The 57,522-nt window shown below is 71.9% G+C and carries 45 protein-coding genes and 1 tRNA gene (2 of these 46 only partly in view); 19 read left to right on the top strand and 27 right to left on the bottom strand.

What is annotated here, in order from left to right; genetic code table 11:
• The 5 genes from IFT72_RS12620 to IFT72_RS12600 all read right to left on the bottom strand — a co-directional run.
• Positions 1-248, bottom strand: partial view of a DUF4287 domain-containing protein gene (locus tag IFT72_RS12620; RefSeq protein WP_192046650.1) — the 5' portion only. 7 nt of this gene lie to the left of the window's left edge; only the first 248 of its 255 coding nucleotides appear in the window; the start codon lies at positions 246-248; its stop codon lies beyond the left edge, outside the window.
• A 104-nt stretch (positions 249-352) separates the two neighbouring features.
• Positions 353-1,954 (bottom strand): Vms1/Ankzf1 family peptidyl-tRNA hydrolase, encoded by a 1,602-nt coding sequence (locus tag IFT72_RS12615; protein ID WP_192046649.1) that lies wholly within the window; start codon positions 1,952-1,954, stop codon positions 353-355.
• Entirely contained in the window at positions 1,951-2,391 is a 441-nt protein-coding gene (locus tag IFT72_RS12610) for a hypothetical protein (RefSeq protein WP_192046648.1), read from the bottom strand. Before IFT72_RS12610 ends, IFT72_RS12615 begins: the two co-directional genes overlap by 4 nt.
• Positions 2,392-2,515: 124 nt before the next feature.
• A complete protein-coding gene (locus IFT72_RS12605) occupies positions 2,516-3,829 on the bottom strand; it encodes an ice-binding family protein (RefSeq protein WP_192046647.1) in 1,314 nt (437 codons plus the stop codon).
• A 234-nt stretch (positions 3,830-4,063) separates the two neighbouring features.
• A complete protein-coding gene (locus IFT72_RS12600; RefSeq protein ID WP_056052228.1) occupies positions 4,064-4,384 on the bottom strand; it encodes a hypothetical protein in 321 nt (106 codons plus the stop codon).
• A 114-nt stretch (positions 4,385-4,498) separates the two neighbouring features.
• Between IFT72_RS12600 and IFT72_RS12595 the strand changes: the two genes are divergently transcribed.
• Positions 4,499-4,747 (top strand): zinc-ribbon domain-containing protein, encoded by a 249-nt coding sequence (locus IFT72_RS12595; RefSeq protein WP_056052225.1) that lies wholly within the window; start codon positions 4,499-4,501, stop codon positions 4,745-4,747.
• A 51-nt stretch (positions 4,748-4,798) separates the two neighbouring features.
• On the opposite strand, the gene IFT72_RS12590 is transcribed toward IFT72_RS12595, so the two are convergent.
• Positions 4,799-5,641, bottom strand: coding sequence for a hypothetical protein (locus IFT72_RS12590; RefSeq protein ID WP_192046646.1), 843 nt, complete (start codon positions 5,639-5,641; stop codon positions 4,799-4,801).
• A 152-nt stretch (positions 5,642-5,793) separates the two neighbouring features.
• Between IFT72_RS12590 and IFT72_RS12585 the strand changes: the two genes are divergently transcribed.
• Positions 5,794-5,994: a hypothetical protein gene (locus IFT72_RS12585; RefSeq protein WP_156369873.1), complete on the top strand. Its 201-nt coding sequence runs from the start codon at positions 5,794-5,796 to the stop codon at positions 5,992-5,994.
• 22 nt (positions 5,995-6,016) lie between these two features.
• Here the strand turns inward: IFT72_RS12585 and IFT72_RS12580 are convergent, their stop codons facing one another.
• Entirely contained in the window at positions 6,017-6,175 is a 159-nt protein-coding gene (locus IFT72_RS12580) for a hypothetical protein (RefSeq protein ID WP_192046645.1), read from the bottom strand.
• A gap of 218 nt (positions 6,176-6,393) precedes the next feature.
• Between IFT72_RS12580 and bla the strand changes: the two genes are divergently transcribed.
• Positions 6,394-7,410 carry a class A beta-lactamase gene (gene bla / locus IFT72_RS12575; RefSeq protein ID WP_192046644.1) on the top strand — a complete coding sequence of 339 codons (1,017 nt, stop codon included), beginning with the start codon at positions 6,394-6,396 and terminating at the stop codon, positions 7,408-7,410.
• 247 nt (positions 7,411-7,657) lie between these two features.
• On the opposite strand, the gene IFT72_RS12570 is transcribed toward bla, so the two are convergent.
• A complete protein-coding gene (locus tag IFT72_RS12570) occupies positions 7,658-8,626 on the bottom strand; it encodes a nuclease-related domain-containing protein (RefSeq protein ID WP_192046643.1) in 969 nt (322 codons plus the stop codon).
• Positions 8,627-8,850: 224 nt separating this feature from the next.
• On the opposite strand from IFT72_RS12570, the gene IFT72_RS12565 reads away from it, so the two are divergent.
• Positions 8,851-9,204: a hypothetical protein gene (locus tag IFT72_RS12565; RefSeq protein WP_167257974.1), complete on the top strand. Its 354-nt coding sequence runs from the start codon at positions 8,851-8,853 to the stop codon at positions 9,202-9,204.
• Positions 9,205-9,313: 109 nt separating this feature from the next.
• On the opposite strand, the gene IFT72_RS12560 is transcribed toward IFT72_RS12565, so the two are convergent.
• Complete coding sequence (locus tag IFT72_RS12560) at positions 9,314-12,814, bottom strand: TIM-barrel domain-containing protein (protein ID WP_192046642.1); 3,501 nt, start codon at positions 12,812-12,814, stop codon at positions 9,314-9,316.
• A 270-nt stretch (positions 12,815-13,084) separates the two neighbouring features.
• Between IFT72_RS12560 and IFT72_RS12555 the strand changes: the two genes are divergently transcribed.
• Positions 13,085-13,228 (top strand): hypothetical protein, encoded by a 144-nt coding sequence (locus tag IFT72_RS12555; RefSeq protein WP_156369870.1) that lies wholly within the window; start codon positions 13,085-13,087, stop codon positions 13,226-13,228.
• A gap of 141 nt (positions 13,229-13,369) precedes the next feature.
• Here IFT72_RS12555 and IFT72_RS12550 read toward each other — a convergent pair whose 3' ends face one another.
• A complete protein-coding gene (locus tag IFT72_RS12550; protein WP_192046641.1) occupies positions 13,370-13,849 on the bottom strand; it encodes a nucleoside deaminase in 480 nt (159 codons plus the stop codon).
• Positions 13,850-13,957: 108 nt separating this feature from the next.
• Between IFT72_RS12550 and IFT72_RS12545 the strand changes: the two genes are divergently transcribed.
• Positions 13,958-14,347 (top strand): hypothetical protein, encoded by a 390-nt coding sequence (locus IFT72_RS12545; RefSeq protein ID WP_185231317.1) that lies wholly within the window; start codon positions 13,958-13,960, stop codon positions 14,345-14,347.
• Positions 14,348-14,384: 37 nt separating this feature from the next.
• On the opposite strand, the gene IFT72_RS12540 is transcribed toward IFT72_RS12545, so the two are convergent.
• Positions 14,385-15,371 (bottom strand): GlxA family transcriptional regulator, encoded by a 987-nt coding sequence (locus IFT72_RS12540; RefSeq protein ID WP_197981492.1) that lies wholly within the window; start codon positions 15,369-15,371, stop codon positions 14,385-14,387.
• Positions 15,372-15,485: 114 nt separating this feature from the next.
• On the opposite strand from IFT72_RS12540, the gene IFT72_RS12535 reads away from it, so the two are divergent.
• Positions 15,486-16,124, top strand: a complete 639-nt coding sequence (locus IFT72_RS12535) for an isochorismatase family protein (RefSeq protein ID WP_056052202.1) — start codon at positions 15,486-15,488, stop codon at positions 16,122-16,124.
• An 89-nt stretch (positions 16,125-16,213) separates the two neighbouring features.
• Here the strand turns inward: IFT72_RS12535 and IFT72_RS12530 are convergent, their stop codons facing one another.
• Positions 16,214-16,507, bottom strand: coding sequence for a hypothetical protein (locus tag IFT72_RS12530; protein ID WP_192046640.1), 294 nt, complete (start codon positions 16,505-16,507; stop codon positions 16,214-16,216).
• Between the two features lie 333 nt (positions 16,508-16,840).
• Here IFT72_RS12530 and IFT72_RS12525 point away from each other — a divergent pair, with 333 nt between their 5' ends.
• The 6 genes from IFT72_RS12525 (at position 16,841) to IFT72_RS12500 (ending at position 25,164) form a co-directional block, all read left to right on the top strand.
• Entirely contained in the window at positions 16,841-18,079 is a 1,239-nt protein-coding gene (locus IFT72_RS12525; RefSeq protein WP_192046639.1) for an MFS transporter, read from the top strand.
• A 136-nt stretch (positions 18,080-18,215) separates the two neighbouring features.
• Complete coding sequence (locus tag IFT72_RS12520) at positions 18,216-19,241, top strand: LacI family DNA-binding transcriptional regulator (RefSeq protein WP_371741291.1); 1,026 nt, start codon at positions 18,216-18,218, stop codon at positions 19,239-19,241.
• A 98-nt stretch (positions 19,242-19,339) separates the two neighbouring features.
• Positions 19,340-20,884 carry a sugar ABC transporter ATP-binding protein gene (locus IFT72_RS12515; protein ID WP_371741290.1) on the top strand — a complete coding sequence of 515 codons (1,545 nt, stop codon included), beginning with the start codon at positions 19,340-19,342 and terminating at the stop codon, positions 20,882-20,884.
• Positions 20,885-21,010: 126 nt separating this feature from the next.
• The gene (locus tag IFT72_RS12510; protein ID WP_192046637.1) at positions 21,011-23,236 is read left to right on the top strand and encodes a family 43 glycosylhydrolase; all 2,226 of its coding nucleotides are present in this window, start codon (positions 21,011-21,013) and stop codon (positions 23,234-23,236) included.
• A gap of 81 nt (positions 23,237-23,317) precedes the next feature.
• Positions 23,318-23,944 (top strand): hypothetical protein, encoded by a 627-nt coding sequence (locus IFT72_RS12505; protein ID WP_056052186.1) that lies wholly within the window; start codon positions 23,318-23,320, stop codon positions 23,942-23,944.
• Between the two features lie 260 nt (positions 23,945-24,204).
• Positions 24,205-25,164: a WxL protein peptidoglycan domain-containing protein gene (locus IFT72_RS12500; protein ID WP_056052183.1), complete on the top strand. Its 960-nt coding sequence runs from the start codon at positions 24,205-24,207 to the stop codon at positions 25,162-25,164.
• 83 nt (positions 25,165-25,247) lie between these two features.
• On the opposite strand, the gene IFT72_RS12495 is transcribed toward IFT72_RS12500, so the two are convergent.
• The 10 genes from IFT72_RS12495 to IFT72_RS12450 all read right to left on the bottom strand — a co-directional run bounded on the left by IFT72_RS12495 (position 25,248) and on the right by IFT72_RS12450 (position 45,614).
• Positions 25,248-26,693 (bottom strand): glycoside hydrolase family 43 protein, encoded by a 1,446-nt coding sequence (locus tag IFT72_RS12495; protein ID WP_192046636.1) that lies wholly within the window; start codon positions 26,691-26,693, stop codon positions 25,248-25,250.
• A 281-nt stretch (positions 26,694-26,974) separates the two neighbouring features.
• On the bottom strand, positions 26,975-30,544 hold the full coding sequence (locus tag IFT72_RS12490; protein WP_192046635.1) for a family 43 glycosylhydrolase: 3,570 nt from the start codon (positions 30,542-30,544) through the stop codon (positions 26,975-26,977).
• Between the two features lie 131 nt (positions 30,545-30,675).
• Complete coding sequence (locus tag IFT72_RS12485; RefSeq protein WP_192046634.1) at positions 30,676-33,621, bottom strand: immunoglobulin-like domain-containing protein; 2,946 nt, start codon at positions 33,619-33,621, stop codon at positions 30,676-30,678.
• Positions 33,622-34,168: 547 nt separating this feature from the next.
• The gene (locus tag IFT72_RS12480; protein ID WP_192046633.1) at positions 34,169-37,492 is read right to left on the bottom strand and encodes a family 43 glycosylhydrolase; all 3,324 of its coding nucleotides are present in this window, start codon (positions 37,490-37,492) and stop codon (positions 34,169-34,171) included.
• Positions 37,493-37,840: 348 nt separating this feature from the next.
• Positions 37,841-38,899 (bottom strand): ABC transporter permease, encoded by a 1,059-nt coding sequence (locus tag IFT72_RS12475; RefSeq protein ID WP_082514155.1) that lies wholly within the window; start codon positions 38,897-38,899, stop codon positions 37,841-37,843.
• Complete coding sequence (locus tag IFT72_RS12470) at positions 38,896-39,987, bottom strand: ABC transporter permease (RefSeq protein WP_056052162.1); 1,092 nt, start codon at positions 39,985-39,987, stop codon at positions 38,896-38,898. The genes IFT72_RS12475 and IFT72_RS12470 overlap by 4 nt, the downstream gene beginning before the upstream one ends.
• Entirely contained in the window at positions 39,984-41,558 is a 1,575-nt protein-coding gene (locus IFT72_RS12465; RefSeq protein ID WP_056052157.1) for a sugar ABC transporter ATP-binding protein, read from the bottom strand. Before IFT72_RS12465 ends, IFT72_RS12470 begins: the two co-directional genes overlap by 4 nt.
• A gap of 117 nt (positions 41,559-41,675) precedes the next feature.
• On the bottom strand, positions 41,676-42,659 hold the full coding sequence (locus IFT72_RS12460; protein ID WP_056052154.1) for an ABC transporter substrate-binding protein: 984 nt from the start codon (positions 42,657-42,659) through the stop codon (positions 41,676-41,678).
• Positions 42,660-42,838: 179 nt separating this feature from the next.
• Positions 42,839-44,398: a sugar ABC transporter ATP-binding protein gene (locus IFT72_RS12455; protein ID WP_244634509.1), complete on the bottom strand. Its 1,560-nt coding sequence runs from the start codon at positions 44,396-44,398 to the stop codon at positions 42,839-42,841.
• Between the two features lie 238 nt (positions 44,399-44,636).
• Positions 44,637-45,614 (bottom strand): LacI family DNA-binding transcriptional regulator, encoded by a 978-nt coding sequence (locus IFT72_RS12450; RefSeq protein WP_307803420.1) that lies wholly within the window; start codon positions 45,612-45,614, stop codon positions 44,637-44,639.
• A 321-nt stretch (positions 45,615-45,935) separates the two neighbouring features.
• On the opposite strand from IFT72_RS12450, the gene IFT72_RS12445 reads away from it, so the two are divergent.
• Both IFT72_RS12445 and IFT72_RS12440 read left to right on the top strand, forming a co-directional pair.
• Positions 45,936-46,562: an AmiS/UreI family transporter gene (locus tag IFT72_RS12445; RefSeq protein ID WP_192046631.1), complete on the top strand. Its 627-nt coding sequence runs from the start codon at positions 45,936-45,938 to the stop codon at positions 46,560-46,562.
• A 24-nt stretch (positions 46,563-46,586) separates the two neighbouring features.
• Positions 46,587-47,816, top strand: a complete 1,230-nt coding sequence (locus IFT72_RS12440; protein WP_056052145.1) for an acyl-CoA dehydrogenase family protein — start codon at positions 46,587-46,589, stop codon at positions 47,814-47,816.
• A gap of 273 nt (positions 47,817-48,089) precedes the next feature.
• Here IFT72_RS12440 and IFT72_RS12435 read toward each other — a convergent pair.
• Both IFT72_RS12435 and IFT72_RS12430 read right to left on the bottom strand, forming a co-directional pair.
• Positions 48,090-48,162 (bottom strand) — tRNA-Arg (locus IFT72_RS12435).
• 87 nt (positions 48,163-48,249) lie between these two features.
• Complete coding sequence (locus IFT72_RS12430; protein WP_056052142.1) at positions 48,250-48,522, bottom strand: hypothetical protein; 273 nt, start codon at positions 48,520-48,522, stop codon at positions 48,250-48,252.
• A 129-nt stretch (positions 48,523-48,651) separates the two neighbouring features.
• Between IFT72_RS12430 and IFT72_RS12425 the strand changes: the two genes are divergently transcribed.
• The 3 genes from IFT72_RS12425 to IFT72_RS12415 are packed head-to-tail and all read left to right on the top strand — an operon-like array spanning position 48,652 to position 51,523.
• Complete coding sequence (locus IFT72_RS12425) at positions 48,652-49,248, top strand: helix-turn-helix domain-containing protein (RefSeq protein WP_056052140.1); 597 nt, start codon at positions 48,652-48,654, stop codon at positions 49,246-49,248.
• Complete coding sequence (locus IFT72_RS12420) at positions 49,245-50,624, top strand: MFS transporter (protein ID WP_192046630.1); 1,380 nt, start codon at positions 49,245-49,247, stop codon at positions 50,622-50,624. Before IFT72_RS12425 ends, IFT72_RS12420 begins: the two co-directional genes overlap by 4 nt.
• A gap of 35 nt (positions 50,625-50,659) precedes the next feature.
• Entirely contained in the window at positions 50,660-51,523 is an 864-nt protein-coding gene (locus IFT72_RS12415; protein ID WP_056052137.1) for a phosphatase PAP2 family protein, read from the top strand.
• Positions 51,524-51,598: 75 nt separating this feature from the next.
• On the opposite strand, the gene IFT72_RS12410 is transcribed toward IFT72_RS12415, so the two are convergent.
• Positions 51,599-51,877, bottom strand: a complete 279-nt coding sequence (locus IFT72_RS12410) for a GlsB/YeaQ/YmgE family stress response membrane protein (protein ID WP_056052134.1) — start codon at positions 51,875-51,877, stop codon at positions 51,599-51,601.
• Between the two features lie 117 nt (positions 51,878-51,994).
• Between IFT72_RS12410 and IFT72_RS12405 the strand changes: the two genes are divergently transcribed.
• Entirely contained in the window at positions 51,995-52,675 is a 681-nt protein-coding gene (locus IFT72_RS12405; RefSeq protein WP_185231272.1) for a response regulator transcription factor, read from the top strand.
• A 115-nt stretch (positions 52,676-52,790) separates the two neighbouring features.
• On the opposite strand, the gene IFT72_RS12400 is transcribed toward IFT72_RS12405, so the two are convergent.
• Together IFT72_RS12400 and IFT72_RS12395 are read right to left on the bottom strand one after the other, a co-directional pair.
• Entirely contained in the window at positions 52,791-56,780 is a 3,990-nt protein-coding gene (locus IFT72_RS12400; RefSeq protein ID WP_192046629.1) for an Ig-like domain-containing protein, read from the bottom strand.
• Between the two features lie 183 nt (positions 56,781-56,963).
• On the bottom strand, positions 56,964-57,522 hold the final stretch of the coding sequence (locus IFT72_RS12395; protein ID WP_192046628.1) for an LCP family protein. Its footprint extends 923 nt past the window's final position; 559 of the gene's 1,482 nt are visible here — the last part of the coding sequence; the start codon falls outside the window, past its right edge; its stop codon occupies positions 56,964-56,966.

The following is a 57,522-nucleotide window of genomic DNA, read 5'->3' as shown; positions in this document are numbered from 1 at the left end:
GCGGCGCGGGCCGCCTTCACGTACGCGACGACGGCGTTCGCGTGGCCGTGGCCCAGGCCGTGCTCGGCCTTCAGCCAGGCGACGACCTGCATGTGCGGGTCGACGTCGAGCCGGTCGGCGGCGAGGTCGAGCCACTCCTGCACCGGCCGGCCGTAGGTGGCCTCGATGCTCGGGAAGTACGACGCCGGCCCCTTCGGCCTCGACCCGTCGGCGGGCGGCGCGGGGGCGAGGACTCGGTCTCTGCTCACGGGCCCAGGCTAGTGAGACGCGCCCGGCGCCTCCACCCCTCCCCGCAGCCGGGCGGGCTGCGCGCCGTCGCCGGGCCGCGGTGAGCCACCGCGCCGGGTCGGGCTCACCGAGGCTGGGCGGGGTTGGTCGGGTCGCCCTGCGACAGCGGGTTCATCGCCGGGCCGGCCGTCGCCGGGCTCACGCGCGAACCGCCCGCGGGCGCTGCGCCGACCGACGGCTCGGTGGCCGGGAGGCCGCCCGTCGGCTCGGCACCGTCGCGGAGGCGGCCCAGCCGCGCCTCGAGCAGCTGCACGACCGGCAGCCGGTCGCCGTGCGCCCGCTCGTGCTCGAGCAGGGCCGCGACGGCGGGTTCGTCGAGGGCGTGCAGCCGGGTCTCGAACGTGCCGAGCGGCAGGTGGTCGTAGTCGGGCAGGGGCAGGGCGGAGTCGTCGCTCACGGGGGTCCTCCTCGGTGCGGTCGGTCGGTCGGTGCGTGCGGTCGGTGCGTGCATGCTCACGGGTGCGGTCGGCGTGTGCGGGTGCGGTCGGACGGGTGCCGACCCGGCCGGCCGGCGCTCAGCCCGCGTCGGTGCCGGGCCTCGCCGGCCCGACGGGCCAGCGCAGCAGGGCGCCGAGGCCGGTGTCGCCGGGCAGGGCACCGGCGCTCGCGAGGAGGCGCGGGCGTCGGTCAGCAGCGCGGCCCGGGCCAGGGCCGAGGCGGCGGGCAGCTCCGCGAGCACCTCGGCCCCGAGCGCCTCCTCGGGGGCGGTCGCCACCCAGGGGGCGTCGCCGAGCGCGAGCAGCGTGCGGTCGTCGACCGCCGACGGATCGAGCAGCAGCGTGTCGACCTGCGCCGCGGCGAGCGCCGCGACGACCTCGCCGACCCTGCTCACCGCCGTGCCGTCGCCGCGCCCGAGGTGGGTGCGCAGCAGGTCGAGGGCGTCGTGCACCCGCTGGGCCACGACGCGGGCGAGGGCGACCTCGACCTGCGAGACGAGGGCGTCGTCGGCGGCGTCGGGCGCCCGGGTGTCGGTCGGCACCACCGACAGCAGGCCACGGGTCTCCTCCGACAGCTCGAGCTCGAGCAGCTGACGGGCCCGGATGTCGCCCGCGACCACGACCAGCCCGGCACGGTGGCGTTGCACGGCGGAGTCGATCGCGTCGCCGAGCTCGCCGACGTTCTGTCGCCACAGCTCCTCCGTGTGCGACTGCATCCTCTTGTGCGCCCAGCCACCGCCCTGGATCTTGTGCAGCGTGTCGGTGCGGCCCTGCACCTGCTGCTCGCGCTGCACCTCGCCGTAGCCGAAGCGGTACACGCGGAACCCGCCGCCGTCGCGCCCCACCTCGACGACGAGGAAGGGCAGGTCGACCGGGCGGTGCGCCAGCAGCGGCAGCGCGTCGGGCACGGGGCCGTGGCCGAGCGCGTCGGCGGCCTTCGCCGGGCCGGGCAGCACCTCGCTGAGCACGACCTCGCCGCCCTGCACGAGCACGTACCGGCTGACCGGCGCGGGCACTCCGAGCGGGGCGACGAGCTCCTCGGCGAGCACCCGGGCGTCGTCCACCGTGGCGCCGGCCTGCACGAGCGCGTCGAGGGTCGCGGTGGCGAGGCTGTCGGCCCAGCCGCGTGGGTCCTCCCGGTCGGCCGAGACGTCCGCGTAGGCCCAGGTCGTCGGCCGGTCGCCGCGCAGCAGCGGGGCGAGCGAGTCGCCGACCTCGGTGTCGGTCACGAGCCCGCTCCGTCGGCGGAGGCCCCCTCGGAGGCTCGTGCGTCGGCCCCGGCCACGTCGGTGACGGGCTGGCCGGGCGCCGACGGGTCCGAGCCGTCGGGCTCGGCGCGCTCGACGTCGGCTCCCTCGGGCGTCTCGGTGCTGACTGCGACGGGGTCGGCGCTGAGCCCCGCGGCGGTCTCCGTGAGCGTGTCCGTGCCGTCGCCCCCGGCGCTCGGCGGCTCCGGCGTCACCGCGGTCTCGACGTCGACGAGCTCGCCGTCGAGGCCCGCAGCCTGCTGCACCTCGGCGGAGTCCGTGTCGTCGGGCAGCGGCTCGGTCTGGCGGGCCTCTTGGACGTGGCCCGCGCCTCCCCGGCCCTGCACGAGGCCCTGCGCCTCGTGTGCCAGCTGCTCGTCCTGCTCCGGATGGTGCGTCGTGTTCCCTCGTTCGATCACGAGGTCACCTGCCTTCCCGTGGTCGTGGTGTCGGTCACGACCCACCGAACCCGGCGGTCAGGGCGACGTCCGGGGCTTGACAGCCGGCGGGCGCACGCGGCACGCTCCGTGCCCGCGGACGGGACTAGCCGCGGTGCTGCTGCTCCCCGCGACGACGGAGGCGCGTGCCCAGCACGAGGGCGAGCCCGGCGAGCAGCGCGGCGGCCCCGACGGCCAGGGGCAGCGTGGCCTCGGAGCCGGTGTAGGCGAGGGCTCCGCCGTCACGGGCGGCCACGCGGCCGCGGTCGGCGACGGGCGTGATGCGGGTCGTCGTGACCGGCGGAGTGGTGGCGCCCGGCGTCGTGGGCGTCCCGGGCACGACCGGCGTGACGGGCGGCGTGACGGGCACGACGGGCGGCGTGACCGGCACGACAGGCGGGGTCACCACGGCGGCCTCGAGGGTGGTGATCGTGTAGGTCGCGGTGTCGGCGGGCGCGACGCCGTTGGTGGCCGTCACGGTCACCGTGGTGGTGCCGGGCGTCGTGGGCGTGCCCGAGATGACCCCGGTCGTGGCGTCGAGCGAGAGGCCGGCGGGCAGCGTGGTCGACGTGAACGTGGGCGTGGGGCTGCCGGTGGCGGTCACGGTGAAGGCGTAGGGCGTGCCGGCGGTGGCGTCGGTCGGGGCCGACGAGGTGATCTGCGGGGCCTCGTTGCAGGAGGCGTCGCGGACGATGCGCGTCGTGTCGAGGGTGACGGCGCCGGTGCGGGCGAGGAGGCGCCCGTCGACGGTCGAGGTCGCGACGACCGAGATGGAGGTCTGGGCCATGACCGTGCCGGCGAACGCCGAGCCGCCGCCGATGGTCGCGGAGCGCCCGACCTGCCAGAAGACGTTGCAGCCGCTGGCGCCGCCGGTGAAGACCATCGACGTGCCGCTGCCGATGGTGAGGTCCTGGGGCACCTGGATGACCCAGGTCGAGGCCGCGTCGCCGGCGAACGTCAGCGCGGCGGTGTCGGGCAGCAGGGCGTCGACGCCGTCGGTCGCGTAGACGCCGGGCGTGAGGAGGCGGTCGGCGGGGTCGGCGAGCGAGATGCTGGCCTGCGGGCTGAGGCTCGCCGACTGCTCGTAGGCGCGCTGCAGCGACGCCTGCGCCCGGGCCGCGAGGGCGTCCGTGGCGTGCAGGGTCCCGTCGGTGACGACGCCGGGGCCGCCCTGGAACCCGGTGATCGACGTCCCGGGCGAAAGGCCGACGTCGCCCTGCACCACCGAGACGCCGGTGTTCGTGACGGTCTGGCCGCCGAGCACCGCGAAGCTCGTCGCGTCGCCGAGGTCGATCAGCCCGACGGCCCGGGCGGAGGGAGCCGTGGAGAGGGCCAGCGCGGCGGCGACGCCGAGCAGGACGGCCCCGGCGAGCACCGGACGGGCGGAGAAGAGGGGGCGGGAGGAGGTCGAACGGGCCATGAGGCGCCTGACTGAGAAGAGGAGGCACCTGATCTCCGCGTGACTGCGTCGCGTGTTCCCCGTTACCTGTCGTTTATACGCCCACTCCGGCCGGAGCCACAAGAGCGGGGAGCATAGCTGACAATCCGCCCCCGCCCGACCATTCCGCGACGCATCGTGCAGATCACCCGTTCGGGGGCCACGCCCGCGGGGACTGCTCCGGCCCTCCCGGCCGCCCTCGCGTCGAGCCCGGCCTCAGCGCTCCGAGGCCGTCGGCCCGCGGTCGGCGTGGACGACCTGGACCGACCCGGCCGCGGCCGACGCCTCCCGGAGGCGCCCGACGAAGCCCTCGTCCTCGGGCTCGAGCTCGTCCTCGTCCGCGTCGGAGACCACGATCTGGCTCGCCGGCCCGATCAGGATGGTCGACGTCGTCGCGGTGCCGTGCGCGTCGAAGGTGGGCACGTGGACGGTGTCCGTGCCGCCGTTCGCGCCGAGCGCGGCCGCGTACTCGACCACCGCCTCCGCGATGTCGTCGCCGGTGGTGATCGTGCTGCCGTCGTAGCGGATGTGCTTCATCGCTGCCTCCCCCTGACAGTGAACCGCAGGAGGCGCGGGCGCGTCCCAGGGAAGGGCCCGCGCCTCCTGCCCCCCACCGCGCCGCCTCGCAGGCCGGGCGGCTACGGTCGACCGATGTTCATCCTCTTCGGCACCACCGTGAAGAGCCGCGTGCTCGCCGTGGTCGTCTTCGCCTGCCGGTTCTGCGACAAGACGGTGCCGCAGCAGGTCGAGGAGCACGCCACGAAGGCGACGCTCTTCTTCGTGCCGCTCGTGACGCTGCGGAAGCGCTGGCTGAACCGGTGCAGCAACTGCGGCGGCCTCACCGAGCTGAGCCGCGAGCAGGCCGACCACGCGGTCGCGCAGTCGGCCGCCCGCGGCTGAGGGTCGTCGGCGCCGGCCTCGGCGTCGTGGTCGCGGTCGCGGTCGGCGGCGCTAGAGCAGGACGGTGCTGCTGCGCCAGGAGGCGGGGGTCCCGCCGTCGAGGCCGGTCTCCCACACGACGGTGAGGGCCGTCGGAGCCCCGTCGCCGGGCTCGACGTCGGCGGTGAACTGGCGCTCCGACCCGGCGGCGGCGCCGAGCTCGACGGGCACCGAGGTGCCGTCGACCCAGCCGTACAGGGCGTCGGGGTAGCCGACGGTCGACGGGACGTCGCTGCCACTGCTCGCCGGGCTGGCGAACGAGAGGGTCGCGGGTCGGCTCGGGTCGAGCGCGGCGGGGCCTGCCTCGTATCGGGCGTCCTCCGCGCCCGCCGCGGGGTTCCGCCACTCGTACAGCGACCCGCCCGTCGGCGGCACGCCCGCGTCGTCGATGCGCAGGTCGGCGGGGTCGCCGTCGACGGCCCGCACGACCCAGGCGTCGGCCTCGGAGTCGGTGGTCACGCTGACGAGGGTGAAGGCGCCCTCGGGGCCCTCGCTCGACACCATCTCACCGGCGAGCAGCTGGCCCGCCTCGTCGGCGGAGACCGTGCCGTCGCGGCCGAAGAGCCCCGCGAAGGTCTGCTCGGTCGAGTAGAACTGCTGGGCCTGCGGGGTCAGGAGCTGCCAGGCGGCGGCCGCGTCTCCGGCGACGGCGGCGTCGAGGTACTCGGCGACGAGCGCCTCCTCCGGGCTGGCGGCCTCGACGGGCGTCGGCGAGGCCGTCGCGCCCGGCGTCGGGGCCACGTCCGTGGCCGCCGGGGCGGCGCTGACCTGGTCGTCGGAGGTGCACCCGGCAGCGAGGCCGAGGACGCCGGCGACGAGGAGAGCTGTGGTGAGTCGTTCTCGTGTCTGGCTCATGGGCTGGACGGTAGTGGCGTGCGCACGACACGTGTCGCGACTCCCAGGAGACGTCCACCGGGGGCGACGGCGCGAGAACTCCACCGCCGACGGGCTGGACGCGGCTCCGCCGGCCGCGGGAGGATCAGGGCACGACGAACGAGGTGAGGACGATGGAGCCGATCGAGCATGAGACGTCAGAGGGAGGGCCGCGACGCCTCGTGGTCTCGTACGACGCCCGTGTCGCCGCGGGCCGAGCAGATCCGATCACACCGGAGCAGCGGGCCATGGCAGCCAAGGTGCACGTGATGGTCAACGAGCGCCTGGGCGTTCCCACGGAGAACTGGATCAGGGAGCTCGCCGACAGGGTGTGAGGGCGAGCCCTTCCGTCGCGCGTCAGTCGCGGACGAGGTCGGCCGCCGGGCGATCGGGCGCGTCGCGTGCGCCCGGCAGGTCGTGCAGGCCCGGCGTGCAGGCGACGACGCCGAGCAGCAGCGACGCGACGGCGAGCGTGACGACGAAGTGGCGGGGCAGGGGCGGACGGCCGTCGGTCACGGTGGTCTCCTCTCGGGCGTCGACGCCGCCCGTCGGCGTCGACCTCCAGCACACCGTCTCGCGGGGTGCCGCGACAGGGGGCTGACCCCCGGGTCGCACCGGGGTCGACCTCACCCTCTCGCGCCGCGACGGCCGCGACGTCGTCCCTTCGGCTGATCTCCGGCGACCAGGGGACGATCCCCCGCCGACGAGCCCCGGCGGGGTGCGAGCATGCAGGCATGACCCGCTCTCCGTCACCGCGCCTCCCCCGCCCCGTCGTCCCCCGACTCTCCGCCGCGAGCGGTGCCGGGTTCGCCCTCGTCGTGGCGCTGGCCGGGTGCACGACGGCCGACGCCGGGTCGGGCGCCGGCTCCGGGGCGCCGACCCGCGACTCCTCGACGACGTCGACCAGTGCGGGGGCGACTCCCTCGCCGACCGCGCCGGCCACGACGGTGGTCGACGACCCCGAGCTCGACGCCGCCCTGGCCGCCCTCGAGTCCGAGCACGGAGCCCGCGTCGGCCTCAGCGTCGTCGACACCGGCACGGGTCGGGCCCTCGAGCACCGCGGCGACGAACGGTTCCTCTACGCCTCGAGCCTCAAGGCGCTGGCCGCCGCCGCGCTGCTCGACGCGACCGAGCCGGCCGACCTCGACGAGGTTGTGACCTGGACGGCGGACGACGTGACAGCCGCCGGGTACTCCCCCGCCACGAGCGCCGCGACGGGCACCGGCATGACCCTCGGTCAGCTCGCGGAGGCCGCGGTGCGGCAGAGCGACAACACGGCGCTGAACCTCGTCGTCGAGCACCTCGGCGGGCCGGCCGCCCTCGACGCGGCCCTCACGGCCCAGGGCGACGACGTCACCGACGTGGTGCACGGCGAGCCCGATCTCAACCGCCCGACGGTCGGGAGCACGGCCGACACCACCACGCCCGCCGCCGTCCGGGGCCTCCTGGCCAGGGTGGTCGCGGGCGAGTGGCTCGGCGACGACGACCGCGCCCAGCTGCTCGAGTGGATGTCGGGCAACGCGACGGGCGACGCGCTCGTCCGGGCCGGGGCGCCCGAGGGCTGGGCCGTGGCCGACAAGTCCGGAGGCGCGGGGCCGGTCCGCAACGACGTCGCGGTCGTGACGCGGCCGGGTGGTGACCCCGTGGTGATCGCCGTGCTGACGACGCGCACCGACCCGGCGGCGGCGTACGACGACGCGCTGGTCGCGGCGGCGGCGCGGGCGGCGTTCGAGGCGGTGCAGCGCGGCTAGCGGCGCCCGGGGGCGTGCCTGCCCGGACCCGCGCGGGCGCCGGGCCCGGCTGTCTCGGGAAAGCGAGAGAGATCCGGGCTGCCGACCCGCGACTCCCCGAGTTCTTGGCCCGTGTCGAGCCGATCGCTCTCAAATTTGAGCGTGATCGGGCCTGGAGGCAGCGGCGGCGAGCAGGGGGAAGGGCGCCGCGGGCGAGAGGCTGGGGCCGAGGGCCGAGGGCCGAGGGCCGAGGCCAGCCGAGGCTCGGCTAGCGCCCCTCCGGCACCGCCATCGCGCCGAAGCGACGCACGTCGGCGCCGTGCCGGGCGAAGAGCTCGGCGAGCTCGTCGATCCGGGTGGGCGCGAGGGTGCGCGGCCGGTCGCCGACCCGCTCGAGGAAGCTGCGCAGCTGACGCCCGCCCGCGACGATCGTCGTCGTGACGCCGGCCTCGGTGGCGTCGGTCTCGGCCGCCCAGACCTCCGCGTCGGGGTGCGAGTAGAAGACGGCGGTGTCGAACCACTGGGTGCGGCTCGTCTCGGCCCCGACGAGGTCGGAGACGCGCTGCGCCTGCCGCCGCACCTGCGCGGCCGGCGACTCCCGGCCCTCGTGGCTCGTGATGCGGAACGACGTCGGCGACTCGCGCGAGACCTGCACCGCGAACGGCGGCTCGAAGGTCGCGTCGCCGAAGAGGGTGCCGATCGACGAGTGCACGTCGCGCGGCTGGACGCCATCGAGCACGACGCCCTTCCAGCCCTTGTTCTCGATGACGACGGCCGCGGAGCTCAGCAGCAGCACGTGGTCGACCTGCGCGACGAACCGACGGGTGCGCGGCGCGTCGACCGGCACGAAGACGACGTTCGTGACGAGCACGCCGTCGAGCCCGAGCTCGGTGCAGGCGTCGACGACGGCCCGCTGCGAGGGCTCGTCCCAGCGCATGCTGCGGGTGGCGAACTCCTGGCTCTGCTCGGCGCGCTCCTCAGCGTCGCGGCGGCGGGCGTCGAGCTCGTCACGCTCCCGGGCGTGCTTCGCTTCGAGGCTGCTGACGCCCTCGTCGTGCGAGGCCGAGACTCGCTCGAGCTCCTGGCGGTGGGCCGTCTCGGCGGCCTCGACCCGGGTCGTCGCCGCCGCGGCCGCGGCCCGGCTGCGTCGACGCCCCACGACGATCGCGACCACGACCCCCACGAGCGCCAGCACCAGCAGGGCGACCAGCACCCACGTCGTCGTCTCCTGATCCATGTGCCCAGCACAGCACACGCGAGCGGCGACCCCGGGGAGGCGCCCCCGCCCGGCGACGGACGCGCGCGCCCGGGCCGGCACAGCACGACACTGCACCGGACGGCACGGCACGACACAGCACCGCGCCCCGCGACCCGACGAGCCTCCGCCGACGGGCTACCCCCTGCCCCCCGCCTCCGTCAACCCTCGGTCGCACCCGGCGTCGCCTACCTAGCGTGGGCCGCATGAAGCACATCACCTTCGCCGACAAGGACTTCCTCGTGGGGGACGCGATCGCCGACGCCGTGCTCGAGTACGCCGCGATGCTCGGCGAGACGGGCTCCGCCGACTCCATCGACCTCACCGCCTACGGCGCCGACGGCGACGTGGTCTCGGCCACGCTGTTCCTGTCGGCCGGGGTCGCCCTCGTCGCCGAGAGCACGAACAGCCCGCTGCCCGAGCCCGACAACGCCGAGACGGTCGCCTACATCGAGGGGCGCCTGGCGCAGCGCATCGCCCCGCACGACGTGCAGCCGTCGGCGCTCCCCGCCGAGGGCGCCGACTTCGACATCGACGACTGGGTGAGCACGCAGGAGTGACCCGGGCCCGGCGGTGCCGAGGGGCATCGACGTCGCCGAGCCCGGGGCACGCACGACGGAGGCGCGGTGCAGGTCGACCTGCACCGCGCCTCCGTCGTCCCTCCGGCTGTCAGCCCTCCCGACGTGCCCGTCGGCGCGACGCCCGCGTCACCAGCAGGCCCGTGCCCACGAGGGCGGCCGCGACCAGGGCGAGCACCCCGGCGACGTCCGAGCCCGTGAAGGCGAGGGGCCCGCGGTCGCCCGCGGTGCCGGCGGCCTGCCCGGGGGCGGTCCCGTCACCGGGAGCCGCCACGGGAGGCGCGGGCGTCGGGTCGGCGCCGGGTGCGCCCGGGTCGACGGGGGCGCCCGGCCCGGCGCCGGGGTCGCCCGGCTGGCCCGGGTCGACGACCGCGGTCGTGGAGAACGACACCGACGTGGCCTGCGCCACCGGCCGGCTCGCGACCGGCACCGTGAGGCGACGCGTGGCCTCGTCCCAGCTCCAGGCCTCGGCGGCGACGGGCGTGCCGTCGACCCGGACGACCGCGGGGCGCTCGGCGTCGGTGAAGACCGCCGTCAGGGAGCGGCCGGAGACCTGCCCGTCGAAGCTGCCGTCGACCGCGGCGACGTCGAGCACGCCGCCGTCGGCCTGCTCCGTGTACGTCACGGCCGTGCGGGCCGAGGCGGTGAGGTCGGCGCTGACGCCGTCGTCCTCGTAGAGCGAGAAGGCGCCGTCGCTGCCGGTCGCCGCCGTGAGCGTTAGCTCGGTCAGCGGGGTCGCGTCGTTCGCGACGTCGGTGCTCCGCGTCGCGACGACGCCGCCCGAGCGGACGAACACCGGCATGGCGTCGAGGCCGGTCGTGACGTCGGCGGTGGTGCCGCCGGCGTGCGTCTCGCCCGTGAACCAGTCCGTCCAGGTGCTGCCCTCGGGGAACCACACGCGGGTCGTGGCGGTCTCGCCGGGCGTCACCGCCGGGGCGACGAGCACGTCGGGGCCGAACAGGTACTCGCTGCCTGCCATGGCGTAGGCCTCCTGCTGCTCGGGGTACTGCACGTAGAGCGGCCGGACGACGGGCACGCCGGTGCGCGTGGCCTCCGCCGACAGCGTGTAGGTGAGCGGCATCAGCGCCTCGCGTAGGTTCAAGAACGACGTCGCGGAGGCGTCGGCCGCCGCGCCGTACTGCCAGGGCAGCCGGTCGCTGTGGTTGCTGTGCAGGCGGTCGATCGGCTGGAACGTGCCGAACTGCACCCACCGCGCGTAGAGGTCGTCGGCGAGCTTCGTGCTCTCGGCCTCCGCTCCCGGGAAGGTGGTGCCGCCGGTGTGGCCGCCGATGTCGTGGCTGATCGCCGAGAGGCCGGTCGCCGCCGACTCGCCGGGGGTGTAGCCGACCTGGGCCTGCAGCATCTGCCACGTCGACGTGGTGTCGCCGGTGAAGTGCAGCGTCGTGCGCTTGTCGGCCCACGGGCCGGTGGGCACCGGCTGCGGGTTGCCGTAGCCGCCCGCGGTCAGGGCGCCGTACGCCCGCGAGAAGGCGAAGCCTCGGCCGATGCGGTCGGCCGTGCGCTGCGCGTACTGGTCGTTGATGAAGGCGTCGGGCGTGACGCCGGGCTGCGAGTAGCGCGACGCGTCGCTGCAGCACCAGTCGAGCCAGAACACGTCGACGCCCTGGTCGGCGATCTCGTCGTGCAGGTCGAAGTAGGCCTGCAACTGTGCCGGGTCCGACCAGTCGAACAGGAAGCGGTCCCCGTCGGGGATGAGGTTCCCCTGCGCCGTGGCCTGGGCCGCGGGCAGCTGCGGGTCGCCCTGCGTGATGCTCGGGTGCACGTTGAGCGTGTTGTGGACGCCCTGCTCCTCGAGCCCGGCGAGGAAGCCCGCCATGTCGGGGAACCTCGTCTCGTCGACCTCCCAGCCGTTCCACTTGTCGGGCGCCTTGTAGTCGGTGTCGACGGCGAGCACGTCGAGCGGCACGCCCTCCTCGGCGAAGCGGGGCACGATCGTGTCGGTGAAGTCGGACTGCGTGCGGTCGTAGTACTCGGAGTACCAGACGCCGTAGGCCCAGCGGGGCAGCAGCACCGAGGGGCCGGTGAGGGTGGCCAGGTCGCCGAGGGCCGTCTCGTGGGCGTCGCCCGCGGCGAAGAGGTAGCCGTCCTGCACGTCGGCGACTGGTCGCGGCGTGAGGGTCTCGGTGGCCTCGTCGTACTGCGCCGAGGCGCTGTCGTCGACGAGCGACCAGCCGTCCTGGTAGAGCAGGCCCGCGTTGGTGTCGACGGTGCCGTTCGCGGTGTCGAGGTCGCGACGGTAGCCGCCGAGCGCGGCGTGCGGGGCGAGCAGCGGCGCGGCGGCCGAGGCGACGGCGACGGTGTCGACGTTGAGCTGGCAGCTCGCGTCGTCGGGGCAGCCGACGGTCACGTCGTCCTCGCCCTCCGACAGGGTGACGGGCACGCTGACGGTCCGCCAGTGGTCCCAGCCGCTGGTGGGCTCGAGGGAGGCGGTGGTCACGGTGCCGGCACCGGTGCTGACCGAGACGGTGCGCGCGTCGGGCTGCGCGCTCGCGTAGCGGATCTGCAGCACGTGCTCGCCCGCGGGCACGCCCGTGACGTGCGCCGTGAACGACGCGCCGCGGCCGAGGCCGGCGGCGAACGCCTCGGCGGAGGCGCCGTCGTGGTCGTCGCCGACGCTCGCACCGCCGGCCAGGGCCGTCGTCTCGGCCTCGCACGGGGCACCGTACGCGCAGTCGACGGTCTCGACGGCGGCGGGCGCCTCGGCGGGGTACGCCGCGCCGGGCTCGACGACGGCGACGCCGTCGAGGTTGAGGTTGCCGGAGTCGCCGGAGGCGCGCTCGACGACGACGTCGTGCTCGCCCTCGGCGAGGTCGAGGGTCGCCCGGGCCAGCGCCCAGTCGTCCCAGCCCGCGGTCGGCGGCAGCGAGATCGTCTGCGCGGCGCCGCCGTCGACGCTGACGCTGAGGGTGCGCGTCGTGACCTGGCCGTCGCCGCCCTGCGAGTTCGCGTAGCGGAGGACGAGGTCGTGCGGGCCGGCCTGCTCGGCGGTCACCGAGAAGCTCGCGGCGTCGCCGACGCGCTCGAACCCGGCGACGAAGCCGTCGCCGGTCGCGCCGGTGTGGTTCGTGGCGGGGGCGAGCCCGACGAGGTCGAGGGTCTCGGCCTCGCAGCGGACGCCCACGACGCAGCGCGCGGGGTCGTCCTGCTGCCAGGGCGCGGCCACGACCTGCTGGCCCGAGCCCGTCGTGAGGCTGAGCTCCAGGTTGCCCTGGTCGAACGAGCCGGAGCCGATCTCGTACCGCACCCGCGCCTCCCCCGTGTCGATGGTCAGCCAGCCGTCGTCGCGCGTCGTGGTGAACGGCGTCGCCGCGAAGGAGTCGCGGCCGACGACGGTGAAGGTCGCGGCGTCGGTGAACGCGCCGCCCGGCGCGAACTCGGTGCGGATGAGGGTGGGCGACAGCACCTGGAAGCGGGCGTCGCCCTCGGTGACCGTCTGCGCCGCGGCCACCTCCCCGGCCGTCGGCGCCGCAGCGGCCGGGGCGACCGTGCCCAGGCCGGTGAGGGCGGCGAGGAGGCCCGCCGTCACGATCGAGGTGGCGGCGACCGTGCGGCGCCGGGGGGATGAGGGCATGCAGGACTCCGTCGTCCGAGGGGTGTGAGGGGAAGCGCGAGGTGATCGACAGTGATCCTGACAAGGTTGTCAGGTGCCTGTCAACGATCGATGCGCGTGAATGGGAGCCGTGACTGTCCGCGGAACGCAGTAGTTCACGTCGTTAACCATCTGGACCCCCATCGATGCGACGATGTGGCCGTGCCCGCGACGCCGGCACATGCCCGGTTCACGGCGGGCAGACACCGCAGGAACAGGCAGCGCCGCAGGGCTGCCGGAGACGAGAAGCTCATGAGCTTCCACACCGCCAGGAGCCCCTTCACCGAGGTCCGCGACCGCGACCGCCAGGTCACCCTCTTCGTCGTCGCCACGTCGGCCGTCGCCACGTGCGGCACCTTCGTCGCCGGGGTGCTATTCGTCCTCGGCCTCTCGTGACCACCGCCCTCGCGGCGCTCCGCCACGAGGAGCTGCTGCGTGCCGTGTCGGCTCGGCTGGTCGGCGCCGTCGAGCTGACGGCCGCCGAGCTCGAGGGCTACTGGGGCTGAAGGCTCCCGGGCGAGCGTCGCCCGCACGGGCTCAGGACGCGTGCCGCGCCGCCCACGCGACGAACGGGGCGGTCGCGTCGTCGGCCGTGCCGTGCTCGGCCGGCAGGGCCCTGTCGTCGATGCCCTTCGTGTACTCGTCGTAGAACGTCGCGAGCGACATGAGGCGGTTGCCGTCCTCGTAGTGCTCGCCCTCCTCCTCGCGCGACACCGCGTAGACGACGCGGTCGGGCTGCGCGTAGTAGAGCGCACCGAGGCACATCGGGCACGGGTAGGCGGTGACGTACGCGACGACGCCGCGCAGGTCGGTGATGCCCTGCTCGGCGGCCGCCCGGATCGCGCGGATCTCGGCGTGGGCGGTGGGGTCGCCGGTCTGGGCGACGTGGTTCACGGCCTCGACGACGACCTCGCCGTCACGGACGAGGAGGCACGCGAACGGCTTGCCGCCGGCCTCGACGTTCTCGAGGGCGCGCTGGACGCTGAGGGCGGTGAAGGTGTCGTCTCTGTCGGTCATCGGTCGAGACTGCTCCCTCCTTCCTCGGAGGTGGCCCCGGAGCGCACCGTGCCGGACCGGGCTGCTGCGGACGGGGTTGAGTGGCATCGTCAACGAGAGGACAGCCCCGTGAAGTACATCGTCTACGGCGAGAACCGAGTCATGACCGGCGACGCGATCGCGGAGGCGGTGCTCGCGTACGCGGCGGCCCTCGGCCAGAACGGCACGACGGACATCGTCGAGGTGCCCACCGCGGACGAGGACGGCGTGGCGGTGACGGCCGAGCTGCTGCTCGGCCCGGCGAGCCAGGTCATGGTCGAGGTCGCCCCCGAGGACGCCCTGCAGCCCGAAGACGACGCCCTCGTGGCCGAGCTCGTCCGGCGCACGGCGGCCGTCGGCGGGGCGCGGTTCGTCGACGCCGCCTCGGGCCACTCGCAGGACGAGGAGGACCGACGAGGCACTCCGGCGCCCGGCCCGAACGACCCCTTCCCGACGAGGTCGCGGCCCGCGGAGGGCTGAGCGACAGCTGGGGGGGTCGGCGACGAGGAGCCACTCGTCAAGTCCGCCCCGGCCCCCGCGCGTAGAACCGCCGTCGGTAGCTCGTCGGCGTGCTGCCGAACGCCTTCGCGAAGGCCTGCCGCAGCGTCACGGGGTCGCCGAACCCGCACGCCGCCGAGACCTGGTCGACGGTGAGGTCGGAGGTCTCGAGCAGCCGCCGGGCCTCGTCGAGCCGTCGCGAGCGGACCCATGCCGCCGGGGTGGTGCCGGTGGAGGCGCGGAACGCCCTCACGAAGGTGCGCCGGCTGAGGTGCGCCGCAGCCGCCAGCCGGTCGACCCCGAGGTCGGCCGTCAGGTCCGCCAGTGCCCACGCCGTCGCGACGGCGATCGGGTCGGCATCCGTGCGCGGGGCGACGGGCCGCTCGATGTACTGTGCCTGGCCGCCCTCGCGGTGCGGGGCGACGACGAGGCTGCGCGCCACCCTGTTCGCGGCCTCTGCGCCGAGTCGCGTGCGGACCACGTGGAGGCAGGCGTCGATGCCCGACGCGGTGCCGGCCGACGTCAGGACGTCGCCGTGGTCGAGGTACAGCACCGTCGGGTCGACGGTCACGCCCGGGTGCCGTGCGGCGAGCCCGTCCGCGGCGCGCCAGTGCGTCACGGCGCTGCGCCCGTCGAGCAGCCCGAGGTCGGCGACGGCGATCGCGCCGAGGCACAGGCCGGCGAGGGCGGCGCCGCGGGCGTGGGCGGCGAGCAGGGCGCGACGGAGCTCGGGCCCGAGCTCACGTCCGTCGTCCGTCCACGACGGCACGACGACGAGGTCGGCGTCGTCGATGGCCGCGAGCCCGGCGACCCTGCCGACCGTGTAGCCCTCCGCGGTGACGATCGAGCCCGGCCGGTCGGAGAAGAGCACCGTCGTCCAGTCGCCGAGCCCCAGGCGGGCGACCTCGTCGAACACCATCTGCGGCACCGAGAGGTGGAACATCGTGACGCCGTCGACGGCGTGGACGGCGATCTTGATGGCGTGACCTCCTTGGCCCGGAACCATCGTAACGGTGCACACGTGCCAGTCGTGGAGTCGCGGGCCGACAGCGAGGATCGTCACGACGCACCCGCGCCGCCCCGTCCAGCCCCATCCCGTCCCGTTGAGCCAGGAGGCACCATGACCACCCCCACCCGCGCCCTCGTCGTCGTCGACGTCCAGCAGGAGTACTTCGACGGTCCCCTCGAGATCCAGCACCCGCCCGTCGCCGACTCACTGGAGCGCATCGGGGCGGCGATCGACGCCGCCGCCGACGCCGGGACCTTGGTCGTCGTCGTGCAGCACACCGCCGGCGAGGGCGCTCCGGTGTTCGACCCCAACACGGACCGCTTCGCGCTGCACCCCGAGATCGAGCGGCGTCGGCGGGACGACTGGCACACCGTCACGAAGCAGTACAGCTCCGTGTTCGCGCACACGGACCTCCTGGGCGTCCTCCGCGACTCCTCGGTCGACACCGTCACCCTGGTCGGCTACATGACCAACAACTGCATCGTCGCGTCGGCCGCCGACGCCGAGGCGCACGGCGTGGCCGTGGAGGTCCTCTCCGACGCGACGGGGGCGATCAGCATCGCGAACGCCGCCGGCACCGTCGACGCCGAGACCGTGCACACGACCCTGATGGCGCTGCTGCACTCGAACTTCGCCGCCGTCGCGACGACGGACGCGTGGACGGCCGCCCTCGGTGCCGGCCAGCCGCTGGAGAAGAGCGACCTCGCGACGTCGGGCGCCGCGGGCGCGGAGGCCGCCGCGGCCCGCTGACGCCCGTCGGGTGGGGCGACGGATCGGACCACCGCCGCTCGAGCCCCGTGCGGACGCGCGCACGGCCTGCGTCTCGACCATCAGACCGGTCACGGCGCCGCCGGCCAGCTCCAGAAGTCGCCGCGCACGTCGAGACCGTGCCCCGAGTCCTCGATGTAGACGCTGATGCGGCGGGGGTCGAGGAAGGTGCCCGGGATGCTGTCGCCGAGCTCCGTCTCGAGCTCGGCCCTCAGCTGCTCCTGCATCACGTCGTCGGCCGGTTCGACGTCGAAGACGGTCCAGCAGCCGCCTGACCCGCACTCCTCCTTCGCTGATGTGACCACGGCCGTCACGGGGAAGCCCATCTGCGCCTCACTGGGCGCATCGCCCTCGGTCGCCCCCATCGCTTGCAGTGCGTAGCGCCCGAGGAGCAGGACGACGGCCGTCGCCGATCCCGCTCCTGCTCAGGGCTGTGGTGCTGCCGGCGGCGGTGGTGCCCGGCATCTCGGTCCTCTCCTTCGGTGCCCGGCCGAAGGCGATGCGGGGCACGGGGATCGAGCAGTGAGGGCGTCGTCGTGGTTCTCGGGGAGTCCTCGAGCCAGGCCCAGCCTGGGCTATGGTGTGCAGCACATGGTCATCCGGCAGCTCCTTCTTCGCCGCGACGGGTCCTAGCTAGGTAGGCGCCCCCGTCGCGGTGGACGTGCTGCCTGCGCACATCCCCTTCGCACGGAGCGCTCATGACCACCACCCCTCTGCCGTCTGACACATCCCAGATCTGGCGTCGCAACCTCCTCGTGTGCGCGCTCGGCTCGTTCACGACGATCATCGGCATGACCCTGATCCTGCCGATCCTGCCTCTCTACGTCCGAGACCTCGGCGTCGAGGACAGGGCAGCCGTGACCCTCTGGTCCGGCATCGCCTACGCCGCCACGTTCCTGACCGCGGCTCTCACAGCCCCACTCTGGGGCTATCTCGGTGACCGCTTCGGACGCAAGCCGATGCTGATCCGCGCAAGCCTCGGCATGGCGATCGCCATGTCGCTCATCGGACTCGCCCAAGACGTCACACAACTCGTGCTCCTGCGCCTGCTGGTCGGCCTCCTCGGCGGCTACGCCTCCGGATCGACCACACTGGTCGCCGCTCAGACCCCCAGAGACCGCTCCGCGTGGGCGTTGGGCACCCTCTCCTCCGCCATCATGGCCGGCACCATCGCAGGCCCTCTTATCGGCGGAACCCTCGCACAGACGATCGGCGTTCAGGGAGCGTTCCTCGCGACCGGCGGTCTGATCTTCCTCGCCTTCCTCGGAACGACCCTGTTCCTGAAAGAGGCGCCCAGGCTCGATCGCGGAACGGAGAAGTCCAAGCCGTCGAGCTCGTGGGCCGCCGTCCCCTACAAGCTGCCGGTCATCGCTCTGCTCAGCCTCTCGACCCTGCTGATGTTCGCGACCATCTCAGTCGAACCGATCATCGCCGAGCACGTCCGCTCCCTCACCGGTTCAGCCGACGACACCGCCCTCTACGCCGCAGTCGTGTTCTCCATCACCGCGTTCGGCACGATCCTCTCCGGTCCCAACCTCGGCAAACTCGCTGACCGGATAGGCCACATGCAGGTCCTCACCCTGAGCCTGATCGCCGCGACGCTCTTCCTCGCCGCGCAAGCGGTCGTCGATGACCTGATCGCCTTCGCGATCCTGCGATTCCTCACCGGGATCGCCCTCGGCGGCATCACCCCCACAGTCGTCGCGACGATCCGCCGACTCCTCCCCGACACGAGCGTCGGACTGGTGCTGGGCTACAACGTCTCGGCCCAGTACATCGGCCAATTCGCCGGCCCCGTCCTCGCCGGATGGCTCGGAGGCATCGCAGGCACCCACTCAGTCTTCATCGCCACCGCGATCATCACAGCCCTCGGGCTCATCAGCGCCACAGCCATCCGGCGACACTTCCGACACCAACTCGCCGCGCGGGAGGCCTGAACGCGTGAGGTGCTCAGGTCACTGAGGGCGCGAAGCGAGGGTCACGACGTCGAGCCCTCCTCTCCTGCGTCACTAAGCTGGAGTTGAGCGATCGGCGTTTTTGCCAGTCGCTCAGGGGCCCGGGACTCGCATGCCCGTGATCGGGGAGGAGATCGTCGTGGTGTCCGGTCGGCCAGGCCTCAAACAAGTCGCCGCGGTGGCAGGCGTTTCGCACATGACCGTCTCGCGCGTCCTGAGCGGCCACCCGAACATCAGGGACTCCACTCGCGAGAAGGTGCTCAAGGCAGTCGACGAGCTCAACTACCGACCCAACGTCGCGGCTCGATCGCTCGTCACGCAGCGCACGGAGCGCATCGGCGTGCTGGTCGAGAGCGGAGACGCCTTCGGTCCTTCGAGCACCCTGCGTGCCATCGAGCGGGCCGCGCGGTCGAGGGGCTATTCAGTGACGTCCGTCGCACTGCGAGACGAACGGGACATGACTCCGGTCGACGCCGTCGAGCACTTGACGGGGCTGGGCATCGACGCCCTGTGCATCATCGCGCCGCGCTCCTCGTCCGTGGCGACCCTCCGCACCATCGAGATCGGGGTCCCGACACTGGTGGTGAAGTCCGAGGACGACCCGACCTTCCTCACGGTCTCGGTCGATCAACAAGCGGGCACAGCGGAGGCGGTCGACCACCTCGCGTCGCTGGGGCATCGTGACGTCCTGCACCTCTCCGGCCCTCTGGACTGGCTCGACGCTCGATCTCGTGAACGTGCTTTCCACGCGCGCGCCAAGTCCTGGGGGATGCGAGAACGCCCCATAGTCGTCGGCGACTGGACGCCCGACTCCGGCTACGAGTTCGCCGCGAGCCTGACCTCGGTCCCGGAGTTCACCGCGATGGTCGTCGCCAACGACGACATGGCCCTCGGCGTGATCCACGGTCTCGCCGAACGGGGGATCCGTGTTCCGCAGGACGTCAGCGTCATCGGCTTCGACGATCTGCCCAGCGCTCGCCACATGCTGCCTCCGCTGACGACGGTGCGGCAGGATTTCGACAAGCTGGGGACGACGGTCTCAGACGTGATCCACGCGCACGTGCACGGCCAGGAAATCCCCCGGCGCACACGCATCGCGACACAGCTGGTGGTTCGCGACTCCACTGCGCCGCCGCGCGCCTGATCATCGTGAGGTGATCCGTCGTCAGCTGTCGCGTATCATCGGCGACACCTCGGCACGGCAGCCCCGATGCCGTGCCGCACACGATCCGAGGGCGGCACGTGGATCTGCAGTCGACGGCGGCTCCTGGTTCTCCCCACCCGACGGTGGAGATGGTCGGGATCGACGTCGTCTTCACCTCGGGCCCGGCTCTCACCGGCGCACGTCTGTGTCTGGCCCCGGGAGAGATCCACGGGCTGATGGGGCAGAACGGCGCTGGCAAGTCGACGCTGATCAAGACCCTCACAGGCGTTCATCGTCCCGACGCCGGAACGGTCACGGTGGACGGCGTCGAGCGCCGCTTCTCGGGGCCGGCGGACGCACGATCGGCCGGCATCTCGGCGGTGTTCCAGGATGAGTGGCTCACGGACAACCTGAGCATCGGCGAGAACATGATGCTCGGGCACGAGGTCCGTGGCCGCTTCGGCATCTCCTGGTCGCGTACCCACCAGCGAGCAGCCGAGGTGCTGGGAGAGCTCGGAATGGGAGCCCTCGATCCGCGAGCATCCGTGCGCTCGCTGTCGCCGGCGCTCCGCCAGCTCGTCGCCATCGGTCGGGCGATGATCGACCGCCCCCGCGTCCTCGTGCTCGACGAACCGACCTCGAGTCTCCACCTCGACGACGTCGTCCGGCTCTTCGCAGTCCTGAGACGCCTGCGCGACAGCGGTGTGGCGATACTGTTCGTCTCGCACTTCCTGGAACAGGTCTTGGCCCTGAGCGACCGGATCACCGTGCTGCGCGACGGCAGCACGGTCGGCGAATACCCCGCGCACTCCATGGACCGGGCCGAGCTGATCGCCTCGATGCTCGGCGAGGACATCGAGGCGCTACGGCGGATCGGCGCAGACCGCCGCCAGCATCGCCGGCAGCCCGTCGGCCCGCCGATGTACCAGGCCCTCGGCCTCGGCCGTCGAGGAGCGGTCGCACCGACCGACTTGGAGCTGCATCGTGGCGAGATCGTCGGCTTCGCCGGGCTGCGAGGCTCCGGTCGCACGGAGATGGCCTCCCTGCTCAGCGGCGCCGATCGCTTCGATCGCGGACGCGTCCTGATCGACGGTGAGCCCACGCAAGTTGCCGAACCCCGCTCGGGCATGCGGAATCGGATCGCGCACGCGAGCGAGAACCGCCACGAGGACGGCATCATCGGCGAGCTGTCGGTCCGCGAGAACATCGTGCTCGGCATCCAGGCGCTTCGCGGTTGGTCTCGACCCCTCTCGGCCGCCGAGACCGACGGCCTCGTCCGTGCCTACGTCGACTCGCTCGACATATCGCCGGCGGATCCCGACCTCCTGGCCAAGTACCTCTCCGGCGGCAACCAGCAGAAGGTCGTGCTGGCACGGTGCCTGGCGACCATGCCTCGGCTCCTCGTGCTCGACGAGCCGACCAAGGGGATCGACGTGGCCTCGAAAGTCGACATCCAGGCCCATGTCGTGAAGCTCGCGACGGACGGCGTCGCCATCGTCTACATCTCGTCCGACCTCGACGAAGTCGTTCGCCTCAGCGATCGCATCGTCGTGTTCAAGGACCGCGAGAAGATCGGCGAGGTCAGCAACGGCCCGTGGCTGACGGTCGACACGATCGTCGAGATGATCGCAGCCGACCGCTGAGGGGGAAGCGACGGGCAGACCGAGTGGGCCAGTTCGCTCGCGCTGACCCCCGTTTGGGTGTTACCGTGAACATCACTGACAGCCTCAGCCCTCCTCAGCAATGACGCCGAACTAGGAGCACGTGTGATGAAGCCCTTCCTGCGACCGCTCGTCCTCGCGACGACCGTGGCCCTCATGGCTCCCGTGTTGGCGACGTCGTCAGCGTCCGCCGCTACAGCCCAGGGTGACGCCCCGGCAGATGCTGTCGGTGCATCGGGTGAGATCCTTCGATATGCCTTCGACGCCGATGCCGGCACATCTGTCCTCGACAGCTCTGGACATGGTCGGGACGGGGAGCTCGTCGCAGGCGGTACGTGGAACGACGGTGCTCTGCAGCTCGACGGCGTCGACGACTTCGTCAGGCTCCCGGACGACCTGCTCGCCGATGTCACCGACATCACTGTCGAGGCCGACGTCTGGATCGACCCCGCCCAGGCTTCCCCCTACTTCCTCTACGGGCTGGGCAACACGACGGCCGGAGCAGGCGACGGATACCTCTTCACCTCCGGAGACGACTACCGCACCAGCCTGACCACCGGCAACTGGACCACGGAGCAGACGGTGTCGCAGAGTGCAGCAGTGCCGCGCGGCACCTGGGCGCACCTCACGTACACGCTCGCCGGAACGACCGCCACCCTCTACCTCGACGGGGTGGAGGTGGGCAGCTCGACCGTGACCATCGATCCGAAGGACATCGGAGCCGGCAGGACGACGGCCAACTACATCGGCCGTTCGAACTACGACGCTGACGATCGCTTCCGAGGCCAGATCCGAGAATTCGCGATCTACGACCGAGCACTGAGCCCGGCCGAGGTGCTCTCCGCCTCCGGGAACACGACGACCCTGTCCGACGTGACGATCGGCGGAGACGTCCTCAAGACCGCGCCGATCATCGACTCGGTCAACCGAGTCGTCACCTTGCCGGCGAAGCCCGGTGTCGCGCTGACCTCCCTCGCTCCCACCTACACGACCGCGGCCGGCGTCGTCGCCAGCCCCGCCTCCGGGACCGTGCGCGATCTGTCCACACCTCAGCGGGTGGTGCTGACGCCGCTCGACGGCAGTTCGACGACCACCTGGACGCTGAAGGCGATCTCGATGGGGAGCCCCTCCATCCCCGGGCTCTACGCCGACCCCAACATCGCCGCCTTCGGAGACACCTACTACGTCTACGCCACGACCGACGGCGTCCCCGGCTGGGGCGGCAACCAGTTCTGGGTGTGGTCGTCGAAGGACCTCGTGGACTGGACCCGCTCGGACCGACCGATCCTGACCCTCGACGGTGCGAACGGGAACGTCCCCTGGGCGGCCGGCAACGCCTGGGCACCGACGATCTCGGAGAAGAACGGCAAGTATTACTTCTACTTCTCCGGCCACAACGCCGCGCTGGACCGCAAGACGATCGGAGTCGCCGTCGGCGACAGCCCGACAGGCCCCTTCGCCGCGCAGCCGACGGCCATGATCACGAACGGCGAGGCCGTGAACTCCGGGCAGGCCATCGATCCAGCCGCGTTCACCGACCCGGCGACGGGCAAGAGCTACCTCTTCTGGGGCAACGGAGCTCCCGTCTACGCCGAACTCGCCGACGACATGCTCTCGATCAAGGTGGACACCATCAAGCGGAGTGACGGCCTGACCGACTTCCGTGAGGGCGCCTTCGTCAACGTGCGCAACGGGCTGTACCACCTGACGTACTCCATAGACGACACGGGGTCCGAGAACTACAGGGTCGGGTACGCCACCGCGACGAGCATCGACGGCCCCTGGACCTACCGAGGTGTGGTCCTCGAGAAGGATCCTGCCCTGGGCATCCTCGCCACGGGCCACAACTCGGTCATCAACGTGCCGGGCACCGACGACTGGTACATCGCCTACCACCGCTTCGCCTTCTCCGGCGGCGACGGCACGCACCGTGAGACGACGATCGACCGGGTCACGTTCTCTCCGACGACCGGCCTCATGGAGAAGGTGCGACCGACACTCGAGGGCGCCAGCGCTCAGGAGATCGCCGACGTGGCCGTGCCCGCGGTCACCGTCGCCGCCTCGAGCAGGACGCGCTGCGTACAGGGCAAGGTCTTCCTCTCGGTGGCCGTCACCAACCCGAACACCTTCGCGATCAAGGTCGTCATCACCTCGGCCTACGGCGTCAAGACGATCGACGAGATCGGTGCCGGGAAGAGCGCCACGCACGCGTTCACCACCCGCGACGCGAGCGTCGCCGGCGGACAGGTGAGCGTGACCGCCACGGCTTTCGTCTCGGGCGAGCCCGCGACGACCAGCGCTGTCGCCCCCTATCCCTCTGCTGGCTGCCGCTGACCCCTGTCCCCTGTCCCCTGTCCCACCCTCACCACCCCACCGCGTCGGCGATGCTGCCCACGCAGAACGGAGACACCCGAGATGAACACCCGCTCCCTCCTCGCCCGCGGAGCCGTCGGCCTGACCGGAGGCATGCTCCTCCTCGGCGTCGCCGGCACGGCGGCCGCCGCAGAACCTGAGATCGGCACCGACGACGTGGACGTCACCGTCCAGATCGCACCCCTCAGCGGAGGAGGCGCTCTGGCGATGTCCGTGGCGGGCACCTCGACCGCCCTGGCCGAGAACGGCTCGACCGGCGTGATCCGCCAGTTCACCGGGACCCTGCCCACCGTCACCGTGACCGACACCCGCGATCCCGCCGACATCCCCGCGGACGCTGGCTGGTACGTCCTGGGGACCGCGACCGACTTCGTCTCCTCGGACGGCCTGAGCACGATCGGCGCCGAGAACCTCGGCTGGGCTCCGAACCTCATCGACGGGGGCGATAGTGGCCTCGTCGCCGAGGGCGACGTCGTCGACACCGCCATCGATGGTGGGCCCGACGGTGTCGGCCTCGTCGACCAGGAGCTCCTCGCGATCACCGACGACTCCGCCGGCATAGCGAGCGAGGGGTCGTGGACCGCCGACGCGGCGCTCACCCTGAAGACGCCGACGACCGTCGACGCCGGCGACTACAGCTCCACGATCACGCTCTCCCTGTTCGAGTAACTTCCACGAGGCACGCCCTCGTCCCCCGTCAGCCGTGAGCGGCCGGGCACCTCGTGCCCGGCCGCTTCGTGCGTCCTACTCAAGATCAAGAGGTTTCCATGACCGGTCCACGCCGATCCTCGTCCGGCGGGCGCCGTCCGGCGACGCGCCTCCACGCGCTCTCCGGGTTCGTTCTCGTCGGTCTCGTCACCGGGGGGTTCGTCGCGGCGGCCGCTCCGGCCGCGTCAGCCGCGTCAGCCCCCCAAGGCGTGACGTGGGCGGTGAGCCCCGCCACGGACGGTGCTCCGGACGAGCGGTCCTGGGTCGAGCTCGACCTCGGCCCCGGTGCCACCGCCTCCGACGAAGCTGCCGTCCGCAATCTCAGCGACGAGACCGTGACGTTCCGCATCGACGCGGCAGACGGCTACTTCACGGACGCGGGCCGCTTCTCCATGCTCCCCTCGGACAGGCCGTCGACGGACGCCGGCACGTGGATCTCCGCTCCCGAGACGGTCACCGTCGAGCCCGGAGCGACGGGCATCGTCCCGTTCACGGTCTCGGTGCCCTCGGATGCCGAGCCCGGAGACCACGCAGCCGGCATAGCGGCGTCCCTGGTCTCGGTCGGCGCCGGCGCCGGAGGCGCGTCCGTCGGGGTCGAGAGCCGCATCGGCTTCCGCGTGATGACCAGGGTGACCGGCGACGTCGTTCCGGCTGTCGCCGTCGACGGCATGCGGGTCGACTACCAGATGTCGTGGAACCCCTTCGCCGCCGGGTCGCTGACCGTCGAGGCCGACATCGTCAACACCGGCAACGTCCGCCTCGTCCTCGACGGGACCGTCCGCGCACAGGGATCTTCCGCGCCGATCGTCGCCGACGACGCCGCGCGACAGGAACTGCTGCCGGGCGACCGCAGGGCGGTGTCGATCCCGCTCAGGAGCGTCTGGCCCCTCATCGTCGCGAGCGCCGAACTGCAGGTCGCCCCCACGGTGGTTTCACCGGACGGAGGGGAGGCCGTCGATCTGGAGCCGGTCACCGCTACGGCGACGGCGGCCGCAGTTCCGTGGTCACAACTGCTCGTGGTGCTCGGAACGGCACTCGTCCTCTCGGCTCTCCTCGCGGGTCGCTCACGCTCGCGCAGCCGTGTCGCCGCGCTCGTGCGGCAGGCCAAGGAGGAAGGCCGCCGGGAGGGCGCGCATCCCGGTCGTGCAGAGGGAGTGACCGCGAACGCGGACGATCGCTGAGCCGCTCGGCGCCTCGATGAACGCGAACGACGAAAGCCGCCCCTCGGGGCGGCTTTCGCGTGTGGCTCAGAGTCCGGGAGGGCTCAGGGGACGAGCCGGAAGGTGGCGTCTGCGTACTCGGAACTGGACAGCGGGTCGATCCGCAACGAGAAGTCCCTGTGCCGCAGGTACCTGGTGGGGTAGTTGTAGCTCTGGAACGAGGACCAGGAAGGGTCGGAGAGTCCCGCGACCTTCTTGAACGTCGCGTCAGCCGCGAAGCCGGCGCTGCCGTCGTTGGCGTTCAGGACGACCGAGAAGTTCGAGTGCCGAAGGTACTGTCCGGGGAAATTGACCGACTCGAAGGAGACAGCGCTCGGATCGGCCAGACCGGGAACGATCTTCCACTGCGAGTCCTGCTGGGGGTCGAAGGGGAACGCATCGATGCGCGCAGCCCCGCCTTGGTGGCGGACGTAGCGGTCGGGGAAGTTCGACGACTTGAGGCGGGTCGAGCTGCTCTGCCCGTACTTCGTGGTCAAGCCGTTGTACTCGGTCGACGTGATGGGTTGGATGCTGTTGTGCTTGGAGCCGATGGGCGCCGTGAAGTTCCGCTGGCTGAGCGGCGTCCACGAGCCAGTCGTGACGCTTCCCTGCCAGACGTTGAACTTGTTGTTGGGGCAGTAGTTGTCACCCCAGAGCCACCAGGAGTTGGGGTCTGACAGAGATCGAACGACGGTGGGCGCCTCGACGCAGCCACCCTGGTACAGGCCGGTCGTGTAGGGGGTGAACGAGCCCGGCGTGAGGGACGACGAGCGGGCGCCCATGAGGCCGGTCTGGTTGGGCGCAGGGGAACGGTAGTAGAGGTAGTTCACTCCGTTGATGTCGGTCTGCACGTCGGAGTCGATGACACCGCCCTGGCCGTTGTTGTCGAAGAACGTCACGGGCGCCGTCGTCGTGACGAAGTCGGATGTGTAGACGACGAGGATCGTGCCGAAGGGGCCGCCCGTAGGACTCGCGCTGAACGTGATGCCGTACTGCGCTCGTGCCGGGTCCCAGAAGATCGCAGGTGCCCACGTGAACGAGTTGGGGTTCGCGCTGTTGATGTTGAGCAGCCGGTCGCTCGACCAGTTGACCAGGTCGGGCGAGGTCCAGATGTGGATCGAGGGGTTGGCTGCCCCGAAGTTCTCGTTCTTGAGGTCCGTCGCCGTCATCACCCAGCTGCCGTCCTGCAGTCGGAAGAGGAACGGGTCGCGGATCCCCTTCGTGCCGAGCGTCGGGACGAGGATCGGGGCGTTGTCGTTGAGGGCCGTCCATTCGAGCGCGTCCTTGCTCACGGCGAGGTGCACGTTGTTGGAGTTGCCGGACCCGTTGGGGCTCTCTCTGAAGTACGCCATGACGTAGGCGCTGTTGGCTGTCGCTGCTTCAGCGGGGGCTGTCTGCGGCGACGCCACGATGAACGCGCCGATCAGGGCGGCGGATGCGGCGATGGTCCCGAGACGGCGCCGCCACGAGCTGCGGCCGGGGCCGGCGATGGAGTTCGATCTTGTTGACATGGTTCGCTTTCTAGGGTGGTTCAGTGGGGTCTATCGGGGGTGGGGACGTCTGACGTCGCCGTGGGGAATGTGCTGAGAATGCCTCCTTAGACGTGAGCGGGTGAGTCACGGCGGCGGCGTGCATCGCGCCGAGGCCGACTTCTAGGTGATCGTGAAGGCATTGCCGTTGATGACCAGGACGTCGTCGTCGGACCCGGAGCTCCCGTCGACGAGGTCCCTGTCGAGGTCTCCCCTCAGACGCGACAGACGACCGCCGATCGGCCCGCCTGCGCTCTCCCCGCTCATCCGCAGCTGCGCGACGCGTACGCCACGCTCTCCCGCGAGGTGCCCGTGGTGGACGTCGCGGTGATCGCGACCGATCCCGACGTGATGGACGCTGCCCGCGTCGTCGTGGCAGTCGCGCCCGACGCTCCCGGAGCGACTCCCTTCACGGTCTTCGACCCGAAGGAAGTCGCGGTGGCGACGTCGATGGCCGAGGTGCCCGTGTTCTTCACCACGGTGGTGATGACGACCTTGCCGCTGATGCACCGCGTCGTCACGACGGCGCTCACGGAGGGTCGCGACAGGACGGTCACCGTGGTCGTCACCGCACGGTTGGCGGGCGCCACCTCCTCGTCGCGCGTCACGTCGAGCACAGGGCGGCCGTCGGCGGCGTAGTGGATGCGGACGAGCCGCGTGTCCCTGCCGTCCCCCCCGACCCCGTTGCCCCACGTGTGGTACACGAACACGTCGTTGCCGTCCTCGTCGCGTGTGACGGACCCGTGGCCGGGTCCTTGCTCGTACGCGCGGTAGTCGACGACTCCGTCCGGCATGGGGACGCTCTTCAAGAGCGGAGCGTCGTACTTGGTCCAGCTGGCGATGTCGGTCAGGTCGCTGCCCTCCTTCGCCCAGGCACCGCCGACGATGTACTTCGGGCTGACGCCGCTGCTGGAGTAGACGAGCGTGATCTTGCCGTCACGCTGGATCGCGAACGCCCCTTCAGACAGATGGTCCTCGAACGAGAGCGACGGGACGATGATCGGTGTCGGCTCGCCGATGACGCGAGTCGGATCGCTCGGATCGACCTTCGCGATCCAGGTCGCGGGGTCGCTGGCGCCTCCGTCGACGTAGCGCTGCGACCAGGCGTAGTAGGCGGTCCCGCCGGACTCGAGATAGGTCATGTCCAGGCTGATGTTGCGCCCCGTGCCGGCTCGTCCGAGGGCGCTCGAGTCGCTCCTCAGGACTGCGCGGGGCGCCGACCAGTCAGCCGGGTCCGCAGGGTCTCCCCCGTCGCGCAGCTGCATGATGTGGGCCTGCACCGTGTACCACGCGGCGTCCTGGTTCGACTGGTCGTTCCCCGGGTTGAAGCACGGGGCGAACAGGATCGACAGCTTGCCGCCGATCTCGTGGATCTCGGGGGCCCAGTAGCAGCCCGCGATCACCTTCCCCTCGGCGGTGCGGTCCATCCGCGTCCTGCGGTTGAGCAGGTCGACCTCCCTGGCACGCCCGCCGTCGTCGTCGCTGAGCTGGTCGATGCTGTCGGCCACGCGGATGGGGAGGTGCTCGGAGGCGATGTTGTCGTTGCCCGTGTCGTCGGTAGCCGTGAAGAGGTACTGCGTCTTCCCGTCGCGCTCGTACCGGTAGATGGTCGGGTCGGCGCGGTTGTAGGCGAACGGCTCGTCGTACTGTCGCTGGCGGACGGTGCCCGAGAGGTCGTACGTCCCCGGGCCCTTCGTGCCGATGTCCGCGAGCTGCTGCGGGTCCCAGTCGACGCCGAGGCTGCCGGTCGAGCCGTCGGCGTACGACAGGCGGGCCTTCGCCTCCGTGAGGGCGGTCACGTCCCCTTGCTCGATCGTCTGTGGCGCGACGGACGATCCGGTGTTGACCGTGCGGCCGAAGGCCTTCGTCAGCGCGTCGGCGGTCGAGGCGGAGACAGCCAGCGCACCGCCCGGGACCGCGTCGGCGACACGCCCGGCGAATGCGGACAGGTCGGCGGTCGCCACGGTCGCGGGGCTCCCGCCGAGGACCGGTCCGCGGTTCCCGTCGGTCACGACGACGCTCCGGCGGCCGCCGTCCTTCGGCCAGAAGGCCTGCGTCCGGAGCTCCGTGCGGGCCAGATCCGTGACGGTCGTGTACTTCGCTGCTCCCGCTGCATCCGTCCACGAGACCAGGTAACGCTCCTGGTCGCTGTCGTAGACAGCGCGGGGCGAGGCGACGCCTCCGGTGGTGCCGAGATCGATGAGGCCGAGCTCGGTGAAGTCGGTCGCGGTGGCGTCGGTGGCCTTGAAGACCAGAGCGCTGGAGGTCTCGGTGCCGTCAGGTCCGCCTCCCTCGCGGACACGGGTGGCGAGCACGCCGACGGTCCCGTCGGCGAAGGTGAAGAGCGACGGAGCCGCGACGGCACGGTTGTCCACCTTGTCGGTCCCGACGAAGACGCCCTCGGCGAAGAGGACGCCCCCGTTGCCGGCGAGGGGTGCCGATGTGTCGACGGACGACCCGAGAGCCAGGTGCACGCTGCGGGCGACCGTGTCCTGGTTGGCCTTCAGCTCGCCGGTGGGCGTCCGCGTGTAGGCGACGACGGTCTTCCCTGAGGTGGCGCTGAGGACGGTGGTGCGGAAGGTCTTCGTCAGCGTGGTGCTGCCGACCGCCACGGAGGCGGTGAGCGAGATCGCCTGGTCGGATGCCGTGTCGTTGACGAGGCGTCCCCCTGACAGGCCGCTGCCGTCGGCGCTCCACGACACGGTGTACCCGGCGATCGTGGGCAACGTGGTGCCGGACGCGACGGTGGGGGGAACGACCAGGGCGGTGCGCAGGCGTCCTGTCGCGTCGGCCTCGGTGTCGGCCACGACGGTCACGGAGCGCGCGGTGCCGGTCGCGGCGGATCCCGCGAAGGTCGCGCTCGGCGTGAGGGTGACCACGGCGTTCGCTGTTCCGGGTGCCGGTCGGCGCACGGTCCCGTCGGCACCGATGACCGACGGGTCGCTGCTCGACCAGGTCAGGAGGGAGCCGCCCGCGCCGCGGGTCGGGAGGGCGATGTCGCCGGTGACGGGCTGGGTGACCGAGAACGTCGCCGCAGCGGCATCGGAGCCCGCGACGACGGAGGCGGCGGGAGCCGCGTCCTCACGCACCTGCTCCTGCGACAGGGCACTGGAGTACACGTGCACGTCGTCCATCGCGCCCGCGAAGAGGGGGTCAGGGCCGTAGAGCGACTTGCCCAGCAGTCCGGAGGCGGTCGAGGTGCCGACGGTCGCCGCGCCGGTCGCGGAGGTCGGGGTCGTCTGCGCGAGCCGACCGTCCACGTAGGTCGACACGCTGACTCCGCTGCGGAGCACGACGGCGACGTGGCTCCAACGGTCGGACGCCGCGGGGCCGGTGTCCGCTGCGCGCTGCTCAGAGCCGTCCTTCACCGCGCCGATGAGGTTCCCGCCGCACTGCGGGGTGGCGAAGAGGTACCGCTCGGTCGACTGCCCGAGGGCGTACGCCCAGCTGCAGCTCTGGCCGCCGTCCCATCGCAGCCAGGCTGACACGGTGAGGTCGGCGGTCGACGTCGAGGTCAGTCCAGGCGCGATCTCGGCGAATGCAGCAGAGCTCCCGGCGACGCCTCCGGGTAGACCGAGGGCGCGATCGTTCCCGCCTCGCGGACCCACGACCGTCGTGGCGCCGCTCCCGCGCACCGTGGCGGATCGGTTCCCGACCGAGTCGGTGAAGGCCGTCCCCGCGGTGACGGGGGCGCCCGCGGCGCTCGTCGAGGCGAAGTCGTAGGAGAGGATCGGGCCGGGTACGGCGGCCTGCGCGGGTGCGCCGCTGAGCGCAGCGCTCCCCGCCGTCAAGGTCGCGGCCACCATCAGGGCCGTAGTGCGTCGGAACAGCATCGTTCGTCAACTTCCGTGAGAGGTGCATCCGGGGAGCGCGGGCCGTTCGGTCCGCGCTCCCCGCTGGGCGGGAACCTCAGGCTCCCGAGTGCAGGAGATCCGAGAGAGCGGCTGCTCTCTCGGATCCCGTGCTAGCGGCAGACGATCGCCGCGTAGGGCGCCGTCACCGTCCGGGAACCGGACGCGGCCTTGGACGTGACGCTGAGCTCACCTGCCGCGATGGAGGCAGAGCGGCTGCTGAACGCCGCGGAGACGGTCTTCCCGGGGGCTACGCCTGTGAACGTCCTGCTCCCCCACGGCGAGGACATCGTCAGCCCGACGGTCGAGTCGCTGGCGTTGGTGCCGGTCCCCATCACCGTGACCTTGCCGGCGACGCAGCGGCTGGAGGCCGACGCCTGGACGGCCGGTCCAGGAGGCGCCGTCGCCGTGATCGTCGCGACCGCGGGGGTCGCTGCCGAGTTGGCGAGCTGTCCACGCACCTGGACGGTGTCGCCGGCCTTCTTCAGCGAGCTGAGGTCCGCGGTCTCCCAGGTCACGGCCACGGTCTCCCGGTGGCCGTCCTTGAAGGACGCCGCCACCGTCGCGGGGAGCGACACTGCGCTCGATCCGGCCTGCACCGTCCGTGCCACCGGGTCCACGGAGGTGACCAGGAGCGACGGGTTCCACTTGGCGGCGAGCGCGTCGCGCTCCTTGGCGGTGATCGAGACGACGGACCCGTGACGGGGCGAGGCCGGCAGCGAGAAGCTGCTGGGGATCGTCCACCGGATGTCGCCCTCGAGCGAGTCGGTGCCCAGCGGGATGTAGCCGCGTCCGCCGTAGTTGTCGGTCCAGAGGAAGTACTTGAACCCCGCCCGGTCGCCCTCGTTGGTCTTGAAGATCTCCGGACCCTCGACCTCGGGCGTTCCGGCGTCGCGCCCGATGCAGGTGTCGATGAGGCTCCACGCGCCGGAGGCCGTGGTGGCACGCAGGTCGGTGGACTTCTGTCCGATGATGTCGGGCGAGGGGCAGCCGGTGGTCTGGGTCGCCTTCGTGAAGCGGTAGTAGGTGTCGCCGTCCTTGAGCATCGTGGCGTCGATCAGCCCGTTGCCCTTGTTGAGCGAGGGAACGTCGGCGGCCTTGAACCACACCTCCGGAGTCGTGAAGTCACGGAAGTCGCGGGTGGTGGAGGTGAGGATCTGCGGTCCGTTGCCGTCCTCTACGTCCCGCGTGCTGTCCGTGAAGAGAGCCGAGGTCCAGTAGACGACGTAGGCGTCGATGGTGGGGTCGTAGGTGGCTTCCGGCGCCCAGGTCATGCCCGCGTTGGGCAGGTTGACCTCGACGTGGCGCTGCTGGCCCCAGTTGACGAGGTCGGTGGACTCCCAGATCTCGAGGTGGCGGCTGCCGCGGTTGGTCGATCCGCCGAAGCCGGTGGTGCCGACGGAGAGGTCGGTGGCCATCAGGAAGAACCTGTCGCCCTCCTTCGAGCGGAAGATGAACGGGTCGCGCAGACCCTTCGTGCCCAGGGTCGAGGTGAGGATCGGCTGCGCGTCGTTCAGGTTCTTCCACTGCAGCGAGTCGTTGCCGTCCGAGGTGGCGAAGCGGATCTTCTCGCCCTCGACGCTGTCACCGGTGAAGTAGGCGAACAAGTAGGCGTCGAGGTCGCTCGCGGCGACGGGGGCCGCGGCCAGCACGGTGCGCGTGAGCGTCCGCACGACGGGCGAGGCTCCCGGCACGGTCACCGTGGCGGTGAGGGTGACGGTCGTGTCGGCGGAGGGACGCGTGAGCGATCCCTTGGCGACCAGGTCGGGCGCCGTTCCCTTGTCGCCGGAGGTGATGACCGCCTCGTTCGACGAGGTCCAGCTGACGGCCGCGCCCGAGCTGCCGGGCCGCGAGGCCGTGGCTGCGACGTCAGCTCCGGTCGAGGGCAGGTCCAGGCTGCCGCGCACGGGGCCGGCGAGTGCGGGATCTGCGCTGATGGCGTCCGCCACGGCCCGGGCGAGCTCGGACTCGGCGGTCTCGCCCGCGGCGTAGGCGGGAACGGTGACGGTGATCGGACGGCCGACGGCGGAGATGCCGCCGTGGACGGCCGTGGGGGTCAACGTCACGGTCGCGTCCGGGTTGCCCGAGGCAGGTCGGGTCACGGCGCCGGTGGGGCTGACCGTGCCCGGGGCGCTCGACGCCCAGGTGACCACGGAGCCAGCGGCGCCGGACGTGGGGAGGGTGAGGTCGGAGGTGACGGCGGAGGTGTCCCCGAGCGAGACGGTGGCGTCCTGGTTCGCGAGCACGGCGTGCACGCTGGCAGCGCTCTGCTGCACCTGGCCTGCGGTCAGCGCGGAGGTCCAGACCTGCATGTCGTCGATGGCACCGGCCCAGTAGGCGTCCGCGCCGTAGAACGACTTGCCGAGGAAGCCCGAGAAGGTGGAGGTGCCGATCGCGGACGCGGCGGTGGAGGAGGTGTTGCCCTGGCCCACGAGAGCGCCGTCGAAGTAGGTCGAGACGGACTGGCCGCCCTTGACCACGACCGCCATGTGCACCCAGCGGTCCGCGGCGACGGCAGTGTTCCCTGCGCCCCTCACCTCGGAGCCGTTCTTGACCGCGCCGAAGCCGGCCGGACCGCACTTGGTGGTCGCGAGGACGTGGGAGTCGACACTGGAGCCGAGGGTGAAGGGCCAGGTGCAGTCCGGAGCGCCGCTCCAGCGCAGCCAGGCGGACATGGTGACGTCCTGGGCGCCGGCCGGGATGAGGCCGGGCGCGATCCGGACGTGCGGGGCAGCGGACGTGCTCGACCCGCCCGGGAGCGAGAGCGCGCGGTCGCCGGAGGCGCCGGAGGCACCGGCGACGCTCGTCGCGCCGGCGTTGACCAGCGTCCCGGGGTGGTTGCCCACCGCTGCGTCCGCGATGACGGCACCGTTGGCGAGGGTCGAGCCGATGGCGTCGAAGGAGTACTGCAAGACGGGCGCCGGGACGCTCTCCGCCGCTCCGGCGACCCCGATCGGGGCCAGTGCTCCGCTCAGCGACACGGCGGCGAGCGTCAGCGCGAGGCCTGCGCGAGGAAGGCGTGAGCGCCTGGTGCGCTCGTGCGGGAGAGATCGTGACATGAGGAGTCCTTCGCATGGTGGGGCGGGCGGGGAGGGAATGCCAGGTGGCCGTCTGCTTCTCGCGCAGGGCGAGCAGGAGCGGAGCGGCGGTGGGGAGGGCGCGGCGGCCAGCGATGCAGGACGGTGAGGAAGCGCGCGCTGCTCGTTCGGTTCGGGCTGAGCGCTGAGCAGCCCCGCTGGGGGCGGGGATAGCGAAGGGTCAGCCCGTGGACTCGTCAGCGGGATGCAGACCGGCAGATGCTGGCAGGCAGCAACGAGGACCTGCGGACCAGGCCTGGCGGCCTCGTCGGGGGAAGGGTTGGCGACGTCGTCATCGACGTTCCTCTCAGGCTCTTCTTCGAGCCGATAGATCGGGGCGAGTCGGCTGGATCGTGTCCTGCGCGGCCTCTGATCGATCACTGTATCCGTTTTTGTTACCGTGAACAACAGCCAATGCCCACATTCTGGGCCCTGCCGGTCACCATGTCGACGATCACGAAGGGAGGCGTGACCAGATGGCGGGAGAACGGGGCCGACCAGCAAGCCGACCCCGCACTCTCGAGGCCTGTCAGCAGCGAGCTGCGGGGTAGGCCACAGTGACCGGTGTGCTCGCGCCTCCGGTGACCGCCGTCCCGACGAGTGTCCCCGCAGTGATCGCGGCCGCCCGCGTCGTGATCGCGAGTGAGGCTGTCTTCTGCGCGCCGACGCTCTGCGTCCGCTCGCCCCAGGGGGTCGCCCAGGTGACGACCGTGGCCGCTGCTTGGTTCTTGGTCACGATCGTGACGACGGCCTTCCCCGCGATGCACCTCGTCGTGGCCGTGGAGGTCACGGCCGAGGCCGCGGCGCGGACGACCACCGTGGCCGTGACGGTCCGATTGCTCGGAGCCACCTCCTGGTCCTTCGTCAACGACAGGTCCAGGGTGCCGTTGGCGCGGACGTTGACGCCCTTGAACCAGGTGTTCCGGTCGGAGTCGAAGAGGCCGCCGGCGTTCTGCGGGTCCGTCGCCAGGTGAGGATCTTCGTATGGACGGGCATGGTACGCGAGGACGAGATTGCCCGATTCGTCCTTCGCGAACGAGTTGTGCCCCGTACCGGCCTGCTGCCTCGTGTAGTAGCGGGTCTCGTCCGCCCCGAGACGGCCCGTCGAGGTGTCGTTGGTGTCCAGCACGGGGAAGCTGGTCTGCCTCCAGCTCGCCGGGTCTTGGAGATCTGCGTCGGCAGTCGTCGTCAGGAGGCCCAAGCTGTAGTACTTGTCGACCGTGCCGCCGGAGTAGGTGATCGAGATGGCATCTCCTTGCTGCACCATGAACGGGGCCTCGACGACCCCCTGGTCGCTTCCCTCGGACGTGTCACTGGGCGTCGGAGACCGCTTGCCGATCTCCCACGGCTGGGACTCGCCGTAGACGCGCCGGAGCTCGCCGTCGACGAGCGGGACGGTGCCCTTCGGCCCCGCCACGGCCTTCCCCACGAGGATCTGGCCGCCGGCGGGCATGATCCAGTAGCCCTGCTGCTTGCCTGCCTCCGTGCGCTCGAAGTAGCTGACATCGAATGCGGCGCCGTCGAGGACGACGGGCTCGCCCCACTTCGTCTGGTCCAGGAACCCGCCCGCCGCGATGGAGGCGTCCGTGCCCGTGTACGGGATCAGGACGGTGTTGTCGCACCACCCGCCGACGGGCGCGTAGCCCTTGTTCATGCCTGCGACGATCCACCACGTGCCGTTGATCTTGTGGAACTCCTGCGCCCAGATGTAGCCGCCCCAGCCGTAGAAGGTGTTCGGGTACTGCGCTTCCTTGCCGGGCGTGCCCTCGTCGGGGTCGATGACGATCTGCTCCGGGGCGTCCCGCAGCCCCGCGAGCGTCGTCGCTCGCTTGAGGCCGATCTTGCGGTAGCTCGAGCTCTCCTCGATCGGCCCCAGGGAGGACTGTCCGTAGTGCGACCCGGTGAGGTAGTAGTAGCCGTCGTCAGGATTGTGGAACACGTACGGATCGGCGCGCGCGTCGCTGACCATCTCCTCGGGGTCCTGCTGGAGCGTCCCCGAGACCTGGTAGCTGCCCGGCTTGGTGGTGTCCACGCCGGTGAGGTCGTCCTGCCAGTCCACGTTGAGGCTCTTCCTCGAGCCGTCGTTGTAGGTCAAGGCCGCCTGCTTCGGCAACGCGGCAGCGACGCCCTCGGCGCCGGCGCCCTGGGCGACGGAGGCGTCCATTGTCTCGACGCCCGTGTTCTGGAGGTCGACGTAGTTCTCGTAGAAGGCGTCGAACTCCGTCGTGGACAGCAGGTCGTCGCTCGCCTGGCTCTGTGCGGCCCACGACGGGAGCCCTGCCCCCTGTACGCCGAGCACTCGGACGTCCGCTTCGGACGTGACGCCGAGCGGGGTGCTGGTGGTCAGATCTGCGAGGATCGTCACTCGACCTCTGCCGGTGAGCAGGTCCGTCCAGAACACCTTGTACTTCTGGGCGGCAGGGTCGAACACGATGCGAGGGTCGGTCACGACAGATCCGGGAGCGATCTTCACGGACCGCTGCTGGGCGAACGTGCGGCCGTCAGGCGAGTTCCACACGTAGACGGAATCGGTCGCGTTGTTCTGGGAGGACACGGCCCCGAGAGCACCGTCGGCGAGGCGGAAGAGGCTCGGTGACCCCACCTGGGCGCTCGGCCTGGAAGCCTGGTCGCCGTCGTTGCCCACGTACAAGATCGCCTGTGAGCGGTTCAACGGCTCCCAGCTGCTGCTGCCGGTCGGCAGAGCCGCGGCGTACACCGCGTCGGCACGACGGTCGTCGTCGTAGGCCAAGGGATCGTCCTTCGTCCCCCCGGTGGTCGTCACCGTCTTGACGTAGGTGGCGATGCGCCCACCGGGAGACGCGATGCGGCTGTCCCAGCGGAAGGTCTGGGCGGTGCCCTCGACGGCGGCCGTGAGCGTCACGGCCACCGCTGCCGAGCCGAGACCTGCGGTGTCGATGGTCCCGTTCGGCCGCACTCTGCTCGCTCCGGCGCCGGTGGCTGTCCACGTGACCTGCTTGCCGAGGACCTGCGACGGCAGATCTCCGAGCACCGTGGCAGGGACTGCCAGGGCGGCACCCACGTCGGACGGCAAGGCGGCGACCTCTGCACCGAGTTCCGCCCCGGACAGCGCCCGGTCGTAGATGCGCAGGTTGTCGATGAGGCCGGAGAAGTACTCGCCTGAGCCCCAGTTCGCCTTGCCCACCTGCAGGACTCCGCCGGATGATCCGAGGATCTGGCTCAGAGGGATCCCGGAACCGTTCACGGCGACGGGCTCCTTGTCGACGAAGAGCCGCGTCGTCGTGTCGGTGACGACCAGGTCGACGTGCTTCCACTCCGGGTTCGGCGTGGTCGCCGCCAGGTTGCCGGCGGAGTTGCGTGCGGTGGCGTTGTCGTAACGCTCGACGGTGATGCCGGAGGTCCGGTCGAGCACTCCGAGATAGTGCTCCTGGGCGTACTCCTGGCGAGCGGCGGACCGAGCGGCGAAGACCGTCCAGCCAGCGTTCGCTGACGAGTCAGGCTTGCTGTCGTAGGAGATCGTGACGCTCGGCAGGCCCGCGAGGAGTGGCTTCCCGTCAGTGGCGGTCAGGTCCATCCACGACGTAGCGGAGAGCCGCGCGGCCGTCCCCTGCCCTGATCTGCCAGCCACCAGGTCGGTGGAGCCCTGGACGGCTGCACGGGTCGTGCGGTCGACGAACGCACCGTCGGCCGGAGCCGCGTCGAAGGTGAAGTCGGCGAGGAGGCTCTGCTCCGGGGACGCGGTCGCGTCCGCTGCCGACGCCGCGGGAACTGCGCAGGCCATCAGCAGGGCGGCGGTCGCGACGGCGGCGGTGACCGTGACGGGCACATGCGGGACCTTCGACACGGAGCGGGCTGGGCGGGGGGACGTCGACATCGACGGTTCCTCTCAGGATTCGTCTCTGAATCCAGTGCGGGCGGAGCGGGAGCGTCAGCGCGAGTGCGCCACACCAGCCGACCTGCGGGACGAGACATCCGCGTCGACACGCTGAACCTAATGCAGATTGTTCACGGTAACAAGGCGTGTTCTCGTGAAGTCGAGAGCGCCCGACAGCAGGTGCCTGCCGGGCTGCGCCGGTCATGGCGAACGGCTGCACTGCACACTCATGTGGTGTGCAGAGCAGCCGTTCGCCGGGAGTGAGACTGCGCTGCACCCCGAACCTGATCCATGTGCAGCGCAGCCGTTCTTGGGGAGCACGCGGACGATGCGCGCCTCAGGAGTCGCTCAGGTCTGTCTCCGTCTCGCCATCACGGCGCGCTGCAGGAGCACGAAGACCAGCAGGATCCCACCGGTGATGATGGTGGTCGCCTCGGGCGGGATGCCTCCGTCTCGCGTGATGAGGACGTTCATGAGTCCGAGCACGAGCGCACCCACGACGGATCCGAGCACGAAGCCGACGCCTCCGGTGAGGAGGGTGCCGCCGATCACCGTCGCGGCGATCGAGTCGAGCTCCCAGCCGATGCCCGTGATGTTCTGAGCGCTCCCGAGTCGGGCCGTGTAGATGACCGAAGCGAGCCCGGCGAGCGAGCCGCTGATGACGTAGACCGCGAGCTTGGTGCGGCGGACGGGGAGCCCCATGAGGGCGGCCGACTGCTCGGATCCACCGATCGCGTACACGGTGCGGCCGAGGCGTGTGCGGTGCAGGACGAAGAACGCGACGGCCACGACCACCAGGGCGATGAGGACGCCCGGCGTCGTGACGACGTCGTTCACCTTCGGGCCGTCGATCACCTTCATGTTCGTGGCGAGCGAGCGGATCGGCGACTCGTCGCCGAGACGTTCGGGCACCGTGCTGAGGATGGAGGCCAGACCTCTGCCGAGGAACATCATCGCGAGCGTCGCGATGAACGGCTGCACGTCGAAGAACTGGATCAACACGCCGGAGACGACGCCTGACGCGGTGCCGATGAGGATCATGAGGACCATCACTGCCCACGGGTTCCAGCCCGCGTTGGCGAGCAGGACGCCGGCGACGCTGCTGACGGCGACGATCGCGCCGACCGAGAGGTCGATGCCGCCCGTGAGGATCACGAACGTGAGCCCCACGGCGAGGACGATGACGTGTGCGTTGTTGATGAGCAGGTTCGAGAGGGTCGCGGCCTGCAGGATGCGGCCGTACGCGACTTCCCCGTAGGCCAGCATCGCGACCAGGATGACCAGGGCGGCGACGGTCGGCAGGGAGTCGAGACGGAGTCGCATGCGGCGCCGCGGTTCGAGGGGCCCTCGGCCGGGACCAGGTGCCGGCGTCGGGGTGAGGGGCGGGCGGATCGTTGTGGCGCTCATGCGGACACGGCCTCCTTCTCGGTGGGCACGGGTGTGGGCACCGGACGTCGGCGCCTCGTGAACAGGGCGCGAACGCGCCGGGACTGCAGGAGAACGATCGCGACGATCACGATCGCCTTGAAGGCAGGCGTGGCCGACGACGAGACGCCGAGGAACACGACGGTCTTGTCGAGGGTGGCGATCAGCAACGCCCCGACGGCCGCTCCGAGCAGATGGAACTTGCCGCCTGCCAGCGACGTGCCGCCGATCACGACGGCCAGGATGGCGTCGAGCTCCAGCTGGTAGCCCGTGCGGGAGACGTCGACCGTCATGACGCTCGACGTGGCGAAGATCCCCGCGACGCCGGCGAGCAGGCCACTGCCGATGTACGCGGTGAACAGGAGCGCGCGGCGGTCGAGCCCCGCGAGGCGCGCGGCCTTCGGGTCCATGCCGATCGCCTCGATCATGAGCCCCAGCGCACTGCGCCGCACGAGCGCAGCCACGCCGATCGTGATGACGACCGCGAGCAGGAACACGACCGGCAGCCCCACGAGGTAGCCGTTGGCGACCCATCGGAACGGCTCGTTGGTGGCGGCCGTGTTCTGGCCGCCCGTGATGACCTTCGCGAGGCCACGGCCTGCGAGCATGATCACGAGTGTGCTGATGAACGGCTGCAGCCCCACGACCGAGACGAGCATGCCGTTGACCGCCCCGAGGACGCCGGCGATCAGGAGCGCCAGGCCCATGGCGGCGAGCGCGACTCCGAGGGAGTCGGAGCCTGCTGCCTTCAGGAACTCCATGGAGACGGCACCCGCGACCACCATGATCGAGCCGACGCTGAGGTCGATGCCGCCGGTGGCGACGACGAGGCACATGCCGACCGCGATCATGAGCACGGGAGCCGCTGCACGGAGGATGTCGATGAGGTTGCCGACGAGGTTGCCCGTGGTGGGGTTGACCGACAGCGCGAGGTAGCCGGGGTCCTTCACCACGTTGATCGCGAGCAGGAGGACGATCGCGACCGTCCCCCAGACCCAGGGTCGGTGGAGCAGGTCTCCGAGGCCGTGCGCGCCCGGGCGCCTGGTCACGGTGGTGGTCGGGTCACTCATCGGGTTGCCTCCTCGGGCGTGGTGCGGGTGACGGTCGCGAGGGGCGTCTCGGAGACGCCCTCCTCGGCGATGGCGGCGACGATGGACTCAGCAGACACGTCTGGTCCCGCCTCGAGCTCGGCGATCTTGCGGTGGTCCTTGAGGACGACGATCCGGTCGCTGAGCCTGACGACCTCCTCGAGCTCCGAGGAGATGAACACGACGGCGACGCCGGTGTCGGCCAGGGCCGCGACCTGCTCCTGGATCTCGGCCTTGGCGCCCACGTCGATGCCGCGGGTGGGCTCGTCGAGGATCAGCAGCTCAGGCTCGGTCGCGAGCCACCGCCCGAGCAGCACCTTCTGCTGGTTGCCACCGGACAGGTTGCGGATCGGCCTGTCGGGATCCGCCGGACGGACGTTGAGCTCGGTGAGGTACTTGTTCACGATTCGGTCCTTCTCCTTCGCGGAGAGCGGGCGGGCCCAGCCGCGCTTCGCCTGGACGGCGAGCACGAGGTTCTCGCGGACGCTCAGGTCGCGGATGATCCCCTCGTCACGGCGGTTCTCACTGGAGAACGCGATGCGGTGCTTGAGCGCCTTCGCGGGAGAGGAGATGGCGACGGGGACGCCGTCCATGGTCACGGTCCCCGTGTCTGGTCGATCGACCCCGTAGAGGAGGCGCGCGAGCTCGGTGCGGCCGGAGCCGAGGAGCCCCGCGAGGCCCACGACCTCGCCTCGACGGAGAGCCACGTCGGTCGCGTCGAGCGAGCCCTTCCGGCCGATCCCGGTGGCTCGGTAGACGGGCTCGCCCTCGGCCACCTGTCGACTGGCCCGCTCCCGGTCGAGGGAGCGGAGGCTCTGGAGGTCCTTCCCGATCATCTCGGCGATGAGCCCGGCCCGGTCGATGTCCCGGGTGAGGTGCTCCCCGACGAGCTTGCCGTTCCGGAGCACGGTGAGGCGATCGCTGATCGCGAAGACCTGGTCGAGGAAGTGGGAGACGAAGAGGATGGCGACTCCCTCGTCGCGGAGCCGTCGCATCACTCGGAAGAGCCCCTCGACCTCGTCAGCGTCGAGGCTGGAGGTCGGTTCGTCGAGGATCAGCACCTTGGCGTCGACGACCGTGGCACGACTGATCGCGACGAGCTGCTGCAGAGCGAGGCTGAGGGAGGAGAGCGGGGTGCGCGGGTCGAGGTGACCCAGTCCCACACGGGCGAGGACCTCGGAGGCGGCGGCGTGCGTCCCCTTCCAGTCGATCCCGAACCGGCCGCGCCGCTCGTGGCCGAGCATGACGTTCTCGCCGATCGTGAGGTTGCTGCAGAGGTTGACCTCTTGGTAGACCGTGGAGATCCCGGCGGCCTGCGCGTCGGCGGTGCCGGAGAGACGACGTTCGACTCCGTCGACCACGACACGGCCGGAGTCGATGCCGTAGACGCCCGTGAGCGCCTTGATGAGCGTCGACTTCCCGGCGCCGTTCTCGCCCATGAGCGTGTGGACCTCGCCGGGGAAGAGACGGAGGTCGACCCCGTCGAGGGCCTTGACCCCGGGGAAGGCGATGGTGATGGCTTGCATCTCCACGATCGGACTGGATGCCTGCATGGCGTGTGCTCCTTGTCTGCCGCCTCTCCCGTCCGCTGCCGTGGCAGGGGCGGGAGAGGCGGGTGGCGGCGAGGCGGTCAGGTCCGCCTCGCCGCCGGGTGTGGCCGTGCGGGCTGGTCAGAACTTCCGGTCGGGCAGCGCCGTGGTGGCCGCCTCGGGCGAGTCGAACGTGGCCGACTGGACGACGATCGACGACTCGACGCTGTCACCGTCGAGCAGCTTCTGCACGGCCTCCAGGGCCGTGTCGCCGAACAGCGGGTTGTACTCGGCGACGAAGCTGAGCTTGCCGGCGGACAGCGCCTCGAGCGCGCTCTTCGTGCCGTCGATCGTGGCGATCTTCACGTCGACACCGGGAGTGAGGCCCGCTTCCTCGACGGCCTGGACGGCGCCGAGGCCCATCTCGTCGTTCTGTGCGAAGACGAGCTGCACGTCGTTGCCGTTCGACTTCAGCACGGTCTCGAAGACGCTCTTGGCCTCCTCCGTCGACCAGTTGGCGGTCTGCGCACCGATCTTCGTGAAGGAGCTGTCGGAACCGATCACGTCGTCCCAGCCCTCGTTGCGCTCGTTCACGACCGAGACGCCGGCAGGGCCCTCGAGCGTGAAGTACTTGCCGCCCTCGGGGAACGCGGTCTTGGCCCAGTCGGCGACCGACTCGCTGACGGCGATGTTGTCGGGGGCGATCCGGGTCGCGTAGAGCGAGGTGTCGTCCGGCTCGATGCCACGGTCGATGAGGACCACGGGGATCTCGGCCTCCTTCGCCCGCTCGAGCGAGTCCTCCCAGCCGGAGCCCTCGGTGGCCGAGAGCAGGATCACGTCGACGCCCTCGTCCACGAACGACGTGAAGGCGTCGATCTGCGACTTCTGGTCATTGTTGGTGGCGGGGGCGTACTTGAGGTCGAACCCGGCCTCCTTCGTGAACGTGTCCTGGATGTTCGATTCGTTGGCCTGACGCCAGGCGCCCTCGGGGCCGACCGCGACGAAGCCGATGGTGGCCAGATCGTCACCGCCGTCGGTCGAGCCGGTGCCGGAGCTGCAGGCCGCGAGGCTGAGGGCGATGGCCCCTGCGGCGGCGATGGTGGCGATGCGCCTCTTCGTGGACATGGATCTCCTCCTTGAGATGACGGGACGTCTGCGTACCGTCGTGGCCATGGGGGCCGGTCGTGCTGCGTGGGCTCGGGTGCTTCCGCTTGTCGGGAATGTTACCGGTAACAGTCTCGAGAAGACAAGAGCTCCGAGAAACATCTGGCCGACGGTGGACAGCGGCGTCAGCCCCAGCGGCGCTACGGCCTCAGCCGCGGGAGGGGTGCGTCGGGCCAGGCCGGAGGGAAGTCGTCCTCGTCGTCCTCGTCGTCCGGGGCGGCGATGAGCTCCACGAGCGTGTCGACCGTGACGCCGGGCCCGTTGCTCAGCTCGCCGATCTTCTCCCGGTCCTTGAGCACGACTATCCGGTCGCTCACACGCACGAGCTCGTCGAACGCGCTCGAGATGAACACGACGGCCACGCCCTCGAGCGCGAGCTGCGCGATGTGCGCCTGGATGTCGACCTTGGCGCCGATGTCGACGCCGCGGGTCGGCTCGTCGAGGATCAGCACGCGCGGCCGGATCGCCAGCCAGCGAGCGAGCAGCACCTTCTGCTGGTTGCCGCCCGAGAGCTCGCCGGCGGGCGTCGCCGGATCGGCCGGCGTGATGTCGAAGTGCTCGATGTGCCGCTCGACGAGGTCCTCGCGCTCGGCCCTGGAGAGCGGATGTGCCCACCCACGCAGAGCCTGCACGGCGAGGACGATGTTCTCCCGCACGCTGAGCTCGGTGATGAGTCCCTCCGCCCCTCGGTCCTCGGCGGACAGCGCCACCCGGTTCCGCAGTGCGTCCGCGGGGCGGTCGATCACGACGGCCCGACCGCCGAGCGTGACCACGCCACCGTCGGCTCGGTCGGCGCCGGCGAGCAGCCGCGCGAGCTCGGTCCGACCGGAGCCGCGAAGCCCCGCGATGCCCACGACCTCGCCCGCGTGCAGCTCGAAGTCCACCGGCCGCAACATCCCGCGGCGCCCGACACCGGTCGCCCGGTACAGCGGCGGGCCGACCGGATCCACACGATGGGCGCGACGCTCCGAGCCGATGCGCTGCAGGTGCGCGATGTCCTTCCCGATCATCCGCGCGACGAGCTCGGCCCGGCCGATCTCGTGCGGCAGGTAGTCACCCTTCTTCACGCCGCCGCGGAGGATGGTCATCCGGTCGCTGAGTGCCAGCACCTGCTCGAGGAAGTGCGAGACGAAGAGGATCGCGACGCCCTGGTCGCGGAGGCGGCGGATCACCTCGAAGAGCTGCGCCACGTCGCCCGCATCGAGGCTAGACGTGGGCTCGTCCAGCACCAGCACCCGTGGTCGGTCGACCATGGCGCGGGCGATGGAGACGAGTTGGCGGCTTGCGGGGGCGAGGTCGGCCAGGAGGGCTCGCGGGTCCAGCTCGGCGAGTCCGAGCTCGGCGAGCATCGTGGCGGCACGTGCGTGGGTGGCGCGCCAGGAGATGCCGACGCGACCGTGCACCTCGTGGCCGAGCATCACGTTCTCGCCGACGCTCAGGTTCTCGACCAGGTGCGTCTCCTGGAACGCCGCCTGGATGCCGAGGGCCCGTGCGTCCGCCGGACCGCCGAGACGGACGGGCTCGCCATCGACGAAGACTTCCCCTGCCTCGATCGGGTAGACGCCGAGCAGCGCCTTGATGAGCGTGGACTTCCCCGCTCCGTTCTCGCCCAGGAGAGCATGCACCTCGCCCGAGTGGAGGTCGAGGTCGACCCTGTCGAGTGCGACGCCGTTCGAGAACGCGACGGTGATCCCCCGCATCTGGACCGTGGGGTGGGCAGGTCCGTCTCGCCGCTCGCCGCGACCGGACCAGGTCGGGCCCGCGGCCTGGGGGCCGATCGGGCGCATCGTCGTCGATGCCCGTACGTGACGCACGTGGTGCTCCTCGGGTCGGAGGCCTCGACGGCCTCGTGCCGGGCGGTGCCCGACGTGCACGACTGTAGCTGTCGGGATGCACGCGGGCGAACGGCGACGAGCTTGATTACCTCAGATGGCCATGTCAGCCCATCTGGCGCGCAGCCGCGCTGGAGTCGCGCACGACGAGCTCGGCAGGGATCCGGCTGTTCTGCGGGATCTCGCGGCCCTCGATCGCTGCGATGAGGACGTCCACCACGAGCGACCCGAGCGCCGGGAAGTCCTGCCGCACGGTCGTGAGCGGCGGGAGGAAGTGGCGCGAGACGGGCAGGTCGTCGAAGCCGACGACGCTGAGGTCCTCCGGCACGCGGATGCCACGGTCGTGGAGGCCGTGGATCACCCCGAGCGCCATCTCGTCGTTCGCCACGAACACCGCTGTGTACTCGGGGACACCAGCGAGCCCGCGGGCGAAGTCGTAACCGAAGTCGCTCGACCAGTCGCCGATCACGATGGGTCTCTCGTGCATGCCCCAGGCCCGGGTCCGCGTGTGGAAGGCACGCTCGCGAGCGCGCGCGTCGAACCAGTCGAGGGGCCCGGAGAGGTGGAGGACGTCGCGGTGACCGAGCGACGCGAGGTGATCGACGGCCAGCTTCGTGCCCGCGGCCTGGTCGACCGAGACCGTGAGGAAGGCCGGGTCCTTCTCGGCCTTGACGACCAGGGTCGGCAGCCCCGTCGTGATGGTCCGGAGCACGGCCACGGACGACGAGCGCGGAGCGACCACGCAGAGCGCGTCGATGCCCTGGCCCGTGAGGTGGCGGACGGCCTCCTCGGGCGTCGCGGAGTCGTCGCGGAGCGCGAACGAGGCCACGGAGTACCCGCTGTCACGCGCTGATCGCTCGATGGCCCGAAGGATGCTCGAGGGGCCGAACTCGACGGCGCTCTCGATCAGCACGCCGATCCGGAGAGCCCGCTGCGTGACGAGCTCGCGCGCAGCGCTGTTGGGCCGGAAGTCGAGCTCGGCGACGACCTCGAGCACGCGTTGGCGCGTGGACTCCTTGACCTGCGGGTGACCGTTCAGCACGCGGGACACGGTCATGTGCGACACACCCGCACGCTCGGCCACCTCGCGAAGACCGAGACGCTCACCGCCGCCTCTGACGCTCACCCAGACTCCATCCTGCACGCTCTGCAACGCAGCTTGGCGTCATCTGCGCCGGCGTGGACGTCGTTCAATGGCGCTGGCCCAGTGTACTGGGGGCCTCGCTGACTCCGCCGAACGTCGTGCCTCGATGCCTCGCTGCCTCGCCAGTTCGATCTGCTGGCTGTCCGTGGCCAGCAGATCGGCGGACGTGCCGCGAGGGGCACCGCCGTCACAGGGCGTAGCGGACGGACATGATCGGACACACGACAGCGGCCACGGGGCGGACGGTGCCAAGGTCGCCGCATGGCGCTCATCTGTCTGGTCCTCTCCGGGGCCGCTCTCTTGGTCAACGGCCTCACTCTGCTCGGGCGCGTGCCCGGCCGGGACAGTGGCGTGTTCAACGTCCTGATCGGCGGTCTGCAGCTCGTCCTCTGCGTAGCCGTGGCCGTGTCGGCCGACGGTTCCCTGCCTGCCCTCTTCGGGATCTCGGGCACCTTCTTGTTCGGCGTCACCTACCTCTACGTCGGCGTGGACTCCCTCCTCGGCCTCGGCGCCGTGGGCCTGGGCTGGTTCTGCGGCCTGGTCGCCGCTCTCGCCGTCGCCTTCGCGGTCGTCCACGTCGCGGACGACCCTGTCCTCGCCGTGCTCTGGGCTGGATGGGCGGCGCTCTGGGCGCTGTTCTTCGTCCTGCTCGCCCTCGGCCGATCAGCGATCGGCACCTACACCGGGTGGGCCCTCGTCCTCGCGAGCCAGGTGACCACCACGGTCCCCGCGCTCCTCGGCCTCACCGGGCACTGGCCGACGGGCTCGATCGCCACGACGACTGCGCTCCTGGCGCTCGGCGGGGTGTTCGGCGGTGCCGCCCTGCCCACCCGCCGAGCCGCCACACGTCCCCAGCCGGAACACACGCCCGCCCCTGCCGCTGCCTGACCCAACAGAACGGAACCGAGACCCATGACCACGACGACCACCGCATCCGTCACCACCGCGGTACCCGCGGACGAGGCGCTGTCCGCGCGTTTCCGCCCTCTCTTCGACCGCATCGCTGCCGGCGCCGCGGAACGCGACCGTGAGCACCGCCTCCCCGTGGCCGAGATCCGCGAGCTCGCCGACGCGGGCTTCGGAGCCCTCCGTGTCCCCGTCGAGTTCGGGGGCTCCGGCGCCACCCTCCCCCAGCTGTTCCAGCTGCTCACCGAGCTCGCGGCGGCGGACAGCAACATCCCCCAGGCCCTGCGTGGCCACTTCGCCCTCGTCGAGGACCGCCTCGTCGCCCGGTCCGGGCCGCGCGAGGTCTGGCTCGAACGGTTCGGCCGCGGCGAGATCGCCGGGAACTCCTGGACCGAGGTGGGCACGGTGCAGGTCGGCGACGTCACGACGAAGGTCAGCCCCGACCCGGACGGCGGATTCCGCATCACCGGGCAGAAGTACTACTCCACCGGCAGCATCTTCGCCGACTGGATCGACACGTACGCCGAACGCACCGACACCGGCGACCGGGTCATCGCGATCGTCGACGCCCACCAGGACGGCGTCGCCCACACCGACGACTGGGACGGGTTCGGACAGCGGACGACGGGCTCGGGCACGAGCACCTTCCGCGACGCCCGTGTCGGCGCCGACGACGTCGTGCTGTTCGACGAGCGCTTCAAGTACCAGACGGCCTTCTACCAGGCCGTCCTGCTGAGCGTCCTCGCGGGCTCCGTCGTAGCTGCCGAGAGGGAGATCGCGGTCGAGGTCAGGAACCGCACCCGCGTGTTCTCGCACGGCAACGCCGACACCTTCGCCGCCGACCCGCAGATCCTGCAGGTCGTCGGCGAGGTCTCAGCCGCCGGCTTCGCCGCACAGGCGATCGTCGACCGCGCCGCGCAGGCCCTCCAAGGCGCCTACGAGGGAGCCTTCCTGGACGAGACCGAGGACGAGCGGAGGAACGACCGCGCCGAGCTCGCTACCGCGCAGGCGCAGGTCGCGCTGACGTCGCTCGCGACACAGGCGACCTCGCACCTGTTCGACGCGCTGGCGGCATCCGGCGTGAGCAGCACGAAGAACCTGGACCGGCACTGGCGCAACGCCCGGACCGCCGGCAGCCACAACCCGTGGGTGTTCAAGGCACGCATCGTCGGCGACCACGCCGTCAACGACGCCCAGCCGCCACGGGTCTGGGCCATCGGCGCGACCCGCCGCTGACCGGCCAACGCCTCCTTCCCGCGACCTGCCGCAGGCAGGCGCCCTCGACCGTCGAGCAAGGCCACGACGTTCCTCCCGGACGGACACCCGGACCGCCGTCCCGCCCTTCCGCCGACGCGCGAAGCGCCGTCGCCCCGTCTGTGCGACGCGCGAAGCGCCGTCGCCCCCGCCGGTGCGCGGAGCGCCACCGGCACGCCGCCGGCAGGCGGCCAGACGAGCACCGAGAACGAGAAAAGCCCCTGCCGTGTAGGGCAGGGGCTTTTCTTGATCTCGTGCGCCTGGAGGGACTCGAACCCCCAACCTTCTGATCCGTAGTCAGATGCTCTATCCGTTGAGCTACAGGCGCATTTCTCCGGCCGAACGGCCAGAGGAAACCATACACGAGCTCGGGCCCGCTCGCCAATCGAGGCGACCGGGCCCGGCTCGGGGCGGGCTACGGAGCGCGCGGCCCTTCGTCGTCGTCCTTGCGCTCGCCGAGCAGCCGGTCGACGTCGCCGGAGTCGACGGTGCCGCTGCGGTCCATCACGTCGCCGGTCGCGTCGCGGCCGTTGAGGTGGGCGGTGCCGCGCTCGGCGCCCTCGTCGGTCTCGACGTCGCCGTGGTTCTCGGTGCTGCCCGCGACGGGCACGCGGGTGCGGTCGCCGAACTCGGCGGTCTCGTCGGTGACGCCGCCCTGGTGCGGCTCGTTCGTGTTGGTGCTCGTCATGGCGTGCCTCCTGTGGCTCGGGTCATGTGAGGTCGAGTCTGCTCCCTCGACTGCGGCCCGTCTCAGACACGGGCTCGTCATGCACAAGAGGCATTGCGCAACACTTCTTGCGCATCTAAGGTCGAGCCCATGACCCCTCGCGTGCCCGACCGCCGTGCCGAGCTCACCGACGCCGCCTCGCTGCGTGCTCTGGCGCACCCCACTCGGCTGCGCCTCCTCGGGCTCCTCCGCGAGCGCGGCCCGCAGACCGCCGCCCTCCTCGCAGACGTCGTCGACGAGGCCCCCGGCACCCTCAGCTACCACCTCGGCAAGCTCGCCGCGGTCGGCCTGATCGAGCAGGCCGACGGCCAGGGGCCCGACCGCCGTGAACGCTGGTGGCGGGCCACGAGCGACCTGACCGCGTGGGAGCCGGCCGACATGCTCGACGACCCCGAGCGGGCCTCCGCGTCCACCGCGTTCCAGCGCTCGATCGCGCAGGTGCTCGCCGCGCAGTACGGGCGCTACCTCGACGAGGCGCCGTCCCTCCCCCGCGAGTGGGTCGCCGCGGCCGCGCTCGGCGACCGCACCCTCCGGCTCACCGTCGACGAGCTCGCCGCCCTGCGCGACGAGCTCGAGGGGCTCACCGAGAGGTGGCTCGACGTCTCCGCCGCCCACGAGCCCGGCGACCCCGCGGTCGAGCACGTCACCTGGGCCCACCAGGCGTACCGGCGGCCCACGGCGCCGTGAGGGAGCCGAGGGTCCCGGCCGGCGCCTCGGAGCCCGCAGCGGCCGACGGAGGCACCGGGGAGGCGGCGCACACCGCGCCCCACGCCCGCCCCCGCACGGCCCTGACCGCCCTCCTGGCCGCCCACGCGGTCAGCCAGACGGGCAACGTGGTCACCTCGTTCGCCGTCCCCTTCTACGTGCTCGGCACCGGCGGCAGCGGGGTCGAGGTCGGCGTGGCCGCCCTCGCCGCGACCCTCCCCGTCGTCGTCGGCGGGCCGCTGGGCGGCGTCGTCGCCGACCGCGTCGGTCACCGTCGGAGCGCCGTGGTCGCCGACGTCGTCAGCGGCGTCACGGTGCTGGCGGTGCCCGTCCTCGCCGTGACGGTCGGCCTGCCGTTCTGGGCACTGCTCGCCCTCGTCTTCGTCAGCGGCCTGTTCGACGCCCCGGGGCAGACCGCTCGCCGCGTCATGCTGCCGTCCCTCTCGACGGCGGCCGGGGTGCGCCTCGAACGGAGCGTGGGGTTCCTCGACGGCTCGGAGCGGCTGGCGAAGCTCGTCGGCGCCACGCTCGCGGGCCTGCTCGTCGCCCTGCTCGGGCCCCTCGGCACGCTCGTCGTCGACGCGGCGTCGTTCGCGGTCTCGGCGCTGCTGACGCTGCTGCTGGTGCCGCGAGCGACGGCGGGGTCACGGGCCGGCTCGTCGACGGCGGGTGCGGCAGGGCAGACGGACGCGGACCGCGCCTCCTTCTGGACCGACCTGGCGGAGGGGGCCCGGTTCGTCGCCCGCGACCGGCTGATGCGCCTCGTGGTCGCCCTGGTGCTGGTGACGAACCTGCTCGACGCCGCCCGCAGCTCGACGCTGCTGCCGATCTACGCCGACGACCGGCTGGGCGGCGCCGCCGCGCTCGGGCTGATCGTCGCGGTGATGGGCGGCTGCGCCCTCGTGGGCAGCGTGGGCTTCGGCCTGGTGGCCCACCGCGTGCCTCGTCGCGTCACGTTCGCGGTCTGCTTCGCCCTCGCGGGCGGCCCCTCGTCGGCCGCGTTCGCGCTCGACCTGCCGCTGGCGTGGCTCGTCGCGGCCACGGCGGTCTCCGGGCTGGCGGCGGGGGCGATCAACCCCATCCTGGGCGCGGTGGAGCTGGAGCGCGTGCCCGAGCACCTGAGGGCCCGGGTCTTCGGGCTGATCACGGCCGGGGCGTGGGCGGGGGTGCCGATCGGGGCACTGCTCGGGGGCGTCGCCGCCGACACGGTCGGCCTCGCCGTGGCGTTCGGCGTCGTCGCCGCCGTCTACGTCGTCGTGACGCTCTCTCCCCTGGCGGGAGGCGCGTGGCGGGAGATGGAGCGCGCCCCGGCAGCCTGTGAGTCCGCCCGCACTCCGGGCTCTGGGAGGTCGGTGTGAGGCTGCTTCCAGGGGCGGTGTTGTTCCATGGTCCCGTGACCGCATCGACCACCGCCCGAGCCAGCACGGCCGTCCGCCGTCGCGTGGCCCACCGGTGGATGCTGACCTCGGGCCTCTCGGCCGCGGGCCTCGTCGGCGTGTACGTCGTCGCTGTCCTGACGCCGACCGGCCAGGCGATGGAGGACAGCATCCTCCGCTCGGTCGACGGCGACACGCTGCTGCAGTCCGGCTCGGCCCTCGACGCCATCTCGCCCTCGGCCCTGATGCTGGTCGTCGGCGTGACGATGCTCGTCGCGTTCGCGCGCCGTCGCCCCGGGGCCGCGCTCCAGGCCGGCGCCCTCGTCATCGGCGCCACGGTGACCACGCAGGTGCTCAAGATCGTCGTGCCGCGCCCCGAGCTCACGGGCGACGTGTACGCCAACAGCTTCCCGAGCGGCCACACCACGGTCGCCGTGGCCGCCATGTTCGCCGTGCTCACCGCCTTCGGCCGTCGCTCGCGGCCCGTCGTGTACGTCGTGGCGACCGCCTTCGCGGCGATCGTCGCCGAGCAGACCGTCGCCTACGGCTGGCACCGCTGCAGCGACGTGGTCGGCGCCTGCGCGGTGGCGCTGCTCTGGCTGGGCGTGGTCCGCGGGGTCGCCGCCCGCTACACGGGCGACCGTCGGGGCCGCGACGAGTCCGTCGGCACCAAGGCGCACGGAGTCACGTCGGGCGTCCTGGGCCTCGCCCTCGTCGTCTGCCTGGCCGCGTCGGGAGCGACCTGGGGCATCGGCATCGGCAGCGACATGAGCGTCACCACGTCGACCGGCGACGGGGTGCTGATGGGCGCCCGCCTCGCCGCGGCCGGGGTGGTGCTGGTCACGGGCTGGCTGGCCTGGAAGCTCGACCGCCGGCTCTGAGCCGCGCCCCCGCACGACGCGCAGACCCCGCTGCGGCGCGTGCCGAGCGGGGCCTGGAGGTGCGACGAGCGGAGGTCAGCGGCGAGCGCCGCGACGACCGGAGACCGACACCCAGATCACGAGCACGACGATGGCGCCGATGATCGAGCCGATGATGCCGGCGGGCTGGAAGAAGCCGTCGGTCGGGTCGTGCTGGAAGAGCAGGAAGCCGAGCAGCCCGCCGACGAACGAGCCGACGACGCCGAGCACGATCGTGGCGACGATCGAGAGGTTCTGCTTCCCGGGGACGACGGCGCGGGCGATGAAGCCGGCGACCAGGCCGATGACGAGCAGGCTGACGATGAGACCGAGCATGGTGTTCTCCTTCTAGGGGGCGGCGACCGGCACCGTCGGTGCCGTGCTGTCGCCGTGTCACAGCAGACCACCCCTGAAGGTGTGGCGGCACACCCCTCGGGGTGGGATGGTGAGCCCATGACCACCGCGGAGCTGCCCGTCCAGACCAGCTACATCACCGTCGCCCTCGTCGACGACTACGACGTCGTGCTGACCGGCCTCGCCCACATGTTCGACCAGTACCGCGACCGCGTGACGGTCGCCGAGATCGACGCGACCACCTCGCTCTCCGACAGCGTCGACATCGTGCTCTACGACTCGTTCGCGCAGCCCGAGTCCGACCACCACGAGCTCGCGGCCCTCGTCGCGAACCCCTCCGCGCGTCGCGTCGTCGTCTACACCTGGAACTTCCACCCCGAGCTGGTGGAGTCGGCCCTCGCGCAGGGCGTGCACGGCTACCTCTCGAAGACCCTCGGGGCCCGCGAGCTCGTCGAGGCGCTCGAGGCGGTGCACCGCGGCGAGCTCGTCGTCAGCGACGTCCGGCACCGGGCCCCCAGCGCGCCGGGCCTCGACTGGCCGGGCAAGAAGGAGGGCATCACCGACCGTGAGAGCGAGATCCTCGCCCTCATCACCCAGGGCAAGAGCAACGCCGAGGTCGCCGCGCTCACGTACCTCAGCCCCAACACGGTCAAGTCGTACATCCGCTCGGTGTACCGCCGCATCGGCGCGACGAGCCGCACCCAGGCGGTGCTCTGGGGCGTGCAGAACGGGTTCACGCCCGACCACCACCGCATCGACCACTGGCTCGGCGGGCCCTGAGGCCGGCGGCGCGGCACGGGAGGTGCGGCGCGGGGGGCACGAGCGCGGAGCACAGCGCAGGAGGCGCGGGCCGGGCTGGTGCCCGACCCGCGCCTCCCTGAGGTGGTGCTGTCCGCTACTCGGCGGCGCGCCCCCGACGGCGGGCGACGAGCGCCCCGCCGAGCGTGAGCAGCGCGAGCGCCGCCGTGAGCGCGACGCCGAGCGCCGGGCCCGAGCCGGTCATCGCGAGGCGGCGGGCCTCGGCGCGGGCGGCGGTGTCGGTCGCGCCCGCTCCGGCTCCGGTCCCGGCACCCGCTCCGGTGCCGGCACCCGCTCCGGCCCCGGGGGCCGTGCCGCCGGGCGTGCCGGGCGTGCCGGGCGTCCCGGCGCCGGGGTCCGTGCCGCCCACGGGCGGGTCGACCGGTGCGGCGAGCACCGTGACGCCGTCGCTCGTGACGGGCTCCGAGTCGGCGAAGCCGGCCGCGCGGGCGGTGACCCGCACGCTCAGCACACGGCCCTCCGACCCGGCCGGCACGACGAAGGTCGCGCTCTCGACCGGTGCGGCGGCGCGGGTCGCGGGCTCGTCGCCGGGCGCCGCGGCCGGGGCCACGGGCTCGCCGTCGAGCAGCCACTCGGCCGTCAGCTCGGCCTCGCCCGGGTCGGCGACCGCGACGACGCGCAGCTCCGACCCGACGCGCGCCTCGCCGGTGACGACGACGGAGCCCAGCGCGACCTGGCGCGTCACGTCGACCGTGTAGGTCGTCGTGGTCGTGCCGTCGGGCGAGGTGACCGTCACCGTGGCGACGCCGTCGGTGGCCTCCGACGCCTGCTCGACGACCACGTCGGCCGTCGTGTCGGTGGCGATCGCGGAGACGAGCGGCCAGCGCTCGCCCTGCACCGTCGCCGCGTAGGCCGACGTGGCGGAGTCGAAGCCCTCGACCTCGACGCCGTCGAGGCGCAGGGTCGCGGCCGTGCTCACCGACGAGTCGGAGGCGACCGGCTCGAAGAGCTGCACCTCGCTCACGGTGAGGTGCGTGTTCGCGTAGGCGTCCATCACGACGCGGACGCCCGAGGTGGTCACCGTCGGGAACTCCGCCGTCACGACGGGGGCGCCGGCGGTCGGCACCGCGACGGGCTGCGGCGTCTCGTAGCCCGGCAGCGGCTGCCAGCTGCCGTCGGTCGCCCGCTGCTGCAGCTGGATCGTCTGGGCCCAGCTGGTGGCCGAGCCGTCCGGGTAGAACTGGACGGTCACCCGCGAGACGTCGCGGGGAGCGTCGAACGAGTACTGCAGCCAGCTCTGCGCGGGCTTGCCCGACGACACCCAGTTCGACCAGCCCTTGTCGCCCGACACCCCGTTGCGGGTGCGGTCGGCGGGGTAGCCCGACTCGGTCGACGAGGCCGAGGCCGCGACTCCCTGGTCGGGGGCGAAGTTGCGCAGGGTCGCCGTGGTGACGATCAGCGAGACCTCGGCGGGCAGGTCGCCGCCGTCGACCGTCGCCGTGCCGACCAGCGTGACGACGCCGGGCCGGGCGAGGTCGTCGGCAGTGAGGCTCGACGAGCTCCAGGTGACGGGCACGTCGAAGGTCTGCTCCGAGGCGCCGACCCGGGCGGGCACGGTCTCGGGCAGGGCCGCGACGACCCCCTCGACCGCGCTGCCCACCGCGACGGTGAGCGACACGGGGTCGGTGACGGTCAGGCCGCCGACGTCGACGAGCGCCGTGACCGCGAACTCGCGGCCGAACACGTCGGTGGCGGTGCCGCCGACCTCGACGCGGCCGGGCGTCTGCCAGGCCGCGGCGTCGACCGCGCCCCAGACGACGCTCGCCGCGGCGCCGGAGCCCCACGAGTAGCCGGCCACGACCGTGGCGGGGAGCGCCGGAGGCACGCCCACGTCGGTCCGGAGCGCGACGGTCTGCCCGACGGCCGGCTCCAGGTCACGCACGACCCAGCGCTGGTTCGCGCCGCCGTTCGAGCCGTAGACGCCGACGCCCGCGCCCTCTGCGGAGGACTGTCCGTTCACGTCCAGCGACTGCGCGACTCCCTCGCCGACCAGCGAGAAGGTCGATCCGTCGGTCGTGGTGACCCACCAGCGCGAGGCGGGGTCGCCGGCCGCGGTGGCCGCGTCGACGCTCCTCAGCTCGGTGCCGCGGGAGGTCGCCGCGAGGTAGCGGCCGTCGGCGGCCCGGAGGGTGACCCGGCGCTCGTCGCCGGACTCGGTGGGCACGGTGCGGGCCGTCCAGGACTGCCGCCCCGCCGCCTCCGTCGTGGTCGCCGACGAGGTGAGGGTCGTGGCCGCACCGGTGCCGGTGCCCGTGCTGAGGGCCTTGCCGCTCTGCACGCCGACGAACTGGTAGTCGTGGCCGTCGAGCACCGCGGGGGCGTCGGCGGCGACGCCGGAGACGCCGGCGACCTCGAAGGTGGTGACCGACTTCGCGGGCACCGTCAGGGTCGCGGTGCCGCGGGCGACGTCGACGGCCACCGGGGTGCCGGGGACGACGCCGGTCGACGTGACCTCGGCGTCCTCGGGCGCCTCGGTGGTCGTGTACGGCGTGACGGCCGCGCCGTCGGCGATCGCGCCGAAGCGCGACAGGTCGAGCGTGACGGTGCGGGGGGCGTCGGTCGTGTTGCGGTGCACGAGCGTGGCGCCGTCACCGTCGGGGCGCACGGCCGCGGTGGTGTCGACGTCGTCGACGGCGACCAGGCGGTCGCCCTCCTGGATGAACTTCGTGAAGTTGCGGAGCGCGGAGAACTTGGAGTTCACCTTCACCGAGCAGGGCTCGACGGCGGTGGAGTCGCCCCCCGCGTCGGCGACGCGGCGCTCGCTCTTCCAGACCTCGACGCCGCCCTCGGTGACGGGCACGCAGTCGAGGTCGATGAACATCGAGCCCCAGTTGAGGTCCTCGCCCTGCGGCTCCATGTTGTAGAGGTCCTCGACGGGCTGCCAGAGCACCCAGGCGTCGGGCTCGAGCTCGCGGAGGTCGTCCGCCACGCGGCCGGCCATGCCGAGGCCGTTCTCGATGTTCGAGGGGTCCCAGCCGTTCACCCAGCTGCCCTCGATCTCGCTCATCCAGAGCGGCGAGTCCGCCTGCTTCGCGAGGTCGCGGACGGTGAGGCGGCCGCTGGTGCCGTAGGTGTGGACGTTCATGCGCCCGACCGCGTCCCGTGCCTCCTGGGGGTAGGCCGCCCAGTTGGTCGCGAAGATGCCGGGGTTGGTCTCGTCCATCGCCGCGATCATCGCGTCGGTGGTCGTGCCGGGCTCGGCGAGCTCGGCCTGCAGGTCGGCGATCATGCGCACCTGCTGGTCGGGCGAGACGTGCATGCCCTCCTGGCGACCGGTCGGCTGTCCGTTCCGGATCGTCGTGCCCCAGTAGTTCGTGTTCGGCTCGTTGAACGGGTCGATCGACTCGACCTCGATGCCCGAGGCCTGCTCGAGCTGCTCGGTGACCCGCGTGAGGTACGTGATGAAGTCGGCCTCGGAGGCCGTCTTCAGCTGCTGCGCCGTCGAGTCGAACCCGCCCGACACGTAGCCGCTCTCGGTCATGAAGTACGGCGCGGAGTTCGCGAACGTCTCCCAGTGCGTGATCTGGTCGTCGGCCGCGAGGCGGTCCACCCACCAGCGCTGCGTGGCGTCGGCGTCGAGGTCGTACTGCGACAGGTCGTCGGGGTCGAAGGCCTGGCGCACGGCCTCGCGGTCCGCGTACGCGGTGGAGGCGCCCCCGTAGGTGCCCTCGCCGCCGTCGGCGTCGGGCGCCCACCAGCCGTCGACCGCTCCGCCCGCGCGGAGGTAGTCGACGACGTCGGTCGCGTTGCCGCCGCCGATGTTGTACCGGGCGATGTTGAGGTCGAGCCCCTCCTCGCCGAAGACGGCCTGGTAGAGGTCCTCGCGGAGCTCCTCCGGGTAGCCGCCCGTGGCGTTGGCGAACCAGACGAGGCTGGTGCCCCAGCCCTGGAACGGGTCGCCCGCGTACCAGGGGTTCGGCGTGATGGTCACCCCCTCGGCGGTCGCCGCGGCCGCTGCGGTGTCGGCGGGCGGGAGCCCGGTGACCAGCCCCACGGCCGCGAGCGCCGTGACGCTCGCCCCCGCGAGTGCTCGTCGTACTACAGATCGTGATCGTCGCATCGTCATCGATGCAGCCCCTCTGTCGTGCTGACGGTCGCCCCTGACGGCGACCGGGCGGTCGTCGTCGACCCCCGAACGGGAGCGTACGGTGTTTGCGCAAACATCGGAAGGGGCGGCGTCCGATCTGCGCAGGCTGCACCGCCGATCGGCCAGGCCCGGGCCCCGTCACGCACCGAGGCGCCGCTCCGGTCAGCCCTTCGCGGCGCAGGTGACCTGGTCGGCGCTCTGGCCCGAGACGGAGGAGGGCAGCTCGGCGGCCGGCAGCGGCGCGGGCGCCGCCGTGGCCGGGGCCGTGGCCGTGGGGTAGGCCGGGTCGGTCGACCCGACGGGGGCGCCCGGCTGCTCCGCGGCGGGCGGTGCGGGCACCGCGGGCGCCGCGGGGTCGAGCACGGCCGACCGCCCGAGGCTGTCCTCCGCGAGCTCGATCGGCTGGCCGGCCTGGAGGGCGGCCTTGAGCACCGCCGCGGGCTCGGTGGCCTCGACGACCCGGTTCGGGTCGCTGGGGTCGTCGACGACCGGGTAGGTGACGAAGACCATCTGGTCGAGGCCGACGGTGTCGATCGCCAGGGCCATCCGCGCCAGGGTGGCGGGGTCGGCGAGGGTGTCGCTTAGGGTCATCGAGTCGAACGCGACGGTCGCGAGGCGGAGCACCGCGGCGGGGTCGGTCAGCGTGCCCGCCGACACCGTCTGCCGGGCGAGCGCCGAGAGGAAGGTCTGCTGGTTGCTGACGCGGGCGAGGTCGCTCTCG

Source organism: Frigoribacterium sp. CFBP 8754 (assembly GCF_014841815.1).
Taxonomy (GTDB): domain Bacteria; phylum Actinomycetota; class Actinomycetes; order Actinomycetales; family Microbacteriaceae; genus Frigoribacterium; species Frigoribacterium endophyticum.
This window is presented reverse-complemented; position numbering and strand designations above follow the sequence as displayed.

Excerpts from the sequence above, each read along its gene's own strand:
- IFT72_RS12605 (WP_192046647.1), bottom strand. The coding sequence starts at position 3,829 with ATGGCCCGTTCGACCTCCTCCCGCCCCCTCTTCTCCGCCCGTCCGGTG.
- bla (WP_192046644.1), top strand. The coding sequence starts at position 6,394 with ATGACCCGCTCTCCGTCACCGCGCCTCCCCCGCCCCGTCGTCCCCCGA.
- IFT72_RS12430 (WP_056052142.1), bottom strand. The coding sequence starts at position 48,522 with ATGACGAGCACCAACACGAACGAGCCGCACCAGGGCGGCGTCACCGAC.
- IFT72_RS12565 (WP_167257974.1), top strand. The coding sequence starts at position 8,851 with ATGAAGCACATCACCTTCGCCGACAAGGACTTCCTCGTGGGGGACGCG.
- IFT72_RS12405 (WP_185231272.1), top strand. The coding sequence starts at position 51,995 with ATGACCACCGCGGAGCTGCCCGTCCAGACCAGCTACATCACCGTCGCC.
- IFT72_RS12470 (WP_056052162.1), bottom strand. The coding sequence starts at position 39,987 with ATGAGTGACCCGACCACCACCGTGACCAGGCGCCCGGGCGCGCACGGC.
- IFT72_RS12475 (WP_082514155.1), bottom strand. The coding sequence starts at position 38,899 with ATGAGCGCCACAACGATCCGCCCGCCCCTCACCCCGACGCCGGCACCT.
- IFT72_RS12445 (WP_192046631.1), top strand. The coding sequence starts at position 45,936 with ATGGCGCTCATCTGTCTGGTCCTCTCCGGGGCCGCTCTCTTGGTCAAC.
- IFT72_RS12425 (WP_056052140.1), top strand. The coding sequence starts at position 48,652 with ATGACCCCTCGCGTGCCCGACCGCCGTGCCGAGCTCACCGACGCCGCC.
- IFT72_RS12455 (WP_244634509.1), bottom strand. The coding sequence starts at position 44,398 with ATGCGGGGGATCACCGTCGCGTTCTCGAACGGCGTCGCACTCGACAGG.
- IFT72_RS12530 (WP_192046640.1), bottom strand. The coding sequence starts at position 16,507 with ATGGGGGCGACCGAGGGCGATGCGCCCAGTGAGGCGCAGATGGGCTTC.
- IFT72_RS12550 (WP_192046641.1), bottom strand. The coding sequence starts at position 13,849 with ATGACCGACAGAGACGACACCTTCACCGCCCTCAGCGTCCAGCGCGCC.
- IFT72_RS12490 (WP_192046635.1), bottom strand. The coding sequence starts at position 30,544 with ATGCTGTTCCGACGCACTACGGCCCTGATGGTGGCCGCGACCTTGACG.
- IFT72_RS12480 (WP_192046633.1), bottom strand. The coding sequence starts at position 37,492 with ATGTCGACGTCCCCCCGCCCAGCCCGCTCCGTGTCGAAGGTCCCGCAT.
- IFT72_RS12505 (WP_056052186.1), top strand. The coding sequence starts at position 23,318 with ATGAACACCCGCTCCCTCCTCGCCCGCGGAGCCGTCGGCCTGACCGGA.
- IFT72_RS12465 (WP_056052157.1), bottom strand. The coding sequence starts at position 41,558 with ATGCAGGCATCCAGTCCGATCGTGGAGATGCAAGCCATCACCATCGCC.
- IFT72_RS12600 (WP_056052228.1), bottom strand. The coding sequence starts at position 4,384 with ATGAAGCACATCCGCTACGACGGCAGCACGATCACCACCGGCGACGAC.
- IFT72_RS12555 (WP_156369870.1), top strand. The coding sequence starts at position 13,085 with ATGAGCTTCCACACCGCCAGGAGCCCCTTCACCGAGGTCCGCGACCGC.
- IFT72_RS12400 (WP_192046629.1), bottom strand. The coding sequence starts at position 56,780 with ATGACGATGCGACGATCACGATCTGTAGTACGACGAGCACTCGCGGGG.
- IFT72_RS12585 (WP_156369873.1), top strand. The coding sequence starts at position 5,794 with ATGGAGCCGATCGAGCATGAGACGTCAGAGGGAGGGCCGCGACGCCTC.
- IFT72_RS12460 (WP_056052154.1), bottom strand. The coding sequence starts at position 42,659 with ATGTCCACGAAGAGGCGCATCGCCACCATCGCCGCCGCAGGGGCCATC.
- IFT72_RS12525 (WP_192046639.1), top strand. The coding sequence starts at position 16,841 with ATGACCACCACCCCTCTGCCGTCTGACACATCCCAGATCTGGCGTCGC.
- IFT72_RS12535 (WP_056052202.1), top strand. The coding sequence starts at position 15,486 with ATGACCACCCCCACCCGCGCCCTCGTCGTCGTCGACGTCCAGCAGGAG.
- IFT72_RS12510 (WP_192046637.1), top strand. The coding sequence starts at position 21,011 with ATGAAGCCCTTCCTGCGACCGCTCGTCCTCGCGACGACCGTGGCCCTC.
- IFT72_RS12495 (WP_192046636.1), bottom strand. The coding sequence starts at position 26,693 with ATGTCAACAAGATCGAACTCCATCGCCGGCCCCGGCCGCAGCTCGTGG.
- IFT72_RS12485 (WP_192046634.1), bottom strand. The coding sequence starts at position 33,621 with ATGTCACGATCTCTCCCGCACGAGCGCACCAGGCGCTCACGCCTTCCT.
- IFT72_RS12410 (WP_056052134.1), bottom strand. The coding sequence starts at position 51,877 with ATGCTCGGTCTCATCGTCAGCCTGCTCGTCATCGGCCTGGTCGCCGGC.
- IFT72_RS12595 (WP_056052225.1), top strand. The coding sequence starts at position 4,499 with ATGTTCATCCTCTTCGGCACCACCGTGAAGAGCCGCGTGCTCGCCGTG.
- IFT72_RS12440 (WP_056052145.1), top strand. The coding sequence starts at position 46,587 with ATGACCACGACGACCACCGCATCCGTCACCACCGCGGTACCCGCGGAC.
- IFT72_RS12570 (WP_192046643.1), bottom strand. The coding sequence starts at position 8,626 with ATGGATCAGGAGACGACGACGTGGGTGCTGGTCGCCCTGCTGGTGCTG.
- IFT72_RS12540 (WP_197981492.1), bottom strand. The coding sequence starts at position 15,371 with ATGGTTCCGGGCCAAGGAGGTCACGCCATCAAGATCGCCGTCCACGCC.
- IFT72_RS12590 (WP_192046646.1), bottom strand. The coding sequence starts at position 5,641 with ATGAGCCAGACACGAGAACGACTCACCACAGCTCTCCTCGTCGCCGGC.
- IFT72_RS12560 (WP_192046642.1), bottom strand. The coding sequence starts at position 12,814 with ATGCCCTCATCCCCCCGGCGCCGCACGGTCGCCGCCACCTCGATCGTG.